This is a genomic window from Natrialba swarupiae (assembly GCF_008245225.1).
GTDB lineage: Archaea > Halobacteriota > Halobacteria > Halobacteriales > Natrialbaceae > Natrarchaeobius > Natrarchaeobius swarupiae.
On the sequence record NZ_VTAW01000001.1, the window covers coordinates 1 to 55,804 of the forward strand.

At 64.7% G+C, this 55,804-nt stretch carries 57 protein-coding genes, 1 tRNA gene and 1 pseudogene (1 of these 59 cut by a window edge); 35 read left to right on the top strand and 24 right to left on the bottom strand.

Translation table 11 applies throughout. From position 1 onward, the window contains the following. Positions 1-397: 397 nt before the first annotated feature. Positions 398-703, top strand: a pseudogene (locus FYC77_RS00005) (PAS domain-containing protein); the annotation flags it as partial. Positions 704-937: 234 nt separating this feature from the next. Here the strand turns inward: FYC77_RS00005 and FYC77_RS00010 are convergent. Next, entirely contained in the window at positions 938-3,148 is a 2,211-nt protein-coding gene (locus tag FYC77_RS00010; RefSeq protein WP_149079458.1) for a (Fe-S)-binding protein, read from the bottom strand. Between the two features lie 178 nt (positions 3,149-3,326). Between FYC77_RS00010 and FYC77_RS00015 the strand changes: the two genes are divergently transcribed. The 8 genes from FYC77_RS00015 (at position 3,327) to sufU (ending at position 10,190) form a co-directional block, all read left to right on the top strand. Continuing rightward, a complete protein-coding gene (locus tag FYC77_RS00015) occupies positions 3,327-3,917 on the top strand; it encodes a conditioned medium-induced protein 4 (RefSeq protein WP_149079459.1) in 591 nt (196 codons plus the stop codon). Positions 3,918-3,984: 67 nt separating this feature from the next. Continuing rightward, positions 3,985-4,671 carry a CRISPR-associated protein Cas4 gene (locus FYC77_RS00020; protein WP_149079460.1) on the top strand — a complete coding sequence of 229 codons (687 nt, stop codon included), beginning with the start codon at positions 3,985-3,987 and terminating at the stop codon, positions 4,669-4,671. 98 nt (positions 4,672-4,769) lie between these two features. Continuing rightward, positions 4,770-5,972: an outer membrane protein assembly factor BamB family protein gene (locus FYC77_RS00025; protein WP_149079461.1), complete on the top strand. Its 1,203-nt coding sequence runs from the start codon at positions 4,770-4,772 to the stop codon at positions 5,970-5,972. A 136-nt stretch (positions 5,973-6,108) separates the two neighbouring features. Continuing rightward, a complete protein-coding gene (locus FYC77_RS00030) occupies positions 6,109-6,921 on the top strand; it encodes a tetratricopeptide repeat protein (protein ID WP_149079462.1) in 813 nt (270 codons plus the stop codon). A gap of 2 nt (positions 6,922-6,923) precedes the next feature. After that, positions 6,924-7,217 carry a DUF424 domain-containing protein gene (locus tag FYC77_RS00035; protein ID WP_149079463.1) on the top strand — a complete coding sequence of 98 codons (294 nt, stop codon included), beginning with the start codon at positions 6,924-6,926 and terminating at the stop codon, positions 7,215-7,217. 73 nt (positions 7,218-7,290) lie between these two features. Further along, a complete protein-coding gene (locus FYC77_RS00040; RefSeq protein WP_149079464.1) occupies positions 7,291-8,535 on the top strand; it encodes an aminotransferase class V-fold PLP-dependent enzyme in 1,245 nt (414 codons plus the stop codon). 218 nt (positions 8,536-8,753) lie between these two features. Further along, the gene (locus FYC77_RS00045; RefSeq protein WP_149079465.1) at positions 8,754-9,386 is read left to right on the top strand and encodes an HD domain-containing protein; all 633 of its coding nucleotides are present in this window, start codon (positions 8,754-8,756) and stop codon (positions 9,384-9,386) included. A 384-nt stretch (positions 9,387-9,770) separates the two neighbouring features. After that, on the top strand, positions 9,771-10,190 hold the full coding sequence (gene sufU, locus FYC77_RS00050; protein WP_149079466.1) for a Fe-S cluster assembly sulfur transfer protein SufU: 420 nt from the start codon (positions 9,771-9,773) through the stop codon (positions 10,188-10,190). 259 nt (positions 10,191-10,449) lie between these two features. Here the strand turns inward: sufU and radA are convergent, their stop codons facing one another. From radA to pspAB, 3 genes are all read right to left on the bottom strand, one after another. Next, positions 10,450-11,481, bottom strand: a complete 1,032-nt coding sequence (gene radA, locus FYC77_RS00055; RefSeq protein ID WP_149079467.1) for a DNA repair and recombination protein RadA — start codon at positions 11,479-11,481, stop codon at positions 10,450-10,452. Between the two features lie 188 nt (positions 11,482-11,669). Beyond that, complete coding sequence (locus FYC77_RS00060; protein WP_149079468.1) at positions 11,670-12,779, bottom strand: outer membrane protein assembly factor BamB family protein; 1,110 nt, start codon at positions 12,777-12,779, stop codon at positions 11,670-11,672. Between the two features lie 100 nt (positions 12,780-12,879). After that, positions 12,880-13,491, bottom strand: coding sequence for a PspA-associated protein PspAB (pspAB, locus tag FYC77_RS00065; protein WP_149079469.1), 612 nt, complete (start codon positions 13,489-13,491; stop codon positions 12,880-12,882). 227 nt (positions 13,492-13,718) lie between these two features. On the opposite strand from pspAB, the gene FYC77_RS00070 reads away from it, so the two are divergent. Further along, entirely contained in the window at positions 13,719-14,381 is a 663-nt protein-coding gene (locus FYC77_RS00070) for an SWIM zinc finger family protein (protein ID WP_149079470.1), read from the top strand. Positions 14,382-14,398: 17 nt separating this feature from the next. Here FYC77_RS00070 and hjc read toward each other — a convergent pair whose 3' ends face one another. From hjc to FYC77_RS20270, 4 genes are all read right to left on the bottom strand, one after another. Continuing rightward, positions 14,399-14,917, bottom strand: coding sequence for a Holliday junction resolvase Hjc (gene hjc, locus FYC77_RS00075; RefSeq protein ID WP_149079471.1), 519 nt, complete (start codon positions 14,915-14,917; stop codon positions 14,399-14,401). A gap of 65 nt (positions 14,918-14,982) precedes the next feature. Then, positions 14,983-15,816 carry a CPBP family intramembrane glutamic endopeptidase gene (locus FYC77_RS00080; protein WP_149079472.1) on the bottom strand — a complete coding sequence of 278 codons (834 nt, stop codon included), beginning with the start codon at positions 15,814-15,816 and terminating at the stop codon, positions 14,983-14,985. A 144-nt stretch (positions 15,817-15,960) separates the two neighbouring features. Beyond that, entirely contained in the window at positions 15,961-16,464 is a 504-nt protein-coding gene (locus FYC77_RS00085; RefSeq protein WP_149079473.1) for a hypothetical protein, read from the bottom strand. A gap of 124 nt (positions 16,465-16,588) precedes the next feature. Next, positions 16,589-16,756, bottom strand: coding sequence for a DUF7556 family protein (locus FYC77_RS20270; RefSeq protein WP_200840430.1), 168 nt, complete (start codon positions 16,754-16,756; stop codon positions 16,589-16,591). Positions 16,757-16,888: 132 nt separating this feature from the next. Here FYC77_RS20270 and FYC77_RS00090 point away from each other — a divergent pair, with 132 nt between their 5' ends. Both FYC77_RS00090 and glyS read left to right on the top strand, forming a co-directional pair. Next, complete coding sequence (locus FYC77_RS00090) at positions 16,889-17,740, top strand: CBS domain-containing protein (protein WP_149079474.1); 852 nt, start codon at positions 16,889-16,891, stop codon at positions 17,738-17,740. Then, a complete protein-coding gene (gene glyS / locus FYC77_RS00095; RefSeq protein ID WP_149079475.1) occupies positions 17,733-19,511 on the top strand; it encodes a glycine--tRNA ligase in 1,779 nt (592 codons plus the stop codon). Before FYC77_RS00090 ends, glyS begins: the two co-directional genes overlap by 8 nt. A 96-nt stretch (positions 19,512-19,607) precedes the next feature. Here the strand turns inward: glyS and FYC77_RS00100 are convergent, their stop codons facing one another. Beyond that, positions 19,608-22,241, bottom strand: a complete 2,634-nt coding sequence (locus FYC77_RS00100; protein ID WP_149079476.1) for a PAS domain S-box protein — start codon at positions 22,239-22,241, stop codon at positions 19,608-19,610. A 176-nt stretch (positions 22,242-22,417) separates the two neighbouring features. Here FYC77_RS00100 and FYC77_RS00105 point away from each other — a divergent pair, with 176 nt between their 5' ends. Continuing rightward, positions 22,418-23,005, top strand: a complete 588-nt coding sequence (locus FYC77_RS00105) for a diacylglycerol/polyprenol kinase family protein (RefSeq protein ID WP_149079477.1) — start codon at positions 22,418-22,420, stop codon at positions 23,003-23,005. A gap of 136 nt (positions 23,006-23,141) precedes the next feature. Continuing rightward, a complete protein-coding gene (locus FYC77_RS00110) occupies positions 23,142-24,353 on the top strand; it encodes an MFS transporter (RefSeq protein ID WP_238386760.1) in 1,212 nt (403 codons plus the stop codon). Positions 24,354-24,393: 40 nt separating this feature from the next. Here the strand turns inward: FYC77_RS00110 and FYC77_RS00115 are convergent, their stop codons facing one another. Further along, positions 24,394-24,894, bottom strand: a complete 501-nt coding sequence (locus tag FYC77_RS00115; RefSeq protein WP_149079478.1) for a TspO/MBR family protein — start codon at positions 24,892-24,894, stop codon at positions 24,394-24,396. A gap of 112 nt (positions 24,895-25,006) precedes the next feature. Next, the gene (locus FYC77_RS00120) at positions 25,007-25,498 is read right to left on the bottom strand and encodes a hypothetical protein (protein ID WP_149079479.1); all 492 of its coding nucleotides are present in this window, start codon (positions 25,496-25,498) and stop codon (positions 25,007-25,009) included. 326 nt (positions 25,499-25,824) lie between these two features. Here FYC77_RS00120 and FYC77_RS00125 point away from each other — a divergent pair, with 326 nt between their 5' ends. From FYC77_RS00125 to fni, 3 genes are all read left to right on the top strand, one after another. Beyond that, complete coding sequence (locus FYC77_RS00125; protein ID WP_149079480.1) at positions 25,825-26,598, top strand: enoyl-CoA hydratase/isomerase family protein; 774 nt, start codon at positions 25,825-25,827, stop codon at positions 26,596-26,598. A gap of 44 nt (positions 26,599-26,642) precedes the next feature. Beyond that, positions 26,643-27,350, top strand: a complete 708-nt coding sequence (rpiA, locus tag FYC77_RS00130) for a ribose-5-phosphate isomerase RpiA (protein ID WP_149079481.1) — start codon at positions 26,643-26,645, stop codon at positions 27,348-27,350. Positions 27,351-27,579: 229 nt separating this feature from the next. Then, positions 27,580-28,641: a type 2 isopentenyl-diphosphate Delta-isomerase gene (gene fni / locus FYC77_RS00135; protein ID WP_149079482.1), complete on the top strand. Its 1,062-nt coding sequence runs from the start codon at positions 27,580-27,582 to the stop codon at positions 28,639-28,641. Positions 28,642-28,749: 108 nt separating this feature from the next. Here fni and FYC77_RS00140 read toward each other — a convergent pair whose 3' ends face one another. After that, positions 28,750-28,917, bottom strand: a complete 168-nt coding sequence (locus tag FYC77_RS00140) for a DUF1931 family protein (RefSeq protein ID WP_004267503.1) — start codon at positions 28,915-28,917, stop codon at positions 28,750-28,752. A 481-nt stretch (positions 28,918-29,398) separates the two neighbouring features. On the opposite strand from FYC77_RS00140, the gene FYC77_RS21150 reads away from it, so the two are divergent. The 5 genes from FYC77_RS21150 to FYC77_RS00160 all read left to right on the top strand — a co-directional run bounded on the left by FYC77_RS21150 (position 29,399) and on the right by FYC77_RS00160 (position 32,063). Next, entirely contained in the window at positions 29,399-29,548 is a 150-nt protein-coding gene (locus tag FYC77_RS21150; RefSeq protein WP_449406742.1) for a DUF7563 family protein, read from the top strand. Between the two features lie 93 nt (positions 29,549-29,641). Then, positions 29,642-29,896, top strand: coding sequence for a GIY-YIG nuclease family protein (locus FYC77_RS00145; protein WP_149079483.1), 255 nt, complete (start codon positions 29,642-29,644; stop codon positions 29,894-29,896). A 109-nt stretch (positions 29,897-30,005) separates the two neighbouring features. Then, positions 30,006-31,397 (top strand): phosphoglucomutase/phosphomannomutase family protein, encoded by a 1,392-nt coding sequence (locus tag FYC77_RS00150; protein WP_149079484.1) that lies wholly within the window; start codon positions 30,006-30,008, stop codon positions 31,395-31,397. Continuing rightward, positions 31,369-31,608, top strand: coding sequence for a methyltransferase family protein (locus tag FYC77_RS00155; RefSeq protein WP_149079485.1), 240 nt, complete (start codon positions 31,369-31,371; stop codon positions 31,606-31,608). Before FYC77_RS00150 ends, FYC77_RS00155 begins: the two co-directional genes overlap by 29 nt. 101 nt (positions 31,609-31,709) lie before the next feature. Further along, positions 31,710-32,063: a hypothetical protein gene (locus FYC77_RS00160; protein ID WP_149079486.1), complete on the top strand. Its 354-nt coding sequence runs from the start codon at positions 31,710-31,712 to the stop codon at positions 32,061-32,063. 71 nt (positions 32,064-32,134) lie between these two features. Here FYC77_RS00160 and cysE read toward each other — a convergent pair whose 3' ends face one another. The 3 genes from cysE to FYC77_RS00175 all read right to left on the bottom strand — a co-directional run bounded on the left by cysE (position 32,135) and on the right by FYC77_RS00175 (position 34,137). After that, entirely contained in the window at positions 32,135-32,647 is a 513-nt protein-coding gene (gene cysE / locus FYC77_RS00165) for a serine O-acetyltransferase (protein ID WP_149079487.1), read from the bottom strand. 200 nt (positions 32,648-32,847) lie between these two features. Then, positions 32,848-33,516: a metallophosphoesterase family protein gene (locus tag FYC77_RS00170; RefSeq protein WP_149079488.1), complete on the bottom strand. Its 669-nt coding sequence runs from the start codon at positions 33,514-33,516 to the stop codon at positions 32,848-32,850. Positions 33,517-33,546: 30 nt separating this feature from the next. After that, positions 33,547-34,137 carry an IMP cyclohydrolase gene (locus FYC77_RS00175; RefSeq protein WP_149079489.1) on the bottom strand — a complete coding sequence of 197 codons (591 nt, stop codon included), beginning with the start codon at positions 34,135-34,137 and terminating at the stop codon, positions 33,547-33,549. Between the two features lie 212 nt (positions 34,138-34,349). Here FYC77_RS00175 and FYC77_RS00180 point away from each other — a divergent pair. Next, positions 34,350-34,422: transfer RNA gene (locus FYC77_RS00180), tRNA-Gln, on the top strand. Positions 34,423-34,552: 130 nt separating this feature from the next. After that, positions 34,553-35,296 carry a rhodanese-like domain-containing protein gene (locus FYC77_RS00185; RefSeq protein WP_149079490.1) on the top strand — a complete coding sequence of 248 codons (744 nt, stop codon included), beginning with the start codon at positions 34,553-34,555 and terminating at the stop codon, positions 35,294-35,296. A gap of 33 nt (positions 35,297-35,329) precedes the next feature. Here the strand turns inward: FYC77_RS00185 and FYC77_RS00190 are convergent, their stop codons facing one another. Continuing rightward, complete coding sequence (locus FYC77_RS00190) at positions 35,330-36,685, bottom strand: oxidoreductase (RefSeq protein WP_149079491.1); 1,356 nt, start codon at positions 36,683-36,685, stop codon at positions 35,330-35,332. A gap of 113 nt (positions 36,686-36,798) precedes the next feature. Here FYC77_RS00190 and FYC77_RS00195 point away from each other — a divergent pair, with 113 nt between their 5' ends. Further along, the gene (locus FYC77_RS00195) at positions 36,799-37,080 is read left to right on the top strand and encodes a DUF211 domain-containing protein (protein ID WP_149079492.1); all 282 of its coding nucleotides are present in this window, start codon (positions 36,799-36,801) and stop codon (positions 37,078-37,080) included. Between the two features lie 2 nt (positions 37,081-37,082). Beyond that, entirely contained in the window at positions 37,083-37,664 is a 582-nt protein-coding gene (locus FYC77_RS00200) for a VIT1/CCC1 transporter family protein (RefSeq protein ID WP_202911755.1), read from the top strand. 45 nt (positions 37,665-37,709) lie between these two features. Here FYC77_RS00200 and FYC77_RS00205 read toward each other — a convergent pair whose 3' ends face one another. The 3 genes from FYC77_RS00205 to FYC77_RS00215 all read right to left on the bottom strand — a co-directional run bounded on the left by FYC77_RS00205 (position 37,710) and on the right by FYC77_RS00215 (position 42,013). Next, positions 37,710-38,927: an LEA type 2 family protein gene (locus FYC77_RS00205; protein ID WP_149079493.1), complete on the bottom strand. Its 1,218-nt coding sequence runs from the start codon at positions 38,925-38,927 to the stop codon at positions 37,710-37,712. A 133-nt stretch (positions 38,928-39,060) separates the two neighbouring features. Further along, complete coding sequence (gene cgi121 / locus FYC77_RS00210) at positions 39,061-39,621, bottom strand: KEOPS complex subunit Cgi121 (protein WP_149079494.1); 561 nt, start codon at positions 39,619-39,621, stop codon at positions 39,061-39,063. 28 nt (positions 39,622-39,649) lie between these two features. Beyond that, a complete protein-coding gene (locus FYC77_RS00215; protein ID WP_149079495.1) occupies positions 39,650-42,013 on the bottom strand; it encodes an ATP-dependent DNA helicase in 2,364 nt (787 codons plus the stop codon). Positions 42,014-42,095: 82 nt separating this feature from the next. Between FYC77_RS00215 and FYC77_RS00220 the strand changes: the two genes are divergently transcribed. After that, complete coding sequence (locus FYC77_RS00220) at positions 42,096-42,569, top strand: universal stress protein (RefSeq protein ID WP_149079496.1); 474 nt, start codon at positions 42,096-42,098, stop codon at positions 42,567-42,569. A 25-nt stretch (positions 42,570-42,594) separates the two neighbouring features. Then, complete coding sequence (locus FYC77_RS00225; RefSeq protein ID WP_149079497.1) at positions 42,595-42,822, top strand: hypothetical protein; 228 nt, start codon at positions 42,595-42,597, stop codon at positions 42,820-42,822. A gap of 42 nt (positions 42,823-42,864) precedes the next feature. Here FYC77_RS00225 and FYC77_RS00230 read toward each other — a convergent pair whose 3' ends face one another. Then, positions 42,865-44,073, bottom strand: a complete 1,209-nt coding sequence (locus FYC77_RS00230) for an inorganic phosphate transporter (RefSeq protein WP_149079498.1) — start codon at positions 44,071-44,073, stop codon at positions 42,865-42,867. Positions 44,074-44,441: 368 nt separating this feature from the next. Here FYC77_RS00230 and FYC77_RS00235 point away from each other — a divergent pair, with 368 nt between their 5' ends. Further along, positions 44,442-44,687, top strand: coding sequence for a ferredoxin (locus tag FYC77_RS00235; RefSeq protein WP_149079499.1), 246 nt, complete (start codon positions 44,442-44,444; stop codon positions 44,685-44,687). 655 nt (positions 44,688-45,342) lie between these two features. Here FYC77_RS00235 and FYC77_RS00240 read toward each other — a convergent pair. Beyond that, the gene (locus FYC77_RS00240) at positions 45,343-45,999 is read right to left on the bottom strand and encodes a helix-turn-helix domain-containing protein (protein ID WP_149079500.1); all 657 of its coding nucleotides are present in this window, start codon (positions 45,997-45,999) and stop codon (positions 45,343-45,345) included. A 75-nt stretch (positions 46,000-46,074) separates the two neighbouring features. On the opposite strand from FYC77_RS00240, the gene FYC77_RS00245 reads away from it, so the two are divergent. Further along, on the top strand, positions 46,075-47,541 hold the full coding sequence (locus FYC77_RS00245) for a cytochrome P450 (protein WP_149079501.1): 1,467 nt from the start codon (positions 46,075-46,077) through the stop codon (positions 47,539-47,541). 65 nt (positions 47,542-47,606) lie between these two features. On the opposite strand, the gene mdh is transcribed toward FYC77_RS00245, so the two are convergent. After that, positions 47,607-48,521, bottom strand: a complete 915-nt coding sequence (gene mdh, locus FYC77_RS00250; protein WP_149079502.1) for a malate dehydrogenase — start codon at positions 48,519-48,521, stop codon at positions 47,607-47,609. Between the two features lie 218 nt (positions 48,522-48,739). Here mdh and FYC77_RS00255 point away from each other — a divergent pair, with 218 nt between their 5' ends. The 5 genes from FYC77_RS00255 to FYC77_RS00275 all read left to right on the top strand — a co-directional run bounded on the left by FYC77_RS00255 (position 48,740) and on the right by FYC77_RS00275 (position 53,931). After that, positions 48,740-50,407 carry a CRTAC1 family protein gene (locus tag FYC77_RS00255; protein WP_149079503.1) on the top strand — a complete coding sequence of 556 codons (1,668 nt, stop codon included), beginning with the start codon at positions 48,740-48,742 and terminating at the stop codon, positions 50,405-50,407. A gap of 4 nt (positions 50,408-50,411) precedes the next feature. Next, the gene (locus FYC77_RS00260; protein ID WP_149079504.1) at positions 50,412-51,884 is read left to right on the top strand and encodes a vanadium-dependent haloperoxidase; all 1,473 of its coding nucleotides are present in this window, start codon (positions 50,412-50,414) and stop codon (positions 51,882-51,884) included. A 54-nt stretch (positions 51,885-51,938) separates the two neighbouring features. Then, positions 51,939-52,391, top strand: coding sequence for a TIGR00725 family protein (locus FYC77_RS00265; protein ID WP_149079505.1), 453 nt, complete (start codon positions 51,939-51,941; stop codon positions 52,389-52,391). A gap of 60 nt (positions 52,392-52,451) precedes the next feature. Then, positions 52,452-52,925 (top strand): hypothetical protein, encoded by a 474-nt coding sequence (locus FYC77_RS00270; RefSeq protein WP_149079506.1) that lies wholly within the window; start codon positions 52,452-52,454, stop codon positions 52,923-52,925. Positions 52,926-53,151: 226 nt separating this feature from the next. After that, entirely contained in the window at positions 53,152-53,931 is a 780-nt protein-coding gene (locus tag FYC77_RS00275) for an Sjogren's syndrome/scleroderma autoantigen 1 family protein (RefSeq protein ID WP_149079507.1), read from the top strand. 21 nt (positions 53,932-53,952) lie between these two features. Here the strand turns inward: FYC77_RS00275 and FYC77_RS00280 are convergent, their stop codons facing one another. Then, a complete protein-coding gene (locus tag FYC77_RS00280; protein ID WP_149079508.1) occupies positions 53,953-54,399 on the bottom strand; it encodes a thiol-disulfide oxidoreductase DCC family protein in 447 nt (148 codons plus the stop codon). Positions 54,400-54,459: 60 nt separating this feature from the next. After that, positions 54,460-55,804: the 3' portion of an HTTM domain-containing protein gene (locus FYC77_RS00285; RefSeq protein WP_149079509.1), read on the bottom strand. It continues 257 nt past the right edge of the window; the window shows 1,345 of its 1,602 coding nt (coding positions 258-1,602); its start codon lies off the right edge, out of view; the stop codon is at positions 54,460-54,462.

The following is a 55,804-nucleotide window of genomic DNA, read 5'->3' on the forward strand; positions in this document are numbered from 1 at the left end:
AGAACAGATCCGGCTCTGATTCGGCGGCAAATCACACTTCAGCGCCAGTTAGCTGAGGCTGATTTGTGAGGTACTGAGTATATGCTCCAAGGCTATTCGCCTTGGTAGGTGGAAACAGACAGAGAGCCTGCCGCTTCCAGCGGCAGCGCTCTCTTGAGCCATCCTTTTGATCACTCGTCGACCATTCTACGCACGCCTACACCACCAAAATCTGATCTCCTCTCTACAAATTCCACTTGGCCAAACGGTTCTCCTCTCTCAATCGAGTGATTATCCGTCAGACCCAGCCGTAGACCACGGAACGTGTGGTTATACTTCGGAAGTACTGCTAGAACGAGACGAAGAGACGACTTCGAACCCGGGATGGCGGGCCCAGAACGACGAGGTGGCACCTCCGAAGACGTTCGTCGCCCTCGCCGACGCTCTTCAGGACGGGATCATCGTCCTCGATACGGACAGCGAGATCCAGTACGCGAACCCGGCCATCGAACGGATTCTCGGCTACGGGCCCCGGGACCTCGTCGGTGGAAGCAAACTCAGTATCATTCCCGACCGCCTCCAGGAACGACACCTGAACGCGCTGGACCGATACCTCGAGACGGGCGAGCGAAACATCGACTGGGAGTACGTCGAACTGCCGGGCCACCACGAGGTCCCACTCGGCATCTCGTTGAACGACTTCGTCTTCGACGACGAGCGGTACGACGATCACGGTCTCAGTTTCACGGATGCAAGCCTCACCGAGTGTGTCGAAGACGAAGCGATCGACGCCGTGCTCAGTTTCGACGACGACTTCGATGGACTCGTCGAGCGGATCGATCCAACGGCAGTAGCGAATCGGTAGCTCGAGACGGTCATACGGTTTACTGTCGATCAGTTCCGGTGAGACCGCCGTCCGGGTCGCGGTCTCACCGGAACATCGCGACAGTAATCCGTATCAGTCCTCGGTGACCTCGAGGTTCGCCTCCGCTTGGGCCCCGATCGCCTCGACGACGAGTTCGGCGACGTCGACGATCTCGAGATCGTCCTCGAAGTCGCCGGTCTTGCGGCCGTCCTCGTACATCGTCATGCACATCGGGCAGGCGACGACGAACTTTTCGACTGCGCCGCCAGCGTCGGTGTCACAGAGTGCCTCACGCAATCGCTCTTCGCTGGGTTTGGGTTCCTCGTCGAACTCCATCCAGAGGCCGCCGCCACCGCCGCCACAACAGAAGGAGTCGGCGCGGTTGCGCGGCATCTCGTAGAGGTTACAGCCGGTCGCCTCGATGAGTTCCCGCGGTGCCTCGTACTCGTCGTTGTACCGCCCGAGGTGACACGGGTCGTGGTAGGTGACGGTGTACTCGAGTTCGTCGCCCGATAGCTCGAGTCTGCCGTCCTGGACGAGTTCTTCGACGACCTGGGTCCAGTGTTTGACGTCGATCTCGCCGTCGTCGTTCCACTGGTCGGTGTAGTCGAAGGGCATCATCGGGTCGTCGGCGAACTCCGCGAAGTCGACTTCGGGGTACTCGTTTGCGAAGGTATTGTAGGAGTGGGGGTCGGTACAGACGATCGTGTCGAACTCACAATCCTCCCAGGTCTCGACGTGGTGGCCGGCAAGTTCGACGTAGAGAAACTCCTCGCCGACGCGGCGGACGTCGTTGCCGTCGTACTTCTCGTCCTCGAAGAGGATGCCGAAGCTGACGTCGGCCTCCTGGAGGATGGCAGCGAGCGAACGGGCGACCCGCTTGTTGCGGTCGTCGTAGCTGGGGTAGTCGCCGACGTACCAGAGATAGTCGACCGTCTCTTCGCGGGCGTCGGTGAGATCGAACTCGAGGTCGTCGGCCCAGTCGGCCCGGTTCCGGGGAGAGTCACCGAAGGTGTTGCCGTTTTGCATGACGTTCTGGAAGACGTCCTGCATGTTCGAGTCGACGTCACCCTGGTCGGTGAGCTGGCGGTTCAGCCGAGTAAACGACTGAAGATGTTCGATCTCGACCGGGCAGGCGTCCATACAGGCCATACAGGCCATACAGGACTCCATCGTCCCCGCGTCGATCACGCTCGTCCCGCCGTCCGCGACGATCGGTCGTTCGTCGCCGCCGGCCTCGAGCGACTCGCGGTAGCGTTTGAGGTCGAGAATGACGTCACGGGGGTCGAGCGGGCGGTCGGAGGCCTTCGCGGGACAGACCGACGAACAGCGCCCGCACTTGGTACAGGCGTCCTGGTCGAGCAGTTCCTTCCAGGTGAAGTCGTCGATGGACTCGGCGTTGGTCGCGTCCAGGTCGGCAGGAACGTTCGGCAGACGCTGGCCGGCCTTCTCGTCGCGAGTGACGACGTTCGCGAACGAGGAGATCATGTGGAACGGCTTGGCGTAGGGGATCCAGGCGATGAAGAAGAACGCGAGCAGGGAGTGTGACCACCAGGCAAGCCAGTGGAGATTTTCGCCAGTGACGACGCCGGCCGAGAGGCTGACCCCCGGCTCGCCCGCCAGCGGAATGGAGAGCGCCTGGAACATCATTGCGAGCCCGTAGCCGACGAAACTGACGACCTCGTGGTCGGGCATCCCGGTCGCGTAGATGCGCAGACCCTCGAGGAGAAAGCCGCCGACACCCAGTCCGAACAGCGTCCAGATGAAGATGTCGTCCTCGCTCGAGGTATGACGTCCCCAGAGGCGGCGATTTCGAACCCAGTAGCGCCGGTAGATCGCCATTCCGATCCCGACGACGAACAGAAGCCCCATCGCGTCGACGACGAACTGGTAGGCCAGATAGAAATCGCCCTGCCAAAACGAGAGATCCAGGAGCATCTCGGTGGCGTACTGCTCGAAGCCGATGATCAGCGTCGCAATTAGGAGGGTGAGAAAGCCCCACAGAATAAACGCGTGCATCAGCCCGCCGTAGAGATCCCTGTCGAACTGTTTCTCGTTCGAGAGAACGATCTTCGACGCGGTGACGATTCGGCGCGGTAACTCGTCGACGCGGGCGAACGGATCGTCGTCGCCCTCGGCGTACCGCGCGAACCGACGATAGACGCCGTAGAGGAAGACGAGGATCGTGATCGCGGTGAGGAGATAGAACACCGCGTAACCGGTGGAACTGATCCCCCAGTAGGTCTCCCTCGTCACCTCCGTCTGGGTAAGGGCGTTCGTCCACAGCTGCGAAACAGCGTTCATGTACGACTACGAGGGGAGGTGGAACTTAATTCTTGTCACGTGTTCGCAGACCAACTCCGTCGCTGTCTTGCGAAAATAGTAAACAAATACCAAGTTCATAACCGTTGTTCGTGATCGGTTCCCAGTCGACGCTATCTGGCAACAGGCTTAAATAGCCACCCATCGGGAGTGTCCACCCATGAACGAAAAAACGGAGGAGCTCAAGAACATCTTCACCGACGTTACCGACGGGGAGGAGACCGTCACCGAGTCACAGGAGGACACCCGTGGCTCACTCGAGCGCGACGAGCAGACCGACGAAGAGCGAATTGCGAGCGTCATCGAGCAGATGCGCGAGCGATACGCATTCGAGACGCCGCTCTCGGACGAGCAACTCCGCGACGTCGCCACGGGGTTTTACGACGGCGACAGCGACGAGGAGATCGCCAGCCGGTTCGAGGTCGAGCCTGCGGAGATCTTCGAGGCGCGAATGTCGCTTCACCTCATCGCCGAGGACGACGCGGACGAGATCGACCTCACGGCGATCCGCGGCCGCGAGGAAGACGACGCGACCCTCGCCGAGGAGTACGGCGTCAGCGAGGATCGCATCCGGCGCTACCGGCGGGTCGCCGCGGCCGAAGACGAGTCTCGGAGGGCAAACGACCGGTACCGTGACGAGTTCGACAGCCTCCTCGCGGACGCAGAACTCACCGCACGCATGACGACGGACGTCCGCGAGGACGGCCTCGAGGACGCCACCGAGGGGATGGAAACCGACGTCGAGTTCTAACGACGGATTGTTCGAGGGACCCGACGTCGGCCGAGACTTTTTATCGGAACGGGCGGCCAGACGTCTCGTGACTCGATCCCTGGTCCCGTTTAGCGATCTTCGGACGGCCGCCTACTGTCCGCGGAAGTGTTACTACCGGCGAACGGCGGACGACGACCGCGAGCCGCCGCCGCGCGTCGACGCAGTTCGAGAGCTCGAGCGGCGATACGAGGAGCTGCTCGAGTCACCGCCCGGCGAGCTCGCCGCGGAACCGATCGGCGTCGCGCCCGTCCGCTACCGCGAGGCGCTTTCGGCAACCAGGCACCGACTCGAGGAGGCGGGATACTGGGATCGGCTTCGCAACCCGGAGGCGCGTGACGTCCTCGCGACCGGTCGGGACTGTCGTGGGATCGTCCACAAGGTGCTCGCGGATCCGCTCGAGCCGGTGCTCGTCTCGACCGGCGAGCCGCCCGAACGCGGCGTCTGGGAGACGCAGTCGGTCCACGCCGTCGCAGCCGCCAAAGCCCTCGCCTGGGAGGAGCAGACGCGGGTCGACCGGGTCTGGCTCGAGTATCCGGCCTACGGTGTGGTCCGTGACGTGTCCCTCACCACGCGCCGCAAGGCACGGTACCGGCGTGCGCTCCGGACCGTTCGCAAACTGGACGGGCCGCCGCCGCGAATCGGAAACCGATCGAAGTGCGATTCCTGTGAGTTCGCGGCCACCTGTGGGGTCAAAACGCGCACGCTACGCTCACTGCTTGGTATCGGTGAGTAGCTCGTCGGGTCGTCGAGATTCAGAGTCCCGCGCTCGATCCGTCGATAAATTCGTTTTAGAACCCAAAAATATTAAACCAGACCAAGGGCATTAGTCCCATGAAACGGCGAACTATCCTGAAGGTTGGGGCAGTCGCCGGAACGATCGGAGCGGCCGGCTGTCTCAGTTCGCTTCGATCAGGGGACGAGCGGTGGGTACACACCGATCACGAGGGTCGGATCCACGACGTCGTCGTCGACGGAGACGCGTTATACACCGCATGCAAGGACGGGTACGTGCGGAAAATCGATGCCGAAACTGGAGAGACAGTATGGCGATACTCCGACCACTGGACGGCCGAACGGTGGGAAGGCAGTAGGAGGATTTCCGAACGGGACTACCCCGTCCAGGCAGTAGCGACCGACGACGACGGGAACGTCTACATCGGTGCGAGAACGGAAGAAGTGCGGAAAATCAGTCCGGACGGTGAAACGGTCTGGCGATACACCGGACACGTACTCGAGGAGACACCGCCCCAAGAGCGGACGCCACGGATCGACAATCGCGTTCTCGCACTCGACGTACAGGGAAACGCCGTCTTCAGCCTCGCTCGGGCAAACGAGATGCACAAACTCCCGCTGGAACCGACGAACTACACCGACGACGACGTACCGACTGCGACCGTCACCGAGGACGACGTCCCCACGTTCGCGAGTCCACTCTGGACCTACGAAGACGATTCGACGATCCGGGACGTAACCGTCGTTCCGGACGGGGAGGCGTACATCGGAACTGTAGATGGCATACTGCGGCGGATCGGGGTCGAGTCCGGCCGTGAACGCTGGAGCTTCGAGGCATTCGATCCACACAGCGACGGTCTCGAGATCGTCACGAGAGACGCCAACGATCGTATCGTCGCGTACAACGCGACGGTCGATAACGAGGTTCAGAACGTCGATCCCCACAGCGAGCATCGATCGGGCGACGAGAACTCGAGGTGGAAATTTTACCCGGAGACAGAACTCACGATACCGGATATCATCGACGTCGACGTCGATACGACCGGCGACGTATACCTGTTTCTTCGTCCAGCCCACCAGCACGCGGAACCTGGAAAGCTACTTCGCGTAGACCACGATCGAACGCCGTCCGACGGAACCTCGTTCCACCGGGCGGAGACGTACGAAACGGATCTCGGTGGGACCGCACTGGCGGTTACGGACGAGTATCTATACTACGCCGAACACGAACTCAGCTCCGGTCTGTTCCAATCGTACGAACCCGTTGCAAACCTGGTTTCCCTGCCGAAATCAGCGTTTTGATCGGCTTTCTGCCGTGTGGACTCGCTCGAGTTCGGTCACCACCGAGCTGGCAAATATCCGGCCATCGTTCCGGGATTTCGGTCGTCATTGTACGTGGGTCGCAGGCCTTAACAGCCCTCGTCGCCACCATCCAGTTATGACCGACCGATCGGACGATCACGACCACCGCTTCTCCGAAGGTGAGGGGTTCGACGACCCCTACGACGAGTTCGATCTGGATCCGCCGGAACTGGACGTCGACCCCTCGAAGGTCGATCCGGTCGACTCCCGGATTATCACCGATACGCTCGACGAGCAGAATATCCCGTCCGACGAGGTCGACGCCGGGGAACTCCTCGACGTCGGGCTCAACTACATGGGGATCAACCGCTTCGAGCAGGCCACGGCAGCCTTCGAGCGAGCTGCCCGCTTCGCCGACGACGACCGACTCGCCCAGGAAGCGTGGGTGAACAAAGGCGTCGCTCACGCCGAACTCGAGGAGTACGACGAGGCAATCGGCGCCCACCGCGAAGCGCTGTGGATCGACGACGAAAGCGAACACGCCGCGACGGCCGAGACGAACCTCGCCTACGCGCTCTGGGAGTTCGGCGAGACGGCTCAGGCCTTAGAGCACGCCGAACGCGCCGTCGAGATCGACGACCGATTCGCCGAGGGCTGGTTCAACCGGGCCTTTTTCCTCTCGGAACGGGGGCTCTCCGAGGAGGCACTGCACTGTATCGACAACGCGATCCGCCTCGGCATGCGCAACGGAAAAGTCTTGGAGGAGAAAGCCCGCATCCTCGAGGACCTCGGCGAGTACGACGAGGCCGAAGAGATCGCCGAGGAAGCAAACGAGATGCGCGAGCGAGCCGAACAGCGAGTGATGGAGCAACGAGAGGAGATGCACGGAGGGACACCCACCTCCGAGGAGGTTGACGCCGGTCCCGAGCGCGAGTGGGAACTCGAGTGACGATGTACCTCACCGAACGAGAGACGCCAGAGGGGTTGCTGGTGGCGATCTGCGACGACGACGTCCTCGGTGAGACGTTCGAGGAGGGAGAGCTATCGCTTACAGTCACCGAGGAGTTCTACGGTGGCGAATCGGCCGACGAAGCCGCGGTGGTCGACAGCTTAGCGAGGGCGACCGTCGCCAACATCGTCGGGACGCGAGCGGTCGAACTCGCCATCGACGAGGGCTTTATTCAGGCCGAGAACGTCCTCGAGGTCGACGGAACCCATCACGCACAGCTGTTGCGGATGTACTGATCGAGGCCGTCACGAAGGCGATTCCTCGTGGGGACCGAAGGAGTGTTTTGTGTCGGGCCCTTGCTAGTCGCCAATGAGTCAGCAGAACCTCGAGTCGCTCGACGTCGCGGCCATCCGCGAGGAGTTTCCCATTCTCGAGCGGGAGTTCGACGGCCAGCAGGTCGTCTACCTCGACAACGCGGCGACGACCCAGACGCCGGATCCCGTCGTCGATGCGATGAGCGACTACTACCGCGAGTACAACGCGAACATCCACCGCGGCATCCACCACCTGAGCCAGGAGGCATCGGTCGCCTACGAGGAGGCCCACGACCGCGTCGCCGACTTCATCGGTGCCGACGGCCGCGAGGAGGTCATCTTCACGAAGAACACGACCGAAAGCGAAAACCTGGTCGCCTACGCCTGGGGGCTGAACGAACTCGAGCCCGATGATCGGGTCGTCCTCACGGAGATGGAACACCACGCCTCGCTCGTCACCTGGCAACAGATCGCCCACCAGACCGGCGCCGACGTCGAGTACATCCGGGTCGACGACGATGGCCGCCTCGATATGGACCACGCCCGCGAACTGATCGACGACGACGCCGCCATCGTCTCGGCGGTCCACGTCTCGAACACGCTGGGCACCGTCAACCCCGTTTCCGAACTGACGGAACTCGCTCACGAACACGACGCGATCTCCGTCATCGACGGCGCACAGGCAGTCCCCAACCGCCCGGTCGACGTCGGCGAGATCGACGCCGACTTCTACGCCTTCTCGGGGCACAAGATGGCTGGCCCGACCGGCATCGGCGTCCTCTACGGCAAGCAGGACCTGCTCGAGGAGATGGACCCCTACCTCTACGGCGGCGGGATGATCCGCAAGGTCACCTTCGAGGAGTCGACGTGGGGCGACCTTCCCTGGAAGTTCGAACCCGGTACACCCCAGATCGCCGAAGCCGTCGGCCTCGTCGCCGCCATCGATTGGCTCGAGGAGATCGGCATGGAGCGCATCCAGGCCCACGAGGAGGAGATCGCTCGCTACGCCTACGAGCGACTCGAGGCCGAAGGCGACATCGAGATCTACGGCCCCGAGCCCGGCCCCGACCGCGGCGGGCTGGTGAGTTTCAACGTAGAGGGCGTCCACGCCCACGATCTCGCTTCGATTATGAACGACCACACGATCGCGGTTCGGGCGGGCGATCACTGTACCCAGCCACTGCACGATCGGCTGGGCGTGGCGGCGTCGACTCGAGCCTCCTTCTACGTCTACAACACGAAATCGGAAGTCGACAAGTTGGTTGCGGCACTCGATGACGCGCGTCAGCTGTTTAGCTGAATAATAGGGCGCTGAGCCCCCGTCCTCAAGGAGCCAGCTTTTGCTGGCGAGTAGGTAGGGGTAGTTCACGTTTGAGAAACGGTCATCGATCTCTTGGCCCCTTCCAGTATCGGCGGCCGATAAACGCGTAGAACCCCGACGAGTTCGGCCCTCAGCAGACGTTGTCCGGCCGTCACCCGTTCGAAACGATTATCGACGCCACCCGAAAACGGAGATCCATGCTCGAGGCAGTCCGCGCTCGCGCCCGTTCGTACTTCGATGAGGCTCCACCGGCCCACGACTGGTACCACGTCGAGCGGGTCGAAGCGCTCGCCGAGACGCTGTGTGATCGCTATCCCGAACCGGTCGACGAGCGAGTGGTGACACTCGCCGCCCTCCTCCACGATATCGGCCGCGAACGCGAGGATCGTAGCAAGATCGACGATCACGCGGCGTGGGGAGCGGCCGAGGCCGGCGAAATCCTTGCGGACGTCGGGGCGAGTTCGGAGACGATCGAACGAGTCCAACACTGCATCCGTGCCCACCGGTACTCGAACGCGATCGAACCCGAAACCCCGGAGGCGAAGCTGCTCTCCGACGCGGACAACCTCGACGCGCTCGGCGCGGTCGGTCTCGCCCGCGTGTTTGCCCACGGGAGCGCGATCGGATCGCCGATCCACGATCCAGCGATCCCCCTCGCGGAAGACGAGACGACTGCCGGGCGCACGCAGTACAATCACATCCATCGGAAGATCCTCGATCTGCCCGAACGGATGTACACCGACGTCGGTCGGGACCTCGCCGACGAGCGCGCGGCGTACGTCCGCGAGTTCGTCGAACAGTTCGATGCCGAAGTGGCTGGCGAACGATAGGTTCGGAAATATTTGAACGCGAAAGACGACACTAAACAGCGTTTCTGGGATCGGGCCCCTATGATAGATTTCCGAGATGAGACACGACGTACGAGAAACGCATCGGCCGTTCCGAACGTGATCCGTTCGACGCCTGCTAGCTGAATCCTCTGACTGGCCAGGGGTCGACGGAGAGGTCGTACCGATCATCAACCGTTCGACGCACCGAGAGCGTCTCCGATACGGGCGACGACGATCGCTGCCAGTAACCGAAGCGGACCGGTTTCGTAACCGATCATCGTCACGCATTTTTCACGATCGTTCGTCGACGTAACCGATAGTGGTAACTGGTTGGGATCGTTCCCCGGAACCCTTTTACAACTCTCCGGTCTATTCAGGGATACGATGGGACTGGGCTCGGACATGTACAGACAGCAGATCCTCGACCACTACAAGAATCCCCGCAACTACGGGGAACTCGAGGATCCCACCTTCAGCCACGTCGGCGAGAACCCGATGTGTGGCGACGAGATTCGCATGGACATCCGCCTCGACGAGGACAACGAGACGATCAACGCCGTCGCCTTCTCCGGAGACGGCTGTGCGATCAGCCAGGCCTCCGCGAGCATGCTCTCGAGTGAACTGACGGGCAAAACCGTCGACGAACTGCTCGAGATGGACCGCGACGACGTCGTCGACATGCTCGGCGTCGACATCTCTCCGATGCGGATCAAGTGTGCGGTGCTCGCCGAGAAGGTCGCACAGGACGGCGCAGAGATCTATCGCGGCGAACTCGAGGTCGAGAAGACGACGACCGAAGACTGATCGAGCCGAACTGATACGGGTTGTTGTCGCAGTCGTTTTCCGTCAGCGTACTCTTGCTCGTGAATCGCCGGTCAACACGATCAGTGCTGATCGGTAAGTGTTCACAGCGCAGTCGTCTCGCGATTGCTACACGACAGACGAGTTCGACGTGAAAACGTATCTGCACACTCTCGTACGGTCTGTGACAACTGATTACCGTCGATCGCCGCCGTTTTCGGTCGACCCGTAACGGCCCATAGCAGTCCGTACCAGTCGGAGGCTACTCCGCCATCAGGCCGCCATCCTGGACACGCATAACGGCCTCCCCGTCGGCGAGGTTCGGCGCGTCGACCAGCCGGACGATCCGCTTGTCACCTTTGGACTTGCGGAGGTAGATACGGAACGTGGACTTGTGACCGAGGATGTTACCACCGATCGGCTGGGTCGGATCGCCGAAAAAGGAGTCGGGATTCGAGGCGACCTGGTTGGTGACGAGGACGGCCGCGTTGTAGAGGTTCCCGACCTTATCGAGGTCGTGGAGGTGTTTGTTGAGCTTCTGCTGTCGGTCGGCGAGTTCGCCACGGCCGACGTACTCCGCACGGAAGTGGGCGGTCAGCGAGTCGATCGCCAACAGACGAACGGGATACTCCGATTCCTCGTGTTCGCTCGCCAGTTCCTTTGCCTTCTCGGCGAGCAACATCTGGTGATTGGAGTTGAACGCCTTCGCGACGTGGATCTTGTCGAGGACATCCTCGATGAGTTCGTCCATCGCCTCCTCGTCGCCGGCCGATCCCTCGATCTCACGGTCCTCGAGCGTGGCGTCGATGACGTCGTCCGGCAGCCCGCGGACCATGTCGTCGATACGCTCCGGACGGAACGTGTCCTCGGAGTCGACGAAGATGGCGCTGCCGTGGAGACCGCCGACCTCCTTGGGAAGCTGGACGTTGACGGACATCTGGTGGGTGACCTGGGACTTACCGGAGCCGAACTCGCCGTACACTTCCGTGATCGACTGGGTCTCGATCCCGCCGCCGAGCAAGTCGTCAACTTCGTCGATGTGCCAGCTCAGCTTGCCGATCTGGTTTCGTCGCTCGAGAACGGTCGCACCGGTCTCGAAGCCGCCGATATCGGCGGCGTCACGGGCGGCACGAACGATGTCGGCGGCCGTCGACTCGCCGACGTCGGCCGTATTAGAGAGTTCCGAGGGCGAGGCGACGGCGAGACTCTGAAACGATTCGAAGCCTGCGTCGTGGAGTTTGTCCGCGGTTGCCGGTCCGACGCCGGGGAGCGTCTCGAGGTCTGCTTCTGGCATACCCCGACGTAGTTCCGGACACCCCATAAAGGCTCGTTAACAGGAGAGTGAAAGTGAAAGTGCCGCACGGCGGCAGGGCGTTTGGAACGGTATCGAAGGGGTTAGATAGGAAGGGGAAGTCGACGCAGGCAGTGGGCGCTCGGCAGGTGCGAGCACCGCGAAACAGCGAGTAGCCGTGGGTGGTGGGGCTACGGTTTCGGTTCGCCGGGCGTCCACTCGAGACGGTAGAGCCGCTCGTCTTCACAGCCGACGTAGAGGGACCGGTCGCCGACCGCAGGCGTGGCCGTGATCGGGGCCGCAAGCGCGTGATACCAGAGGTGATCGAACTCCTCGGCGTCGATTCCGTAGAGCGAACCTGTCGCGTCACCGACACAGACGACGTCGCCGACGACCACGGGATCCGACCGAACCGGGCCGTCGAGGCCGACCCCTTTCTTCGAGAACAGCCAGCCCCGGACTTTCCGCCGACCGAACGTCGTGTCTGTGACGTGGAGGTAGCCGTCGTCGGCGCCGACGAACGTCGTGCCGCCGTCCTCGAGTTCGTCGTCGACGAGAACGGTGGCCGAGGAAGTAAGCGAGCCACGAACCTGGTAGGTAAACCACGTCTGCCCGGTGTCACCGCCGAGTGCGAGTAAGGTGCCGCCGTCGTCGGCGACGTAGACGCGGCCGTCGGCGACCGTCGGCCCGCCAGTTACAGCGCCGTCCGTCGGCACCGTCCAGCACTCCTCGCCCGTCTCGGCGTCGACCGCGATAGCGGTCTCGTCCTGGGCCCCGACGAAGACGCGCGCGCCACTCCACTCGCGGTCGTCGTCGACGGCGGGCGTCCCGGCGACGGGCGCGTCGGTTTCGAAGGTCCAGACGAGTTCGCCCGTCTCGGCCTCGAGCGCCGAGAGACCGTCCTCGTGGCCGGCGTACAGTCGACCACCGGAGCGTGAAAGCGGCGTCGTGAGCGGGGCTGGGAGGTCGGTCTTCCACAGCTCGTCGCCGGTCGCCGGATCCGCCGCGCGGACCGTCCCACCGCTCGTTCCGAAACACACCCGTTCGCGCGTAGCGACCGGGGCCCAGTCGGTCGGCTCGATCGTCTCGAGCACCCAGCGGCGGCGGCCGGTGTCGGTCTCGAGTGCGTACAGGTTTCCCCGATCCGTCCCGACGAAGACGGTGTCGCGGTCGAGAACCGGCGAGCCGGCCGAGCCGGTGAGATCGGCCGTCCACCCCTCCTCGATCCGGTACGGTCCCTCGACGTCGGGAACGATACCGACGTTTCGTCGATCGGCCTTGAACTGGGTCCACTCGGTCACTGGGTCGACGTAGTGAACGGATCGGTATAATGGGTCCGACGTCCGACGGTGTCGACGACGCGATCAGCTATCGCCGAACGGAACCGTCAGCGTGATCGTGTCACTCCCAGGGATGAGTGCCGCGTCGACTCGGCCACAATGGGTACCAGTACTCCTTGTCGCGTTCGACCTCGAGTTCGCCATCCAGGGCCGCCTCGAGTTTGAACTCGGTACTCGAGTCGCGTTCGCGACCGGACCGTGGCGCGAAGGGGTAGAACGCGCCCCGGCGGAAGGAGTAGATCCAGTAGGCGGGGTCGCCGCTGCGGCGGTCCTCGTAGCCGAAGACGGCCGCGAGCAGCCGGGAACCGTAGTCGTGTTCGACGAACGTGTCCGCGGCGAAGTGCATGCTCGTGATGAGATCCTCGGTGTCGTCGTCCTCCAGAATTACCCAGTGGTAGCCGTGGTCGTCCTCGGAGACGGAGAAGTCGGTTCCGGTCTCCTCGCGGCCGGCCTCGAGGATGGCCACGACCTCGTCGACGGCCTCGTGAAAGCTGTTCGAGTCGACGCCGGAGAAACAGAGCGCGCCGACACCGATCGACTCGTAGCCGAGTTCGGCATCCATCGTGACGTAGGCGGTGCTCATCCCGAAGAGATCGTCGGGGTCGGCGTCGCGTCTGGCGTCGGCCTCGGCGCGCAATCCGAGGGCGGCGCGAAGCCCGTCCAGCAGTCCCATAGGCTGTGAAACGGACTCGAGCCCTTATAACCCATCCGTTGATCGCACCGGCGAAATCGGTGCGAGGCGACAGCGCAGTGGCGGTGGGATGACGCCAAAACGCGCCACGTGAAACGACGCGTGAGTGATCAGCGATCCTGACGAACACACCCGTTATACGCCTCGAGAGCGTAGTATAGCCGAATAGCCAGCCGACCGCAATCACGATTTGAACACCCGACGCACCCATGAAAACAATAGCGTCACCGAAAGCACCACTTCCCGTTTCGACGCCCGACCACCTCGAGGAGCGCTCGCGACGCGCGCGGTCCGAGCCGATGTCCGTCCTGTCGCTTGGCGACGGGCTCTACGAGGTCGAATCGGCCAGCGAACACACCTACCTCGTCGACCTCGAGGCAGGTCGGTGTACCTGTCCGGACCACGTCTTCCGCGACGTCCGCTGCAAGCACGTTCGCCGAGTCGCGATGGAGATTACCGAAGGTCGAACGCCCCCACCTGGCGAGGTCGCCCTCGCATGCCACGACTGTGGCGAGACGGTGTTCGTCGACGAGAACGTTGCCGCCTCGCGCTATCGGGACGGCGCCGACGCCCCTGGCCCGTTCTACTGTGCGGACCACGCCATCGCGCCGGGCGATACGGTTCGGGACCGCGAGACCGGCAGCAGGCTCACCGTCGTCGACGTCTCCGAGTACCGCGCCGACGCCGTCGAGATTCGGGCAGCCGACTGTACCGTCGCGGAGTACGAGACCAACGAGGCGTACGATCCGAACGTCCCCGTCGTCGCCGCGGTCTACCCCCACGCCACCGTGAAACGAAACGGCGTCGTCCCGTCGTCGCTTACGGTCTACACCTTCCCGCGGACGCGCCTCGAGCGGGTCGGGTCTCCGTAACCGCTCGAGTCTCCTCGCTACTCGAGTAGCTCCGCGGCCTCCTCGACGTCCATCACGCCCTGTTCGACGGCGTTCAGGACCCGCAAAATTTCCTCGTCGGGGCCGTCGTCGGCGTCGCCGATCTGCTCGAGGGTCACCTTCTCCGAGCGGCCGACGAACTCGGGGAAGTCGACGCCCTCGGCGATCGCCGTCTCCTTTTTGACGCGGTAGTTGCCGCCGTCGGTGACGTGGAGGTCGGCAGGATGAAAGAAATACCAGTCCTCGCGGTCGAACCGGACGCCGATTCGGGGTTTCGCGCCGAAGTTCTGCGCGAAGTAAATCAGCGCCTCGACCTCCTCGCCCGAGAGATAGATCGGTTTACCGGAGCTCGATTTGGCCTCGATCGCGTAGAAGACCTCGCCGTCGCCCGCGAGGACGTCGGGGAGTTCCCGATCGGTCGCCGCGCCGCTTGCGGGCGCACGCATCACCGCGAACCCCGCCTCGTCGAGTTCGTTGACGAGTTCGCGCTCGCGGCGGTCGCCCTTCGCATGAGACATGTCCACCACTCGCCGGCGGGCGATATTAAAAGGACGGACGCGGGCCGACGAAAACGACCGCGGCTCTACGAGAGCACGAACACGAGGTCGACCACCACCGACTGTGCCGGGTCGGCCACCTCGAGGTCGAACTCGAGGGCGAGATACAGCAGGCCGAACTGGAAGGCGTTGAACGCGGCGTGGGCGGCCGTCGGGACGACGAGGTTGTCGGTTTCCGCGTAGAGATAGCCGAAGATGAGCGAGCCGCCGAAGACGACGGCGAGCGAGACCGCAGACGCCAACAGCGCCTCCGGACCGATCGAGAGGAGGTCGCCGGTGGCGGCGAGGTACGCTGGGACGTGAACGAGCGCGAAGATGAGACTCGCGACGACGACGGCCTGATAGCGGGAGAACGCCGCGTAGAGGCGTTTCTGGATCACGTTTCGGAAGAGAAACTCCTCGGCAGGTGCGTTGAAAAAGAAGACGATGAGGATCATGACGAGGATCATCGTCTGGTCGCCGGCGATGTACTCCATCACCTGGTTCTCCGTGGTCGGCAACGAGAGCGTCTGGATGAGGAGACTCACGACGACGTAGAACGCGATACTGCCGACGATACCGGCGAGCACGTAGAGCCAGCCTCGTTTCGTCGGCGTTCGCCAGTCGACGTACGCCCAGCCGCGATCGGTCGCCGCGAGATAGATCCCGCCGGCGAGCGCGAATCCGAGGAAGTTGAGTACCATGAGGGCCGTCCGCGCGGCGATCGACGCATCGGCTGGCGAGGTTAGCAACGCCGGATCCATCAGAAACGCCGGAATCGTCGTCAGCTGGGTCGCGGCGATCCCGAAGACGGCGAGGCCGACCGCGATGGCCGTCGTGACGAGCGGGCTCCCGTCACGAACGCTCGAGGAGGTATCCATCGACCGGGTAGTACGATCTAGCCGTAAGTCAGTGTGGCGATTCGTCGACCTCGAACGGGTCTCATACGGATTCCTGGACCGATGGACCGGCGCACCCGCAGCCCGGATCGCGGTTGGGCCGGCACTGACGGACAGTAAACCGTCTCACTCGAGTTCGATCGTCGTCGAAGCGGCGGGCTGGTAGCGCCCCTCGTGGGTTGTGACGAACGCGCGGATCTCGTACTCTCCGGGTTCGGGGACGATCGACTCGTGTCGACCGCGAGTGCGTTCGAACCGCCCGTTCCAGGTGATCTGCGCCCGTTTTCGTTCGCCCCGATCGAAGGAAAACGCCGACGGCCGATCCGCGACGAACCGCCGCTCGTCGGTGGCCTCGAGTTCGCCGTCGACGCTCCACCCCCAGCGTCGTCGGCTCGGAGTCGGAATCTCGACCGACAGCGGTAACCGGTTTTTGAACTCGACGGTGATCTCGACGGGATCACCTGCCTCGTAGACGTCCCGATCCGTCTCGACGGAGACTGTGATCGCTCGGCGGGCCACCGTGGTCGGAACGAGCGCCGAGAGAAGCGTCGCAGTCGTCCACCGTGACCCCTCGGTATCGGAACTCGAGAGAGCGCCAGCGTCCCGTCCGGGCGGCTTCGGGCCGACCATGGGCGAGCAACTCACTCCTCGGTACTAACGGTATCGAACGAAGACGGTCGATTCCTCGAGTGTGATCCAGACGCTGTCCGCGAGAAAGACGTAACGAGACCCCCCAGTCCCGCCCCCTGGTCGGTTACCGCCAGGCCGAAAGCGTCGGTGCCGCCTCGGCCTGCATCGAGAGCCATGCGCCATCGGCCGAGATATCGGCGATGACGTACTCGTCGCGGTCGTTCCTACCGGCCGAGTCGATCGAGCCAACGATCGTATCGCACTCCGTCGTGGCGTGGGGGTTCATCGCCATGTATGAGAGTCACACACACCCACATATAAACTCGTCGATTGAACTGTCCGATCCGTAGACCGGTCGTGGTGGGGGTCATCCACGACACGGGAAACACTGGGTTTATACTCATTTTCGCCGTACCGTGGGGATATGAACGTAGCCGACGCGATGACGCCTCGCGAGGACGTGGTGACCGCCGAATTACCGGGCACTCGATCCGACGTCCTCGAGTACCTCCAAGAGCGATCGTTCTCCTCGGTTCCGGTCGTCAAACCGACCGACGACGGTCTGGAGTACCGCGGACTGGTCTCGCGAGACGTCCTGATCGAACAGCCCGACGAGGACCAACTCGTCATGCTGATGGACGACGTGCCGACGACGACTGCGGAGACCACGCTCCCAGACGTCGCGCGAACGATGGTCGAGGAGGACGCGCGCCGCGTCCCCGTCGTCGACGGCGAGTTCGAGGGGATCGTTACCGTGACCGACGTCGTCCACGCCATCGCGGCGGGCGACCAGGAGACCGACGAGACGGTCGAACGGTACGCGAGCACGGACGTCAACACGACCTACGAGGGTGCGCCGTTGCCGGTCGCCGAACGCGAACTCTCCTACGCCAACGTCCCCTACACGGTCGCACTCGACGACGACGGCCGGATGAGTGGCGTCCTCACGGAGGTCGACATCATCGACGTCGCCCGCATCGTCGAGGGCGAAGAGGAGACCGGCAACAACTTCCCCGACCAGGACTCCCAGTGGTCCTGGGAAGGCGTCAAAGGCGTCGGCAGCCGCTATCTCCCCACACGGGACATCGAGCTTCCCAACGGGCCGGTCGGCGAGTTCATGACCGAGGAGGTCGTGACAGTCTCGGCGGAGACCCCGGTCCAGGAAGCCGCCCAGCGGATGATCAGCAAGGACATCGAGCAGATCCCGATGGTGACCGGCGAACAGCTCGTCGGCATCGTCCGGGACGTCGACATTCTCGAGGCACTCTATGAGTGAGCAAGCACAGACGGACGCAGACGAGACAGCAGCAACGAGCGAGAAGCTGGTCGAACTCGCCAAGCGCCGCGGCTACTTCTTCCAGTCCTCGGGAGCCTACGGCGGCGTCGGCGGCTTCTACACCTTCGGTCCGCAGGGTGCATCCCTGAAGGGCAACGTCGAGGACGCCTGGCGCGACCGCTTCGCCGTCGCCGAGGGTAACATGGAGATCGACGCGCCGACGATCATGCCCGAGCCCGTCTTCGAGGCGTCGGGCCACCTCGACGGTTTCGACGACATGCTGATCGAGTGTCCAGAGTGTGGCGCGAGCAGTCGAGCCGACCACCTCGTCGAGGACAATACGGAGTACGAGGACGCAGAGAGTCTCCCCATTCCGGAGGTCGAGGAGGTCATCGCCGAGTACGAACTCGTCTGTCCGGAGTGTGGTGCCGGCCTCGCGGACGTCGCCGTCGAGGCATTCAACCTCATGTTCGCGACGAACATCGGCCCCGGCGACTCCGACCCAGGCTACCTGCGTCCCGAGACCGCACAGGGCATCTTCGTCGAGTTCCCCCGGCTGAAGGAGTACGCCCGCAACCAGCTCCCCTTCGGCGTCACCCAGATCGGCCGCGCCTACCGCAACGAGATCAGCCCGCGGCGCTCGATCATCCGGACCCGCGAATTTACGCAGGCCGAACTCGAGTACTTCGTCGACCCCGAAGAAGACGAGCCAGACCTCGAGAGCGTCGCAGACGTCGAGGTGACGCTTTACCCGGCCAGCGAGCAAAACAGCGAGGACGGCTCCGAGATCGAGACGACCATCGGCGACGCCGTCTCCGAGGGCATCATCGGCGACGAGTGGGTCGCCTACTTCCTCGGCGTCGCGAAGCCATGGTACGACTCCGTGGGCGTCGACATGGACCGGTTCCGGTTCCGCCAGCACCTCTCGGGCGAGCGCGCCCACTACGCGGCAGATTGCTGGGACGCCGAGAGCGAAATAGACGGGAACTGGATCGAGATGGCCGGTTTCGCCTACCGGGGCGACTACGACCTCTCGAAACACGAGGAGTACTCCGACGACCGCTTCACCATCTTCAAGCAGTACGACGAGCCCAAGACCGTCGAGCGCGCGACGGTCGATCCCGACATGAGTTATCTGGGACCGGAGTTCGGCGGCGACGCCCAGGCCGTCGTCTCGGAACTCGAGACCCTCGCAGCTCGAGACCGCGCTGCGTTCGAGGGAGACACCATCGAGATCGGCCTCGAGGGCGAGAGCCACGAGATTCCCGTCGCAAAGACCGGCTTCGCCGTCGAGGAACAGACCGAGGCTGGCGAGCACATCACGCCCCACGTCGTCGAACCCTCCTTCGGCGTCGACCGGCTGGTCTACACCGTCCTCCACCACGGCTACCGCGAGGACGAGGTCTCGGGCGAAGAGCGCACCTATCTGGAACTCGAGCCCGAGGTCGCGCCAACCTTCGTCGGCGTCTTCCCGCTCCAGAGCGACGACGAACTCGTCGCATACGCCGATGAGATCGTCGCCGACCTGCGCGATGCGGGTCTCTCCGTGACCTACGACGACTCGGGCAACATCGGTCGGCGCTACCGCCGTCAGGACGAGGTCGGCACGCCGTTTTGCGTGACGGTCGACTACGAGACGGTAGAAGAGACGGAGACGACCGTCACTGTCCGCGAGCGGGATACGACCGACCAAAAGCGCCTCTCCGTCGACGACCTCGCGGAGACGTTGTCGGCGATTCGAGCCGGCGAGATGGCCTTCGAGGAGCTGTAGTCGGCTCGAGTGGGGCTGTCATCGGCTCGTGAACCGGCGGACAGGTTCGATTCTCGTTCCGTATCAGTTCGGACGGGCAGTTTCGATTCCCGCTGCTCAGCGTGCCCGCTGTAACTCGACGACGAACACGGCACCCTCGGGCTCGTTGTCTTCGACCCAGACCTCCCCACCGTATCTGTCGACGAGGGTCTCGACGAGGTACAGTCCGATCCCGGTGCCCGCACTCTCGAGTCCTTTCTCGCCTTTCCCGAAGATCGTCTCTTTCTGTTCGTCCGGAACCCCCGGACCGTCGTCGGCGACGTAAACCGCGACCCGATCGTCGCGCGTCTCGGAACGGACGGTTATCTCCGGGGTTTCCGTATCGTTGTGCTGAACGGCGTTTTTCAGGATGTTTCGAAACACCGCAGATAGCATGTCGTCGGCGACGACGTCCGTTCGGGGAAGCGTTCCCTCGACGGTCACGTTCGCTTCCGAATGTGTCGATCTAACCTCTGTGATCTCCTCCTCGAGCGTTCGCTGGAGGGAGATCCGTTCGTCCTCGATGTCGGTTTGTAACATCACCTCGGCCAGGTCGCGCGCGGTCATCGTGAGTTCGATCGCGTTTTCGGCGCTCTGTCTGACCGTGTCGAGTTCGTCTTGCATCTCCTCGGTGACGTTCCCCTCGAGCATCTCGGCGTACGCGTCGACGAGCTGGAGATCGTTCCGGATGTCGTGGCGGACGACCTCGTTGAGAATCTTGAGGTTGTCCCGCTGCTCTTCGAGTTGTGTCTCGTAATCGACCCGTTCCGTGATGTCGTGGATGATCGAGAAGAGGAAATCGTCGTCGTCTATCGTAATGGGAGAGGAGTGGACCTCGACCGTTCGGACCTCGCCGTTTGCCAGTTCGTGGTCGAAGACGAAGTAGTTGCGATCCTCCCGTTCGGCACGCGTGCGTTCCCGGGCCACTTCCTCGGGCGAGAGACGGTTAATCGAGTCGATATTCCTCGAGGTGAGCGCTTCGACCGAGTAGCCGTAGAACTCGGCAGCGGCTTCGTTTGCATTCCAGATCGAACCCGACTCCGGATCGATCAACAGCATTGGCGCGCTATGTCGCTCGAACATCCGCCGAAACCGCGTCTCGCGTCGTCGCAGCGCTGCTTCCATCTCCGTGCGCTTGGTGATGTCCTGGATAACGCCGTCGAAGTACGTCTCTCCGTCGACGGTCGTAGCGATCGCCGTCACAGACCCCCAGAACCGCTCGCCGGAAAGTGTCTCGAGTTCCAGTTCGGATTCAGTAATGCGGCCCTCCGTCTCGAGACGGCCGGCGAACGCTTGCCGTTCCGTCGAGTCAGCGTAGAGTTCTCGCACGTCGTGGTCGAGCAACTGCTCGGCCGAGTCTGCCTCGAACAGCTCGACCATCGCCGGGTTGACCTCGAGGAACTCACCCGCTTTTCCCGGCGTGTTCCGGTAGATTCCCACGGGGACGTTGTCGACGAGTTCCTTGTACCGTTCTAGCTCCCGTTCGTACTCGACGGTCTCGGTTACGTCCCGACAGATTGCGATGAACAGCGGCTCGGCTTCCGCGTCGGGCGTGACTTTGCTCACCCAGACGTCGACGGGGTAAGTCGACCCGTCTCGTCGCCGATGAACCCCGCTTACCTCGATGTTGTGTATCAAGCCGGGTTTCATCGACTTCCATCGGTCCTGCAGTTTCGCGACGTCAGCGCCGACTTCGAAGTCGGGAACGGTCATCGAGCGCAGTTCGTCTCGGTCGTATCCGAGCATGTCGGCGAGCGTCTCGTTGACGTCGTAGACGGTCCCGTCGGCGTCGTGGACGACGATTCCGTCCGGCGCTTTTTCGAACAGTACTCGGAGTCGTTCTCTGTTTCGATCTAACTCTTGCTCCCGTTCTTTGCGATCAGTGATGTCGATACCGACACCGATCATTCGATCGGGCTCCCCGCTGGCGTCGGTGATCAGCTCTGCCCGCGTGATATTCCAGATATACTCGCCCGATTCGTGGCGGATTCTGAACTCGTGTTCGAACCCTTCCGCCTGGTCGAGGGCAGTTTCGACGACGCGTTCGAGTTCGTCTCGGTCCTCGGGATGGACCCGATCGAGAAACGCCTGGTAGCTCCCCTCGAACGCACTGGGTTCGATCCCGAGTAACTCCGCCATGGAATCGTTCCAGATTACGGTTCCCGACTGGACGTCCCACTCCCAGGCGCCGGCGTCGGCGGCGTCGAGTGCGAGCGATAACCGCCGTTCGATACGCTGGCGTGCGCGTTTGTGGATGTTGCGATCGGTGACGTCTCGAGCGACGCCAACCAGTTGCGTCACCGATCCGTCTTCGACGACCGGCGTGAGTTTCGTGTGCCACTCGACGACCCCGGTCGGATACTCGAGGAGTTCCTCGTACTCGATCGTCTCCCGTCTTTCGACGCAGTCGCGATAGGTGGCGACGACGGTCGCAGCGTCTTCCTCACCGAGAATCTCGTGTGGCCGTCTCCCCTGAATCGCTTCGGTTGACAGTCCGGTGAGCGCTTCGTGGGCACGGTTGTTGCGGCGAAACGTGAAGGTGTATGCGGACCCGTCGTGACCGACGTCGACGAGAAACACCGCGTCGTCGACGGTATCGAAGATGGTTTGGTACTCGGTTTCGATTGCCGACGATCCGTGACCAGACTCGCCCGACCGATCGGGTGGCCGGGAGGGACCCTCACGGTACTCGGATCCGTTTTCTCCAGTCATATCGAACTATTGTTCTGAAAGCGGTAAAATCCGTTGGGTCGAGCAGTCGTGGTCGCTGGGAGGTTGCTGCCCCGGGAGACCGCAGCCGTCGCCGGGCCCCACTCGAAAACGACCCAGCGGGCGGAGATAACCGACGGACTGAAGGTCACGTCCTTCGACGGAAGACACGGACAGCGATGGCTGACGAACTCAAGCGGCGACTCGTCCACGCGAGCGGCTCCGGGCTCGTCGCACTCTATCTGCTCGCGAACTATCTCGAGGTCGGCCTCACCTGGCAGTACTTCCGCGTCCTGATGGTCGTCCTCGCGGTCGGTGCCATCGGTCTCGAGTTCCTCCGGCTTCGCGTCGGCCTCGAGTGGTGGCTCTACGACAAACTCACGCGGGAGTACGAGCAGGATCAGTTCGCCGGCTACGGCTACTACATGCTGAGCATGACGATCGTCGTGGTGGTCTTTCAACCGGCGATCGCGCTGCCGGCGATGTTGATGTTGGCGCTGGGCGATCCGATCAGCGGCGCGGTCTCCGACGACTCGCTCAGACGAGTCAAGAGCCCAAAAGTGCTCGCCACGATGTTCGTCGTCTCGGGAGCGATCGCCGCGCCGTTTCTCGCGAACCCGGCCGCTATCGTGGCCGCAGCGCTGGGTGCGACCGTCGCCGACGGAATCACGGTACGGATCGGCGACTTCATCGTCGACGACAACCTGACGATCCCCATCTACGCCGCCGTACTCGCCTGGCTCGCTCTCGAGTTCGTCCCCGTCTAACCGTGTTTCGACGAACGGATAGTCGGTCGGCGAGCGGCGTCAAAGACTACTGCAACGAAAGAGTACCTCCGATATCGGCAAGGCCGTACCGTTGTGCAGCCCTCATAGCGGTCGCCACCCAAGCGCCACTACCACCGTGTCCAGACTAGTGGGCCTCGAGCGAGCGTCGACGGTGAGGGAGATCCTGTCGGAGGGGCGCGGGAAGATCCTGTTCGCCGTTGCAGCCGGCTGGTTCCTCTCGATCGGCGTTCGACTCGCCTACCCCGTGTTGTTGCCGTTTCTCCAATCGGATCTCGGGCTGGGACTGACGGGGGCCGGCGTCCTGTTGTCGGTGCTCTGGCTCGCGTACGCGCTCGGACAGCTTCCCGGTGGCGTCCTCTCGGACCGAATCGGTGAGGGGAACGTCCTCGTCGCGAGCACGCTCGTCTCGGCGGTTGCGCTCGGGGCCGTCGCGGCCGTCGACTCCGCCCCCCTCGTCTTCGTCGCGACAGCCGCATTCGGGTTCGGGACCGCGCTGTACGGCGTCGCCAGGTTCACCATCCTCTCGGACGTCTTCCCCGAACACGAGGGAGCCGCGATCGGTATCACGCTGGCGGCGGGTGAGGTCGGCAACGCCGTCCTCCCGCTTGCAGCCGGCGCAATCGCGACGACGCTCGCCTGGCAGTACGGCTTCTGGCTGTCCGTCCCCGCGTTCGGCCTCACGGCACTTCTGCTGTGGTACGCCGTCCCCGGACGAACGTCGGGCGAGACGAGCGCCGTCGACGCCATCTCGAGAGACACCCTCCAGTACGTCGCCTCACAGCTACGGCGACGACCGATCGTCGTCGTGACGGCGGTCCAGATCCTCACCTACTCCGTCTGGCAGGCGTTTACGGGCTTCTACCCGACCTACCTGATCGAGGTCAAAGAACTCTCAGCGCCGGTCGCGACGGGGCTGTTCAGCGCCTTTTTCGCGCTCGGAATCGTCGTTCAGCCCCTCACTGGCGGCGTGTACGACCGAATCGGTGCGCGGCGTTCGCTCCCGGTCGTCCTCGGGATCGTGGCGGTCGCACTCGCCGCTCTTCCGTTTCTCGAGGGGTTCTGGCCCCTCGTGGCGGGGACGGTACTGCTCTCGAGCATCCTCGGCTACGGGACGATCACGCTGCCGTACATGACCGCCGCCTTCCCACAGGACATGAAGGGGACCGGGCTCGGCTTTCTCCGGACGTTCTACATGACGATCGGGGCCGCGAGCCCGGTGTTATTCGGCGCGTTCGCCGAACGGGGCTTCTTCGACGAGGGGTATCTGGTGCTCGCCGGCCTCGTGGTCGTCGCGATCGTGCTCACGTGGTGGCTTCCGGAGTTGTAATGGCCACGGCCGGTCGGCCGAATCTACCGCCGGTGTCGAGTCACGCGTTCAGCCGCCAGATTTCGAAGTTGAGCACAGCCGCGAACGTCACCCACGCGATGTACGGGACGAGCAACGCCGCCGCACGGCGGTCGACCCGGCGGAACGAGCCGATCGTCGCGGCGACCAACACCCAGAGCATCAGGATGACGGCCAGGCCCACCAGCGGCGCCTCGAGCGAGAAAAAGGCCGGCGTCCAGGCGACGTTGAAGACCATCTGGAGGGCGAACAACCCGATGGCGAGCCGCCGGCCGTCGGCGTCGGATCGCCAGACGAGCCAGAGCGCGAGACCCATGAGGACGAACAACAGCGTCCACGCCACCGGAAAGGCGAGTTCCGGCGGGTAAAACGCCGGCTTCTCGAGGCTCCGGAACCAGGCCGAGTCGGGACTCGAGAGAATTCCGGGGACGCCCCCGACGACGTTCACTAAGACGACGAAACCGATCGCTCGGAGTACCGATCCGGGGTCGGGGAGCCGTGATTCGCTCGTTCGAGTCGCCATACGTCGGGTACGCGTCGAACTGCCTTGGAGTTACGGCCTCCACTCGACGGATCCGTCTCGAACGTCAATTACGGTTTGCTGGACGTTACTGCAGTGGAGGCTTGCCAAAGCACTAGCTGTCCCGGTCGCGCTCCTCGATATACCGCTCGACGAGCGCCCGGCAGTTTCCGGGAGCGGTTTCCGTGAACTCCTCGCCCGTTCGCGTCGCGATCCGAACCCCGCGCAGAGCCGCGGGGGCGGGTTCGTTCGGCCCTCCCGGCAGCGCCACCGTCGCGGGGAGGTCGGTGACCGTCGTCCACTGGTCCTCGGCTACCACCCCCTGCGTTAGGACGTCCGCTTCCCACGAGAGCACGGTCGCGTGGCTGAACGACCGATGCGTTCCCTCGATGTGGACTCGCTTGCAGTGGTCGAATCGAACCGCGATGGCGTCTCTGACTGTCATGGTCTCGCTCGAGTCGTCCGCCGTCTCGCTGGCTTCCGTTTCGGTTCGCCGTTCTGTGTCGCCGGTGTCACCGCCTGCGATTCCGGCCGCCGCGACGGCTGCCGTACCGGTGGCAATGAAAGCGAGAACCGCTCGCCGGGGGCGGGCGTCACAGTCGTCCATGTCGACCGTCCAACACCCCTCCCTAAATACCCGTTGCCCGCCGCTCACGTCGTGAGACGGTCGGTTGTCTGTCGTTTCAGACGGGGTCCTATCATACCGTCTGCTGTAAATCGTTACCGGCGAAGCCACGAGCCGTCTGTGGTTTCGCCGGTAAACCGTACAGCAATCCGTATCAGTCGGTACCGCCCAACCCGCGACCCGTCTGGGTTGCACCGGTACAACGGTACAGCAATCCGTATCACGCGTTCCGGCGTACACCTCCGACGTCCGAACCCAACGGGTCGATCGACCAAATCCATTTGTGCCCTGCCCACAGACCGTGCGGTATGTCCTGGGAGACAGTTCGACTCGAGATCGACGACGACGTCGCGACGCTTTCGATCGACCGGCCGGACGCGATGAACGCGTTGAACGTAGAGACGCTCGAGGGGATGACCGACGCCCTCGCCGAGGCGGCCGAGGAGGACGCTCGAGCGCTCGTCCTCACCGGTTCGGGAGACGACGCGTTCATCGCGGGTGCCGACATCGCGCACATGCAGGATCTCCCAACCGAGGAGGCCCACGAGTGGATCGACCTCGGCCACGAGGTCGCCGACGCGCTCGAGTCGTTTCCAGCGCCGACGGTTGCCGCGATAAACGGCTACGCGTTCGGCGGGGGGTGTGAGATGGCGCTGGCCTGTGATCTCCGGGTCGCGGCCGAATCGGCAGTCATCGGTAACACGGAGATCGATCTGGGGATCATCCCCGGCTGGGGGGCGACCCAGCGACTCCCACGGATCGTCGGCGACGAGACCGCGCGCCGGATGATCTTCCTCGGCGAGCGACTCGACGCCGAGAGCGCGGTCGAGGCGGGACTCGTCGGCGAGGTCGTCCCCGACGAAGAACTCGAGGCCGTCACGACGGAACTCGCGGAACGGCTCGCGGCGAAGCCGGCCGTCGCGATTCGAGCAGCGAAGGAGTCGATCAACCAGGGGTACGAGGGGTCCCAGACCAGCGGGCTCGACTACGAGAAACGGGCGTTCACCGGCCTCTTTGGAACCCACGATCAACGGGAGGGAGTCGCGGCGTTCCTCGAAGATCGGGAGCCAGCGTTCGAGTAGCGCGTTCGGTAACGTTTTTCCCGCCGCCGCTCGCGTGAGGACGTATGAAGACGGAGGGTGGCTCCAGGGAAGCGAAACGTCGCGCCGGCGAACGGGCGGCCGAGGAGATCGACGACGGCGACGTGGTCGGGCTCGGGACCGGCTCGACGGCCGCCCACGCGATCCGGGCGATCGGACGAGCCGTCGATGACGGGCTCACGGTTCGGGGAATCCCGACGTCGTTCCAGTCGCGTCAACTCGCACTCGAGGTCGGCATCCCGCTTTCGTGTCTCGACGCCGTCGACGGGATCGATATCGCTATCGACGGCGCAGACCAGATCGCAGACGACCCCGACGCGTCGGGATTCGGCGCGCTCGTCAAGGGCGGCGGCGGCGCGCAGACGCGCGAGAAGCTCGTCGACTCCGCGGCGGACCGGTTCGTCGTCGTCGCCGACCCGTCGAAACTCTCGGAGACACTCGAACAGTCGGTGCCACTCGAGGTACTCCCCGACGCCCACGCGCTCGTCGCCGACGAGATCCGGAGGATCGGCGGCGAACCGACGCTTCGCGACGCTACGCACAAAGACGGGCCGGTCGTCACCGACAACGGAAACCTGCTTTTAGACTGTGCGTTCGGCGAGATCGACGCACCCGACGAACTGGCGACGCGACTCTCGAGCGTACCGGGTGTGGTCGAACACGGCCTGTTCGTCGGGATGGCCGACGCGGCCTACGTCGGGACCGACGAGGGGGTCGAGATGCGGGAGTACTGAGACGGTTCCCGACGGCTGATTCCCGGTCGATGGCCGACCGATCGACCGGGGCAGACCCGTCGCAGTGCGATGGTCTCGAGCGTCGCGAATCCGATCAGGAGGCTCCGTACCATCCCGTGTTGACATCCTATCGCTTTCGGAAACCCTCGGCTCGGAGTACGGGCTGGTCGAGCGGTCGGAATGGACAGGTTTTCTACCCCGTCGGGACAACCCTTCCTCGAGACGATCGATGCCCGAGACATCCGACAGGAAAGACGACCACATTCGAATCATCGAAGAAGAAGACGTCGAGACGTCCGGTTCGGGGTTCGCGGACGTCGAGCTCGTCCACGAGGCACTTCCCGAGATCCACCGGGACGAGACCGACACGACGACGACGCTACTCGGGCACGAACTGGCGGCTCCGATCGTCATCGAGAGTATGACCGGCGGCCACCCGAACACGACGAAGATCAACCGGGCACTCGCCGAGGCCGCCCAAGAGACGAACGTCGCGATGGGTGTCGGTAGCCAACGCGCCGGCCTGGAACTCGACGACGAGGGCGTACTCGAGTCCTACACCGTCGCGCGTGAGGTCGCTCCCGATGCCTTTCTCTACGGAAACGTCGGCGCGGCGCAGTTACTCGAGTACGACGTCGCGGACGTCGAGCGCGCCGTCGAGATGATCGACGCGGACGCGATGGCGATCCACCTCAACTTCTTACAGGAGGCCGTCCAGCCGGAAGGGGATGTCGACGGCCGCGGCTGTCTCGCCGAGATCGAACGCGTCGCCGAGGGGCTGTCGGTTCCGGTCGTCGTCAAGGAGACGGGCAATGGTATCTCGCGGACGACCGCACGACGACTCGCCGACGCCGGCGTCGACGCGATCGACGTCGCCGGACAGGGCGGAACGACGTGGTCGGGTATCGAGTCCTACCGGGCCGCTGCCGTCGGCGCCGAGCGCCAGGAGGCGATCGGCCGGCTGTTTCGCGCCTGGGGTGTACCGACGGTGGTGAGCACGCTCGAGGCGGCCAGCCAACACGAGACCGTGATCGCGAGTGGCGGCGTCCGATCCGGGCTGGACGTCGCGAAGGCCATCGCCCTCGGTGCGAGCGCGGGCGGGCTCGCGAAGCCGTTTCTCTCACCGGCCGGTCGGGGGACCGACGCGGTCGTCGACCTCATCGAGACGCTCACGCTCGAGCTCCGGACCGCGATGTTCGTCACCGGCTCGGCGTCGATCCCCGAGCTTCGGTCGGCCGACCACGTCGTCCTCGGTCGAACGAAGGAGTATCTCGAGCAACGAGAACACTGATCGGTGTCGGCTCGATCATTCGTGTCCTGTTTTCACAGATATCGCCGCTGACGTGTAGCCGTCGCTACCTGACGTTGGGTCGATAAAAAAGCACTCGAGTGGCGTCCCTTACAGGTCGCGCGGCTGGACGGTCTTGCGGTCGTTCGCTTCCGCTCGACGGGCAGCATCTTCGAGGAGTTCGTCGACTTCCTCGTCGAGTGCATCGTAGAAGTCCGAGGCGACGTTCTTGTCATCGAGCGCTTCCTTCACGGCGGCTTTGACGATAAGGTCTGCCATACGATATACCGATTTCCTTTTACCCCATATAAACATTTTGGTTATTCCGAGAGATACCGGTGAAACAGCGGTTGATTCGCCTGTTTCGACGACCACTACCACCGGAAAGTATATGTTTGATGAATCACTGACCGGAACCCCCCCTCGCTCGAGCGGTAAAATTGCGCTCGCGCGCGCCCTCGAGTCCGCTCGCGAACGATCCACCTGATGTGTGGTGGATCCGAGTACGCGTGTCACTGATACGGGCTGGTGTCGTCAATACTACCGTCCCAGGGATCCGTCGTCCGAGTACGGCGCTAAACAGTCACAACAGACCGTATGAAGAGTGGATAGCACTCGGCCGGGGTGAACAATCGAGCGGTTCGATGATACTGATACCAAAAACAAATATCCCGTTATCCAAACACCAAACAGTGTATGGGAAAGCATTTTTAAATTCTCGATGGGTATTGTTCGGTACCGGCTCCGGCCGGTGTGCCCAATGCCCAAATGTAACCATTGTGATGCGCACGTCTCAGAACGATTTGCGCGTGTATTCGCCGACGAATCCGGCGAGATCCACGCGTGTATCAGCTGCTCCGCGAACGCCGGAATCGCGGAGGTAGCGAAAGAACGCGCACGCGGCACGTAGCGAGAAACGTATCGAGCTACCGGCGGACCCCTTTCGACGACGAACGACGCGTAGTCGGGTCACTTTTCGACACCGCCTCCGTACGATCGGTCGATGTCCGGAGACGATCACGTCGTCTACGTCCTCGAGTGTGCCGACGAAACCTTCTACACCGGCTACACGACCGACCTCGAGCGACGCGTCGCCGAACACGACGCCGGCGAGGGGGCGAAGTACACGCGCGGGCGGACGCCGGTCGAACTCAGGTACCACGAGCGCTACGACTCGCGCTCGCGGGCGATGTCCCGGGAGTACGAGATCAAACAGCTGAGCCGCGGGGAGAAAGAGCGACTGATCGGCCTCGAGTGATCCCTGAAGTCGGCGTTCGAATCTTCGGAACTGACGTCTCCACTGGATTTCGTTTTCCTGATGTGCACGTCGGCGTCGCCCTTTTTACAACTGATGTCGAGAATCACGTATGGGAGCCATTACGTTTGGCACGGACGGCTGGCGGACGACGCTCGAGGAGTTCACGACGCCACGGGTCCGGATGGTCGGGCAGGCGGTCGCCACGTATCTCGCCGACGAGGGACTCGAGGGTCCCGTCGTCGTGGGCTACGACGCCCGGGAGAGTTCCCGCGGGTTCGCCGAAGAGCTGGCGCGAGTCCTCTGTACCAACGGGTTCGACGTCCTGCTTCCCCAACGGGATCGGCCGACGCCGCTGGTCGCACACGCCATCGTCGAGCGCGACCTCGCGGGCGGACTCGCCGTCACGGCCTCGCACAACCCGCCGGAGTACAACGGCGTCAAATTCATTCCCGACGACGGCGCGCCCGCCCTCCCCGAGGTGACCGACGCCATCGCCGACCGACTCGCCGACCCCGATCCGCTTCCGGAGAACGAACACGGCACCGTCCGCGAGGTCGACCTCGTCACCCCGCACGCGGATGCCGCCGTCGAACTCGTCGAGTCGATCACCGGCGACGTCGACCTCTCCGGGCTCACCGTCGCCTACGACGCCATGCACGGCAGCGGCCGCGGAACCACCGACGCCCTGCTCTCGAGTGCCGGCGCCTCCCTCGAGGGGCTGCGCTGTGAACGTGATCCGACGTTCGGCGGCGGCGCGCCCGAGCCGTCCCCGGAGAACCTGACGGAACTCGTCGGCGTCGTCACCGACGACGGGGGGCCAGAGCTCGGGATCGCGAACGACGGCGACGCCGACCGGATCGCACTCGTCACGCCCGAACGCGGCTTCCTCGACGAGAATTTCTTTTTCGCCGCGCTGTACGACTACCTCTTGGAGGACGACTCGGGTCCTGCGGTCCGATCGGTCTCGACGACGTTCCTGATCGACCGCGTCGCGGCGGCCCACGGGGAGAGCGTCCGCGAGGTGCCGGTGGGCTTCAAGTGGGTCGCGGAAGCGATGGCCGACGGCGACGCCTTAGTCGGCGGCGAGGAGTCCGGCGGCTTCACGGTTCGGGGCCACGTCCGCGAGAAAGACGGCGTCCTGATCGCGCTGCTCGCGGCCGCGATGCACGCCGAGGAGCCGATCGACGACCGCGTCGACCGCCTGCTCGCCGAACACGGAACCGTCGTCCAGGACAAGACGAGCGTTGCCTGCCCGGATCACGAGAAAGCCCGGGTTATCGGCGCTCTCGAGGAACGAATTCCCGACGCGGTCGCCGGAACTGCGGTCGAGGACGTCAACACCGCCGACGGCTTCAAACTTCAGCTCGCCGACGGCTCATGGCTGCTCGTCCGTCCCAGCGGTACCGAACCCGTCTTGCGCGTCTACGCCGAGGCGACGGACGGCGACCGCGTCGACGAGTTGCTCGGGGCCGGTGAGGAGTTGCTCGAGGCGCTGGTGTGAGCAGTGCGTCGGCGTCCTGCTGGTGATCGTCGGGCAGGCGCTTCGCTTTCGATCCGTCTCGATCTGCTGGTGGGCCGCCGGCTGCTGGATCGGCTTTCACAATCGAGTCCTCGAGTACGAGGAGCCACACCTGGCCGAGGCGTACGGCGAGGAGTACGACCGCTACCGCGAGCGCGTTCCCCGGTGGCTCCCCCGCGTGCGCCGACCGTGACGTGACACTCGAGTCGTACGCGTTTTCGGATCGTCTGGTCCCCGCGGCTGGTTGCGTGCTCCGGGCCCGCGTTTACCCGCCCGGAGGCCGTTCGATCCAGTATGAGCGGACGCAACGAGAAGGCCGCCTACACCGAACTGACGCCGGACTCGTGGCACCAAAACGAGGAGGGAAACTACTACATCGACTGCCCGGCGTGTGGCTCCGCGGCGTCGCTGATGAACGTCGTCGAACACAACCGCTGTAACGGCTATCTCGATCAGGAGGAAGGGGATACCGAACTCGACGAGGAGGCGTTCGACTGTACGGCGAAGCTCTGGTTCGAACTCGGCTACGTCTCCGATCCTGAGGACGCGGTCGGCGAATCCGCGAGCGACGTCGAGAGTGAGGATGGCGTCTCCGCCGAGGGGTCACCGCCGGGAACCGACGGGGCGGTCAGCGACGACCAACAGTAGTGATGGTGTCGGTCGACGAGCGACGCCGTCGGGAACGTTTTGCGGACTCGCTCGAGTCGAATCGGTCTGGCTCACTCGCCGATCGGCTGTGCCGGTACGCCAGCGACGGTAGTCCCCGCGTCGACGTCGCCGGTGACGACCGACCCCGCGCCGACGGCGGCATTCTCGCCGATCGTGATGTCGCCGAGCAATGTCGCGTTCGCACCGATCTTCACCCCGTCCTCGACCGTCGGATGTCGTTTCACGGGCTCGTTCGTGTCCCCGCCGAGCGTGACGCCGTGGTACATGTGAACGTCGTCACCGACCACGGCCGTCTCGCCGATGACGACGCCCATCCCGTGATCGATCGTCACCCGCCGGCCGATCGTCGCGGCAGGGTGGATTTCGACGCCGGTCAGTAGGCGGACGAGCTGCGACACGAGCCTGGCGACGAGCCGAAAGTCGGTGTTCCACAGCCGGTGGGTAATCCGATGTCCCCAGACCGCGTGAACGCCGGGATAGGCCAGTGCGACCTCGAGACAGCGTTTCGCCGCCGGGTCGCGCTCGCACATCGCCCGGGTGTCCTCACGCAGCTGTCCGAACATCGCTCGTCGGTACCTCGAGGACGCGTTCGGTGGACTGGCGATGTCGTCGCCTCGAGACTGACGATGGTGACCGACAACACCGGGCCACGGCGCGGCGGGATCGTTCGATTCCGGTGCACGCGACGCAGCCTGGCACTACCATGGTCGACAGTAGCGGCGGCGTTCGCATAAAATGGTTGTTTCTATAGCGCTCCCTCGAGTTACTTCCCGCGCGTGAGACGCGTCCCGATCCGCTCGGGAAGGTCCGTCGCCGCCACGGCCTCCTGGACCGCCTCGACGTCGTACTCGACGCGGTGGCTCTCGACGGTCATCGCCTCGAGGTCGACGACGGCGTACCCCGCCCGCGGATCGCCGTCGCGGGGCTGTCCGACGCTGCCGGGGTTGATGACGATCCCCTCGGCGTACCGTTCGACACCTTGAACGTGGGTGTGACCGAGCACCAGCACGTCCTCCTCGCCGAGCAGCCGCGGAGAGAACTCCTGCGGGTACGTGTAGCGGCTGTACCGGTCTGGATCGTCCGGATGCCCGTGAACGAGTTTGACCCGGCCGTCACACTCGAGACGTTCGGCTGGACGGTCGGCGAGCCACTCGAGGTGGTCCTCGGAGAGGTGACGTTTCGCGTACTCGACGCCCGCTCGTGCCATCCCGTTGAACCGAAACGGTGTCTCGGCGGCGACGGCCGCGTCGTGGTTTCCCATCACCGTCGGGACGTCGCGCTCCCGGAGTTCGTCGACACACTCGGCCGGCCAGGGGTTGTATCCGACGACGTCGCCGGCACAGAGCACCTCGTCGACCGGCGGCATCGCAGAGAGGACGGTCTCGAGGGCGACCCGGTTGCCGTGAACGTCGGAGATGAGTCCGACTTTCATACGGAAGGGTACAGCGGCCAGCGGTATGTATTATCCGCCGTTCTCGAGTGCCGTCTCGAAGCCGTCGTCGGTTCGAACGACGCCGGCCGCACAGACCGCGTGTTCGAACTCGAGGCCGTAGGCGTCGCTCGCGGCCTCCTGGGCGCTCTCCGCGTCGAACTCGATCGGTTCGGGTGCGTTCGTCTCGTAGGTCGCGACCATCGTCGGCTCGTCGACGGTTTCGACGAGAAGCGCGTCCGTTCGCACCGTCGCGATCAGCGCCTCGCCGTCGGCACCGATCGTCGCGGCGATGCGGGGCGTGTCGTAGTCGTCTTTCTCGTAATCCAGCGCGAGTAGACTCTCCGCGAGGGCGTCTCGGGCGGGATAGCCGAGTTCGAGTTTCTCGGCGATGGGATCGACGTGTGAGCCGTTCCCGAACGCGACTGTCTCGCCGGTCGGTGTCTCGACCGCCCGCAGACAGTTGTAGGAGACGTAGGGGTTGTCCGTCTCCGGGGCGTCCGCGGTGGGCCCCACCGTGAGGGCCTCGTCTCGAGCGGTGATCTCTCGGTTCGGGAACGACCGCGAGGAGACGCGGTACGCGCCCACGTCCGGGCCGACGACGACGAATCGTCCGACGTACATACCCGGGAATCCGCGTGAGAAGGGAAAAGGGGTGTCGGTTCGCACTCGAGGTCGGCCGGACTCGCTCGCTGCGTCGTTCTCTGTGCGAACTGCCAGCGACTGGAACGCTACGACTCTCCAACACCGTGACTTCGACCGAGTTCGTAACACTCTAATACGAACGACAACTACCAGTGTGTACGTCGTCGAAGCAGAACTCGGCGAACATGTCAAGTCCATTAGGGTAGTGGCCAATCCTGAAGCCTTCTGGGGGCTTCGACGCTGGTTCGAATCCAGCATGGACTACTTCTCCTCGTTTCGACTCGAGCACACTCCCCAGCGTCACCTGTCGATCTCCACCTGAAACGAAGGGGTCTCCTTCTGTCGATCACCGCCACCAGAACCCCTATTTGCACGACGTTCCTACTCGTTGCCAATGAATCGACGGCAGTATCTCGTCGCGGGAACGGCCGCTGCCGTGACGGCCGTCGCCGGCTGTCTCGGCGGGAACGGGAGTTCCGACGGCTACGGCCCGGAACCGGACGACACCCCCGAGGAGCGATCGATCGACACCGACGCCTACGAGACGAAGTCGTTTGGCGGGATCGACGTTCCGCTCGCACCGCTCGAGGACGTCCACTACTGGTATCAGCGCCAGGAGGCGCGTATAGTCGACACTCGCGGGCGCGACCAACACGACGCGGTTCGGATCACCGGCTCGGTCCTGAGCAGTGCCCCGGACGGCGTCTCGAACGACCCGGTCGCGACCTGGCCCGAGGAAGATCGGATCGTCACCTACTGCGTCTGCCCGCATACGCTCGCCGGCCAGCGAGCGGCGACGCTGATCGCCAACGACTACGAGAACGTCTACGCGCTCGACGACGGACTCCAGGCCTGGATCGAACACCAGTATCCGATCGAGGGAACCGAGGCGAGCCAGAGTCTCGCCTCGTACGACGTTCGCGGTGTCTCCGACCCACAACACGCCGGCGAGTTCGTCACCGTTCGGACGGTCGACGGCGACCAGAGCGAGGTCAGTGCCGTCGAAGACGACGGGAGCTACGAACTGACGCTTTACTTCACCGACGTCGACGACGGCTCCCTCCTCGAGGTCGAGACGCCGGGCTACACCCGTGAGTTGACCCTCGAGGAGGCGACGAGCGACGTCGTCACGGCCTAAGCCGTTCGCGGTCCGCGATCGTCACACCGTCGATCAGCGCCGGTCGTAGACGCCCTCGCGCTCGAGTTCGCCGCGCTCTCGAAGGACCGACGGCGTCCGACAGATTCCCGGTGCGCCGGTCACCTGGGGGACCGTACAGTTGTTACAGCTCTCACAGAGCGCTCGCTCGTCGGATTCGACGGCGTCGGATCCGTTGTGCTCGAGCAGTCGCGCGCCGAGTCGCGGTTCGGCGTAGAACGGACGGGCCATGCCGACCATGTCGCAGGCGGCTGTTGCCGTGGTATCGCCGCCGGAGCCGAGCAGCCGGTCCATCTCGCCACGTTCGCGAATCCCGCCTTCCGCGAGGACGGGGATCGACACCTGCTCGCGGACCCGCCGGCAGAACGACTCGTTCCACGCCGGTTCGGTGTCGTAGACGACCGACTCGAGGCGGTTGCCGAACGCGACGAGCTTGCGCCGACCGGAGCCGCCGAACGCCGCGTCGTACTCCCGGCGGAGCGCCTCGTTCGTCCAGGCGCGCTCGGGATACTCCCCGCGGACGATGCTCATGTCCCAGACGACCGAGGTACGGACGGGAACGACCGCGTCGTAGCCGATCCGCTCGAGTCGCCGGGCGATTTCGACGCCGTCGGCGAGCGAGAGCGTCCGGCGAACGATCGGCGACGGCGGTGACGGCGTTTCGGCCGGCACCTTGGTCATCAGGGGGACGTCGCCGGCCCGATCCCTGATCTCGTCGTGGACGAGCGCGAGGAACTCGAGGCGGGCCTCGGGCGAGCCGCCGAACTCGTCGTCTCGACGGTTGTAAAACGGCGAGAGAAACTGCTGGACGATTCCCATGTTCGCCCCGGAGAGATGGATGCCGTCGTAACCCGCGTCAACGGCGTACGCGGCCGAGCGGCCGAACTCCGCCGCGAGGTCGTACACTTCGTCGGTCGAGAGGACGTGGGGATCGTACGAGAGAAATCCCAGACGGTCGAACAGCCGCAACTGCCACGGCAGTTCCGAGACGGCGAGTTGCTCGAGGTCCGGATGCCCCCGGCGGTACTCGGCGTGCCAGGTTTCCATGCTCCGCAGGCCGCCGTGTTCGAGTTGCAGGAAGATGCGGCTTCCGTGGTCGTGAATCCGATCGGTGAGCCGCGACAGTCGCGAGACGAACGACGGATCGTGGACGCGGGTCATTCCCGGCGCCGCACAGCCGCCCTCGGCACTGACGATCGTCGCCCCCTGACAGAGGAGTCCGACGCCCGACTCCGCGGCGGGCTCGAGGTCCTCGATCAGCGTCTCGACGGCGTCGGGACCGTTGCCCGCACACTCGAGCACCGGCGCTCGATAGAGTCGGTTGGCTATCCGAACGCCACCGATCTCGATCGGTTCCTCGAGCGTGGCCATACTCGGGCTATCACGGGAGCGCACAAGAGCGTGCCGTCCGTCGGAGAGTTGCGGCGTCGGCTGGCAGTCGTAGTGCCCGTACACCTTTCCGACGGCCGATCGTTCGAACGATCATGGCTCCGATTACGCGACTCGTCCTCGACGTCCTGAAACCACACGACCCCAGCGTCGTTCCCTTCGTCTCGCAGCTGGGGGATCTGGAGGAGATCGACGCCGTTACCGCGACGGTTATCGAGGTCGACGAGAACGTCAAGACGCTCCGCGTGACGATCGAGGGTGGAAACCTCGAGGTAGATGCGATCCGCGCCGAGATCGGGGACCTGAGCGCGTCGGTCCACTCGATCGATCAGGTGGCCTGTGGTTCCCGAACCGTCGACGATCCATGGCTCGGCTGACGATGGGATCTCGAGTTGCCCGGCTTCGACGCGTTCTCGGAAAGGAGGACGTTCGATCGATCTCGCGTCGGTACTTCATCGCCAACGGGTTCGACGGCACGCTCACGAGCATCGGCGTCGTCGTCGGCGCGTATCTCTCGGGTATCGGCGACGGATTCACCGTCATCGCGATCGGTCTCGGCGCAGCAGTTGGCCTCGGCACGTCGGGCGTCTGGAGCGTCTGGGAGATCGAACGCGCCGAGGCGCTCGCCCAGCGCCAGCGGATCGAGCGCGCGATGCTCACCGAACTCGAGGATACGCGCGTTCAGCGCGAACACCGTGCCGCTCAGATCGTCCACGCCGTCGCGAGCGCGTCCGGGCCGTTGCTGGCGTTTACACTCACGCTCGTCCCGCTCGCACTCGAGGGTACTCTCTTTACGATGTTTCAGGCGGTGCTTGCCTCGATCGTCGTCGGCGTTCTGGTGTTGTCCGTCTTCGGCATCTATCTCGCCTCGATTTCCCGTCAGCGGTGGTACGTCGCGGCGATCAGAATGGGGCTCGCCGGAATCGTCGTGGCGGGAATCAACGTGCTCCTGCCCGGATGACGTTCGGTCGACGTCTCGCTGGAGTCCGATTGTCGCGGTCGGTACTCACGGGAACGATGTCAGCGTCTCGTCGTCCTCGACACCGTCGACGCGTTCGTCGCTATCGTCTACATCGTCGTCGACGTGTTCGTCCCTGTCGTCTCCACGATCGTCGGTTTCCTCGAGCAGGCCGTTTTCCTCACTCGAACCGACGACGACGCCGTGGTCCGCGAGTTCGCTGTCGTCGGGCGTCGCCCACGGCGCGAACGTACAGCCCTCCGACTCGAGATCCGACTCCTGGTCGACGAAAATTGCCGTCGTCATCTCGTACTCACACTCGATCGCATCGCCTTCGGGTGGGACGGTCACCGTTTCGTCGTTGATCTGCATCGCCAGTTGGGCGCGCATCTCCGCGTCCGTGACCTCCTCGTTGTCGACGTGAGTCGCGAACCACTCGACGACATCGTCGTTGTCGAGTGTCACGACGAACGTGATCTCGCGGCTCTCACCGGGCGGAATGTGCGTATCCGACGTCCCGCCGACGACGTCGACGTCGTGGGCGTCCCACTCCGCGACGGGCCGATCGTTGAACACCATCTCGCCGGTGAACACGGGCGTCGCGAGCGGGTACGCGTTCGGGTTATGGACGTCGAACGTGAGGTGGATCTCCGTTCGTTCCTCGTCGACGTCACCCCACGCCGCGTCGGTATCTTCGATCTCGACGCGGGGCTCGAGGGCCGCCTCCGAGAGATCGGACGCGCCCGGCGACAGCGAGTGTTCGCCCTCCATCTCCGCGAGTGACTCGGCGATCATCGACTCGAGTTCGGTCTCGATCTCGTCCTCGTGGGCGTGTGATGGCGACCCCGAGAGCGGTCCGACGTCGGCGTGGACGGTCACGTCGGCTCCTACGTCGCTCACCTCGCCACTCTCGATGTGCGTCGCCCACCACACGGGAAGCTGGTGGTATCGGAGGTCGGTCCGTAGCTCCGTCGTCGAGTTCCCCGATGGCACGGTGACGTCGGTCGCCTCCCCGTCGGCGAGTGAGACGCCGTTCATCGCGAGCGCGTACTCGACGTGTATGTCGTCGATCTCGAGACCGGGATTCGGGTTGTCGACCCAGACGGTCGTGAGCACCTCGATGCGCTCGTCGTCGACCTCGCCCCAGGCGTTGTCCTCGAGGCCGGCATCGGGAATTCCGAGCACCCCCGTGACGAACAGCCCGCCGAGGACGACGACAAAACAGACGACGACTACACCGCCAACTGTCGCCACCTTCTTCAGCATACGTCACCATCCATGGACCGAATTCCAATATAGATGAGTGGTTCAGTACGTGTCGCTACACCATCTAATTCCGACCAAGCAGTGCTGTTGAGGGTGAAACAGGAGTTCCGTTTCGTTTCGTTTATCAACTAAATTATTTTTCTACCTCGAGCAACGTGACCCGTTCGTGAACCAGCATCGGGAGCGAGGCGTCGGTCGCCTCGCGCTCCGCATCGGTGACGTCGAAGAACGCACACAGCCGACTCTCGTCGCGGTCGTCGAGTGTTCGCTCGGTGGCGACGACTGCCTCGAGATCGCGGACCGCCTCGAGCGCACGGGCCTCGGCATCCGCTCGATCTGCGCTCGCTCGGTCGGTGATTTCCCCGTGGCGTTCGTCGGGTTCGACCGGGAGCGCGTCGATCAGCACGACTGCCGGATTCACTCCCTCGCTGACGCCCATCTCGAGGGCCCGGTCGATCTGTCGGCGACCGGCGGCGTACAACAGGATCTCGACGGCGCGGTCCCGGGCGACGTTTTCGCCGCGATCGATCGACCTGTCTGCTAGCTCCACCGCCCGCTCGAGGTGACGCCGGTCCGCGACGTAGCGGGCGTCGAACGCCTGGATCGTCACGTCGAACCGGTCGCCCAGTTCGGCGAGGTCGGCGACGAACGGGTCGAGGTCGTCGATCGCGAGGCAACACTCGAGCAGTTTCATCGGTACACACCTCCCGTGAGTCGCGCCATCAGAAATCACCCAGGCTCGACTGGCTCTCGTCGGCTCGCTCGTCCGTCGACGTCTCGCCGGATTCGGTGGGTGTATCGCGGCCGCCACTCGAGTCCAGTATCGTTCCGTTCCCGGGATCGGCTGGCTCGACGCCGTCCATCGTGGGGTCCTCTCGGCCCGCGTTCTCGAGGATCGTTTCGGCGGTCTTTTTCCCCTTCAAGACCGCGAGGACGACGCCCTTGTCGGCGGTCCGCAGGTCGGCGGGCTCCTCGATGCCAGCCTCGTAGAGCCGGCGGGCGCGCTTGCGGCCGACGCCGCCAACCGAGACGAGTTCGAGCAACTCCTCGCCGACGCCGTGTTCGACGCGGGCGCGGGCCTCCCGCACCGCGACGGTCCACTCGCTGTCGACCTCGCGGGCGAGTGACTCGGCGGCCCCGAGCAACCACTCGGCGGTGTCGACTTTCCCCCGGAGGTCGCCGGGACCGATTTTGTACCGCTCCGTGATCGTCTCCTCGTCGGTCTCCTCGGCCCAGTCCTCGAGCAGTTTGCCGGTTTTGAGGGCGGCGAGCCAGTCCTCGAAGCGGTTCTCTTCGAACTCGCTGGGGGCGTCGCCGAGCAGCTCTCGCTCGCGTTCGTAGTAGAGTTCGCCGAATGTCTCGTCCTCACCGGATCGGAGGTAGAGTTCGTACATATCGGGGGTGCGCGAGACGAGCTGGTAGAGCCCCAATGCGGTCGGACGCTCCTTGGCACCCTCGAGCCCGTGGACGATCTCGGCGGCGCTCATCGGATCGAGGTAGAGCCTGGAGACGGTGTGGCCGAGGCTCGTCGCCTCGAGTTCCTCCTCCCGGCTCGCTTGCTCGGCGAGGTCGGCGGCAGAGGTGAACGCGCCGTCCGCGTCGTCGTCGGCCCCACTGCGGCCGCCCGAGCGCTCGATGAAGTCGTTGCGCTCGAGATAGGAGAGGACGTCGTCGGTGACGGACTCGAGGCGACCCGCCTCGGTCGACTGGCTCGCATAGAGGGTGGCCTCGAGAAACTCGAGCAGCCCCGAGCGGGTGCGGGCAAAGCCCGAAGCGATGGTAGCGAGGGCGTGTGTTCGCAGGGCGGGTTCGGCGGCGAGCTTCGAGCGGACGTCCTCGGGTTCGGCCCAGACGTAGCGGTCGAACAGCTCCTCGCTCTCGTCGTGGCTCTTCGCCAGCAACACGGCCTCGCCGTAGGGGTCGAGCCCGGGTCGGCCCGCCCGCCCCATCATCTGGTGGACCTCGAGTACGTCGAGTGGGGCCATCCCGCCGGCGCTCGGGTCGAACCGTCGCCAGTCGCGGACCACGACGCGGCGAGCGGGCGTGTTGACGCCGGCGGCGAGCGTCGGCGTCGCCGAGATGACCTTCAGCAGGCGGTCGCGAAAGGCGTCCTCGACCAGGCTCCGCTGGGTCGAGGAGAGCCCGGCGTGGTGAAACGCCGCGCCGCGTTCGACGCAGTCGGCGAGATCCTGACTGGTCTCGGTGTCGCTGTCGTCGCGGATCTCCGCGGCGAGGTCGGTCAGCTCCGTCCGCTCCTCGTCGGTGAGTTCGGGACTCGAGACGCCGCCCAGTCTGCGGGCCGCGGCCTCGGCGTTTCGTCGGGAGTTGACGAACACGAGCGACGAGCCACCTTCCTCGAGGATGTCGCGGACGAGTGCGGCCTCCTGTTTCTCCGATCCCTCGATCGGCACCTCGCGGCTCGAGCCGTCGTCGAAGTTGAGCGCGTTGCCGTAGTGGACGCCCGTCCGGAGGTCGATCGGCCGCCAGTCGGAGTCGACGAGCGCGGCGTCGAGCCAGTCGGCGATCTCGTCTGCGTTGCCGACCGTCGCCGAGAGCGCGACGACCTGGAGGCCGGGATTCAACTGGCGGAGCTTCGCCAGGGTCACCTCGAGCGTCGGTCCGCGGTTGCGGTCGTCGATGAGGTGGACCTCGTCGCTGACGACGCAGGTGAGATCCGAGAGCCAGTCGGCGCCGTTTCGCACGAGCGAGTCGACTTTCTCGCTGGTCGCGACGATCAGATCCTTGGTGGCGAGCCACTCGCTAGTCGACTCGTAGTTGCCGGTGGCGACGCCCGTCGTGACGCCGAAATCCTCGTAGGCGTCGAACTCGGCCTTTTTTTCGCTGGCCAGGGCGCGCAGCGGGACGATGTATAGTGCCTTCCCGCCGCGTTCGATCGCCGACAGCATCGCCAGGGCGGCGATCATCGTCTTGCCGCTTGCGGTCGGCACCGCGGCGACCAGGTTCTCGCCGTCGGTCGCGCCAGCTTCGACGGCCTCGGCCTGGGGCGGGTAGAGCTCCTCGATGCCCTCCTGGCGAACGTGCTGGATGGCACCGGGCGGGAGCCCCGACAGCTCCTCGACGTTCATTACCCGTCGTTGGTGCGTCCCGTGGTTTAAACTGTCGTCTCTCACTGGCACACGGTGGGGCTCTCCCCTCGGCGATAGACCGATGCACCTGGCGGTCGAACGTCGCCCCGTGACCCCGCCTGATCAGGTTCTCGTCCCGACGCTCGCCCGCCCACGGGAGAGCGAGGCACTCGCGTACGCCCTCGAGACGTTTCCCGACGCCGACGTCACCCTGCTGGCCGTCGTCACGCCACTCGGTGCCCCGCTCAGCGAGGGTGGCGTTCTCGAGCGTGACGAGCAACGGACGGAAGCGGCGCGCGAGCGGGCGGAATCGGTACTCGAGTCGACCGCCGAGTCGATCGACGACCGGGCGGCGATCGATCGAGTTCGCGTCGAGGTCGTGGCGGGACGACCTGGAACCGTCGTTCCCCGGTACACCGACGAGGAGGGGGTCGACCACGTCGTCATGTACGGCCACGAGCGGCGTTCGACGGGGTTGACCCGCCGGTTGCTCGGCCGCGGCGTCGCGGCGACGGTCGTCGAACGAACCGCCAGCCCCGTGACGGTGATCAGATGAGCCTCGAGCGGGAATCGATCGAACGATGAAGCCGGTGTACTACTGTCGACGCTGTGGCGAGGAGATCTCACGGCACGCCGAGGAGTGTCCCCACTGCCGGTACAATCCCCAGTCGATCGCCTGGCGGTTCGGCGTCGGCGCACTCATCTTCGGTACGGCGCTGGCGCTCGTCTCGCCGCCGGTCGGCCTGTTCGGCGTCTTCGTCGGGATCCTCGCTGTCGGCGGGAGCTATCTGCTCTCCCCGGCGGGATAGCTCGTCGATTCCGTCGCCATCGTCGTCTCGAGTCGACCGATGTCAGCCGCCGAGAGCCGTCGCGAGCAACCGATAGAGCCCGTAGCCGACGGCGATCGAACTGCCGAGGGTGAGCAGCCAGAAGGTGATCGTGAACGCGATCTTTCGCCGTGAGACGCCCGCCGAGCCTGCGGCCAGTCCGCCGCCGATGACCCCCGAGAGGATGATGTTGTTGAGCGAGATCGGAATACCGAGGGCGATCGCCAGCTGGGCGATGACGAAGCCGGGGACGAGCGCGGCGATCGAGCGCCGAACGCCGAGCTGGGCGTACTCCCGCGAGGTGGCCTGCAACAGTCTGGGGGCGCCCATCCAGGCGCCGGCGAGGATACCCGCCGCACCGAGTGCGAGCAGCGTGATCGCAGGTAGACCGAGTTCCACCCGAAAGAGGTTCTCGAGGGGACCGGTCGCGAGCCCGACCTGCGAACCACCGGAGGAGAAGGCGACGATGCCGCCGAGGACGAGCAGGAACGACCGGATACCCTCTTCGACGGAGGCGAGAATGCGCGTTCGAACCCAGTAGAACGCGAGCACGCCGAGGACGATCGTCACGAGCACGGTTCCGAGGTCGACGTCGGCGACGAGCGTCGGGCCGCCGCCGAACTGCCGAGAGAAGAACCTCGCGATAGTTCCCTGGTCGGCCGTCGGGTCCGGAATGACGCCCAGTCGGACGTTCGCGACGATGGTGCCGACGACGCCAGCTAACAGCGGGACGCCGACCGACTCGGGAACGTCGTCTCGACGCAGGACGACCGCCGTCGTGTAGGCCAATCCGCCGGACATGATCGGAACGAGCAGCCAAAACGTGCCGAGGCGCTGGTAGGTGTCGAACGCCGGGTCGCCGCCCAGCGAGAGGCCGACGCCGACCATCGCGCCCGTCGTCGCGAACGCAGCGGGGATCGGATACCGCGTGTAGATCCCGACAGCCATGAACGTCGCCGCCGTCAGCAATCCGGCTGTCGCCGCAAGTGGCGTGATCGCGACGCCGTCGATGAGATCCGCACCGACAGTCTCGGAGATGCTCCCGCCCTGCATAAGCGCTCCCGCGGCCGCGAGCAGGCCGATTACGAACGCCGCACGCATCGTCGAGATTGCGTTCGCGCCGATCGCTGGCGCAAAGGGCGGTGAGTTGCTGTTCGCACCCAGTACCCACGCCATGAACAGGCACGTCACAATTGCGGTCCCCACGAGGACTGCAAACGACAGCGCAACCATCTCGTCACCCGATATTCAACGAGGTATCGGATAAGCGTTCGTCCGATCTCGAGACGAACCGGAACTGTTAACCTACCATCACCGTCGGCGTCTATCTCGTCGCCGCCGTCGTCTTCGACCGGTGTCTGACGGCTCGAGGCGTGTTTGTGGCCGACGGGCTGCGATCCTGTTCGGGATCGGGTTCTCCGTCGGCTGGGGTGGTCGGCTTTCGTTCGTCAGTTGGCTCGTCGTGAACGTCGTGCTCTGGGTGGCCTTTGTTCGGCTGTTCTTGGACTTTCGTACTCGGTGAGCCCCCTCGGATGGCGATCATTCTGGCGGTAACGGGTGATCCCGTCACTGCTTTACCTGCATCGGTCCAACCGTGGGCTATGAGAGTCGAATTCGACGAGGATACGTGTATCGGCATGTACCAGTGTGTCGCCGAGTGGGACGCTTTCGAGGAGGACAAAGCGAGGGGGAAGGCAGTCCTCGAGGGCAGCGACGAGACCGAGGACGGAGTGTTCGTCCGTGAGGTGCCCGAAGACGAGGAACTGGACGCGAAGTTCGCCGCACGGACGTGTCCAGTCGACGCGATCACGATCTACGACGACGACGGCGAGCAGTTGATTCCCTGATACGGACTGCCGTCCCGGTGTGCTGACGGGTCCCAGTCACACTGAAAATGGCTTCCGACCCGTACGATGCTCTCGACGAGCGAACCGCTTCGACGAGTGGTTCCCAGTCGCGGACCGCCAGTTGCGCCCCGCTTCCGTCGTGGGACGATTCGAAAGTGGACGGACACTCGCGGAAGCCGTGTCGCTGCTGTACAGTAGACCGCGTGGGAAACCGGTCGAATGACGTGGTGGATGGTTATGATGCCAGGGGTACTCACCGGTGACCTTCCGCGAGTGTAATCAGAAGTTTCACGGTGGATACAAAGAGCGTGTGGCCAAACAGTGTTGGCCCAGATCGCCGATCTCCACGTCGGTATCACCCCCCACAAACCGCCCATGCAACCGAATGGGAAATCCGTAGGAGGTTCACCCCCGAAGGACCGACCGGTCTCCCGTCGGCATCGATAGGCGACCGCTTCCGCCGGGAGACCACCCACTGATACGGACCGCGATGCGTCGGTCCCGGTCGATCGCAGACCGGCGGGTGATCGACCGGTAATCGGTCATCGCAGACCGTACGAGCGATCCACACGGAGGACACGAGCGCACGCACGCCTCTCTCTCGACACTCTGCTCTCTCCTCTTTGTACTCCCCCCCGGCAGTTCTTCCGACTGCTCACCGTCGCAACGCCGCATCCACGAGTTCGGCCTCGGCCGTCCGCAGGAGCGTCGAGGCCGCGCTCTCCGAACACTCGAGTGCCGCCGCTACGTCGGCGAGCGACCCGCTTCGAGGGACGTCGTAGTAGCCGGCCGCCCGTGCCGTCTCCATCGCCTCGAACTGACGGGCCGTCAGTCGACCCGCCAGCGTCTCGGCTTTCCGCTGGTGGTCGCTCACCCGCTCGACCTCGACGCGGACGTCGTCGGGGAACGCCTCGAGCACCGACGAGAGCGCGTCGGGTTCCCCGAGGACGGTCGCGTGGACGGTCTCCCGGCCGGTGTAGACGACCGGTGGGACGACCACCAGTCCCGAAACGTCGAACGCACCCAGCAACATCGCGTCGGATTCGCGCAGATCCATCTCGACGTAGCCGTAGAACGTGTCGTCGTCGACCCGGGAGATGTCGTACCGGTGGACGAACTCGAGGTCGGTGACGACCTCCTGTATCCCCTCGAGATCGCCGACGAACAGCGAGAGAAAGCGGACGGTTTCCGACTCCGAATCGACGTGCCAGGAGAGCAACTCCTCTCGGTGAAGTACGGATTCGACCGCCAGCTCCGGCACCGGCATCCGCATCGACGGCGGCAGCCGAAGCGTCAGGTCGGCCGACTGCATACTCGCCCGTTATCACTTATAGAAGTTCAGTGCTTCGGCACAACGGCGACACTTCTGGAACGCCACTCTCGAGGTATGAGTCGTTCAGGACCGCCGGCGGATGGACGAACGGGAGGAAACGACCGCGACCGACCGCTCGAGGGCCGGAGCGGCGAGACCGAGGCGGACGAGGATGTCGGCGTCGAGGCGGCGTCGCTCCCCGGGCCGCGCGGGTTTCCGCTCGTCGGGAACACGGTTTCGTTCACCCGTGATCCGGTCGGGTTCCTCGAGTCACTCGGCGAGTACGGCGACGTCGTCGGCTACGAAGCCTACGGTCGCGAGTTCGTCGCGTTCTGCGATCCGGAACTCGTCGAGACGGTCCTCGTCTCCGAGAGCGACGCGTTCTGGCGCGGCGAGTTCGAACACGAGTTCGGCGAGGCCATCGATCTCCAGGGCGTGCTCTTCGCCGAGGGCGACCGGTGGAAACGCCAGCGGCTCCTGTTGCAGTCGGCGTTCACCCCGGATCGAATCCGGTCGTACGCCGACGATATGGTCGAGGAGACCGTCCACACGGTCCGGGGCTTGGACGACGGACAGGTGATCGACCTCGAGGAGACGCTGTCGACGCTGACGCTCCGCGTTCTCGCACGGACGCTGTTCGACCTGGAGCTGACCGACGAGCGCGGGGCCGTCGTGCGGCGATGGGTACAGGCCATGAACGAGTACACGGATCGCGAGATGTTCGGGGTTCGCGCGTTACTCCCGTCGTGGCTCCCGAGTGCGACCGAACGCGAGTTCGACCGTGCCGCGACCGACGTCGGTGTGTTGGTCGACGAACTCGTCGCCGAGCGTCGCGAGGCGGGCGCAGACGGCGACGACCTGCTGTCGTTGCTCGCGACCGCAGAGTACCCCGACGGGAGCCGTCCGTCCGCCGAGGAGATCGGCGACCAACTGAAGACGTTCCTGCTCGCTGGCCACGAGACGACTGCGACGGCGCTTACGTACGCCTGCTGGCTGCTCGCAGGCCACGAGAGCGTTTGGGACCTCCTCGAGCGCGAGATCGACGCCGTCTGTGGTGACCGCGAGCCGACGATGGCAGACCTTCCCGACCTCGCGGTGACGGAGGCTGTCGGCCGTGAGGCCATGCGGCTGTATCCGCCGCTACCGTTTCTCAACCGCGAGCCGCTCGAGCCGGTCGACGTCGGCGGTTATCGACTCACGCCGGGAACGGTCGTCCAGCTCCCGATGATCGCCATCCACCGCGACGAGCGGTGGTGGGACGACCCCGACGCGTTCCGGCCGGGGCGGTGGCTCGAAGGGGGTGCTGACTCCGTTACGGACGCGGTGCTCGCCGACGGCGACCGGCCGGAGTACGCCTACTTCCCGTTCGGCGGCGGCCCGCGCCACTGCATCGGGATGCGCTTTGCGATGACCGAACTGCAGTTGACGCTCGCGACGCTGATCCGGCACGTCGAACTCGAGCGGATCGGCGACTCGATCGACGCGGGCGTCGGCGTAACCCTCGAGCCCGGGACGGTCGAGACGCGCGTTCGACGCCGATAGCTGTCGGTCGGAGCGCTCGGTCTCGGGGGTGATAGGTCGAAAAACGAGAACGGTCGAATCCGCGACTACGCGATCTTCTCGTACTGATCGGAGAGTTTCTCGGCGGCCTCGCCAAGCTGGTTGCGTTCGAACTCCGTGAGATCCCACTCGACGATCTCCTCGACGCCGTCGGAGCCGAGTTTCACGGGGACGCCGAAGGCGGTGTCCTCGTGGCCGAACTCGCCCTCGAGTGTGACGCTCGCGGGGAGCACTTCGCCGGTGTCCCGGAGGATGGCCTCGACCATGTGGCCGACGCCGGTCGCCGGCCCCCACTCGGTCGCGCCTTTCTTCTCGATGACGTTCATCGCCGAGGTCTGCAGTTCTTCGAGGAGTTCTTCCTTTTCGTCCTCGTCGAACTCGAGATCCCGACCGTTCACTCGCACTTTGGAGAAGACGGGGACCTGCGCGTCGCCGTGTTCGCCGAGGATCGTCGCCTCGACGTTCTGAACGGGGACGTCGTAGCGCTGGGAGATGACGTACCGGAAGCGCGCGGAGTCGAGTCGGCCGCCGAAGCCGATCACTTGCTCGCGGGCGCGGTCGCCGGCCTCGTAGAGGTGGCGGTTGAGCAGGTCGACCGGGTTCGAGGTGGTGACGGTGACGAAGTCGTCGTTGTGCTCGGCGAGCGAGGAGCCGATGTCCTCCATGATCGGCGCGTTGTCGCCTGCGAGGTCGATTCGGGTCTGACCCGGCTGGCGCGGAATGCCGGCCGTGACGACGACGACGTCCGACCCCGCCGTCTCCTCGTAGCCGCCCTGGCGGATCACGGTGTTCGAGTCGTACGCCGCACCGTGGTTCGTATCCGCGGCCTGTCCGATCGTCGTATCTTCCTGGTCCGGAATGTCCACGAAGACGAGTTCGTCCGCGACGTCCCGAAGCGCGATGTTGTAGCCTGCGGCGGCCCCGACCGTCCCGGCCGCGCCGACTACGCTAACTTTCGTCATACCACGTAACGATCCGCCTGCCCCCGCGTTAAATCCGTCGAATCCGGCTCTCTCGAGTAATTTGACGATATTTAAATCGACGATTGTCGAAACTCGGCGCGCCGGAACGGGAATCGATCAGAATGGGAGGTCCACCCCCTGCCATCGCGGTTCGAACCGACTGGAAAATACCACTCGTAACCGGATAATTTATGATGTAAACGAGGAGATGCTGTGGTATGCGTTACCGAATGGGTGTCTGCTGTCTCGCGGTTTGTATCCTGCTTTCGGGCTGTGTCGGCGGTGCGCTCGAGGATAGACCCCCGTTCGGCGACGAGCCACCCGAGCCGACGACCGACGACTACGCCTTCGAGGAGGTCTCTACCGAGGCGAATCTCGAGTACGAGTCGATCGGGATCGGCGCGATAAACGGCAACGACGGCATCTACGCGGTCGACTACACGAACGACCTCGAGACGGATCTGCTCGCGATCGGCGGCGGACAGCCGGTCCTGTTCGAGAACACCGGCGGCGAGTTCGAGCGATCCGACGACCTCCCGCCGGTCGAGGGAACCGTCCAGGGCGCGCTCTTTGTCGATCACGACAACGACGGCTGGGAGGATCTGCTTCTCTTGCGCCGCGGCGACACGCCGGTGTTCTTCGAGAACGACGAGGGAACGTTCCGCGAGCGCGACATCGGCTTCGACGACGAGTTCGTCGTTCCGGTCTCTGCGACGGCGGCCGACGCGACCGGCAACGGCTGTCCCGACGTCTTCGTCATCGACTACAACGACTGGCTCGACGAGCAGCCGATGGGGTGGCAACACTACCTCAACCTGACCGCCGAGGAGGACAACGGCCAGCCCAACGCCCTCTACGAAGGGACCTGCGGCGAGTTCGAGCGGGTCGACGACGCCGGCATCGAGGGCGACCACTGGAGCATGGCGACCAGCTTCGTCGATCTGACCGGCGACGGCAACCCCGATATCCACGTCGCGAACGACTTCTTCGAAGACGAGATCTACTACAACCAGGGCGACGGCAGCTTCGAACGGGAGTACCTCGGCGAGGCGACGGACCGAAACGGGATGTCCTCACAGCCGGTCGACGTTACCGGCGACGGCCAACTCGAGCTCTTCGTCACCAACATCTACTTCCCACAGAGCCGCTGGGCCGAGATTCCCGACTCCCAGCGCCAGCTGTTCGTCGACTTCATGACCTCACGGATCGGCGACCGCAATCAGGGGAACAACCTGCTCGTGCACACTGAGGACGGGTTCGAGGATCAGGGCCAACAGCGCGGGCTGAACGAGGGCGGCTGGGGGTGGGGCTCCGCCGTCGAGGACTTCGACGGCGACGGACAGGTCGACGTCTTCCACGCGACCCAGTTCGAGGTCCGCTTCGACGAGCGCGAACCGACGTTCGTCCGCGGAATGTTGTTCGCCCAGCAGGACGGCCAGTTCCACCGTCTCAACACGAGCGAGGTTGGGTTCGAGGAGGTCGACGAACGCGGCGTCGCCGCGCTGGATTACGACGCGAGTGGATCGATGGACGTCGCCGTCGCGGCCAACGAAGCGCCGTACCGCCTCTACAGCAACGAGGGCGACCAGGGTGACAGTCTCCAGGTCGTCGTCGGCGGAAGCGAGGACCTCGAGCACACGACCCTCGGCACGACCGTCGAGGCGACCGCCGACGGCGACACGCAGCTTCGGGTTCGAAACGCCAGGGCGGACTACCAGTCACAGGATACGCGGACGCTTCACGTCGGGGTCGGCGAGACCGACTCGGTCGACGAACTCAGGGTGACCTGGCCCGACGGCACCGAACGGACGTTCGAGGACGTCGAGACCGGTCAGCGCATCCTCGTGACGCCCGACGGAATCGAAGACCGCCGATCGTACTCGTAGGAACATGTTCAATCCACGCACGCGATACGTCGACACGGATCGAACCGGCCCTGAAACGGATCGAACCGCCCTCGATCGTTCCAGCACGGAACGTTCGAGTGACGGCGTCGTCTCGAGTGCTGGCGAGGACAGTTCCTGCTCGAGTACTGGCGAGGACGATCCCTCCTCGAGAACGGCGACCGACGCACGCCCCTCGCGGAGCCGTCGCTCGGTGCTCGGGGCTCTGGGTACGGCCGCAGTCGTCGGCTTCGCGGGCTGTACCGAGGTCCTCGGGACGGGAGTGGTGCCGGCCGACGAACCGCTGTGTCTGTGGAACGAACGGTTCGTCGAGGAGATTCAGCACTTTCGGGGCGGGAACTTCGCCCCCACGCGTCGCGGTGCGTTGTTGAACGTCGCGATGTTCGACGCCGCAAACGGCGTCGCCGCAGCGGCCGGCGACGACCACTTCGAGCCCTACCTCGTCGATCCGACCGACGCTCCGGCGGACGCGTCGGTGCTGGCCGCCGCGGCCGGTGCGGCCCACGAGACGATGACGGAACTGTACGGCGGCGAGTTCGACGACGACCTCCAGGCGACGCTCGCGGCGGCGGAAGGCGGTGACGTCGACGCGGGCGAACAGTGGGGACGAACGGTCGCGACCGTGCTACTCGAGCATCGCGACGACGAGTACGCGACCGACATCTACATCCCCTGCGAGGAGCCGACCCAGCCCGGCTGTTTTCGCCGGGACTGGAATCCCGTCCACGCACGCGTCGAGCCGTGGGCGATGGACTCCCGCGACCAGTTCCGATCGGACGGGCCGCCGGCCCTCGAGAGCGAGGCGTACGCCGACGACTGGTGGGAGGTGTACGAACTCGGAAACGACGCCGACGACCGGCCCCAGGAACACGTCGACGTCGCGGCCTTCTGGCGTGGCGCGGCGGGCTCTCCACGGCCGCCGAACATGTGGAACGTTATCACCCAGAAAATCGTCGTCGACGAGTCGCTGTCCGTCCTCGAGGAGTGTCGGCTGTTCGCGTTGCTTTCGCTGGCGCTTGCGGACGCGGGCATCGCGGGCTCGGAGGCGAAGTACGAGTACGGCTTCTGGCGGCCCCGGACGGCGATCCACGAGGCCGACCGCGACGGCAACCCGGAGACCCACGCGGACGGGACTTGGGCACCGCTTTCGGTCGGGGGGTCACCCGAGTACACCTCGACGCTCGCCGCCTACGGCGGGGCCGGCTGTGCCGTCCTCGAGGGCGTCCTCGGGAGCGGCGAGTACGCTTTCGAGTTCGGCTCGGACATCCGGACCGGAACCGCCGGAGAGGACGAGGGGGTGGTCAGGTCCCACGACAGCCTCGGCGACGCGCTCGAGGAGTCGATCGACAGCCGCATCTACCTCGGAAATCACTTCCGTTCGGCGATGGTCGACGGCCGCGAGCAGGGCGAACGGATCGGCGAGTGGCTCCTCGAGAACTCGCTGCGTCCCGTCGAGTGAGCCGACGACGAATCGGTCGATCGAATCAAGGGACCGTGCTGACAACGAACGGGCATGCGCGTCAGCGTTATCGGCGGCGGGACGATCACGGACCGGGAGCGAGCGGTTGCCGAGGACGTCGGACGGGAACTCGGGGCACGCGGCCACACGGTGGTCTGTGGCGGTCGCGGCGGGACGATGGCTGCCGTTTGCCAGGGTGCCAAGGCGGAGGGCGGAACCACGATCGGGATCCTCCCTGGCGACCGCCGAGGGGCGGCGAACGAGTACGTCGACGTCCCGATCGCGACGGGGCTCGGCCACGCCAGAAACGCGCTCGTCCCGATGAACGGCGACGGCGTGATCGCGCTTTCGGGCAGCGCCGGCACGCTCTCGGAGATCGGCTTCGCCGGGATCTACGGTCGGCCGGTCGTCGGCCTCGGAACCCACGAGATCGCCGACCTCGAGATCGAGGTCGTCGAGACGCCCGCGGAAGCGGCACGGGCGCTCGAGGCCGCCGTCTCCGAGTAGTACTCCACCCTCGAGCGACGGAAGTATGCCTTTATAGTTCCTTGCTGACAACTACCGGTCGTGAACCGCAGAGCCCTCCTCCGGGCCGGCGCAGTCGGGGTGGTCGGTGTGACCGCCGGCTGTCTCGACGCCGTCGACCGGATCACCTGGAGTACCGGCGTCGGATCCCTCCATCGTCCCGGCGACGTCACCGTTGACGACCGCGACGCCGTGGACGACGGTGGTGTCGCGGCGATTCTCACGGACGAGGACGAAACCCGCCGGATCGCGGGAACCGAAGCGGCGGCCGAGTTCGTCGACGAGACCGACTTCGAGTCGTACGGCCTCGTCGCCGTCCAGATCAGCCGGCCCGCCGTGGACGCCGCGTCGCTCTCGTTCGAACTGGGCGGGCCGGAGCGTGTCAGCCTCCGTGGGCTGTCGACCGTCGTCGACCTCGAGCCGTTTGGCGACCTCCCCGACTCGCTCGCCGATGCGGAGCGACTCGAGTACACGATGGCCCAGCGCTTCGATCGCCCAGCGCTTCGATCGCCCTGACGCGCTCTCTCCGCAGACTGCGTCGATCACGCTCCGGGACTCGGGTGGCGACCGAATCGGCCGCCTCGAGACGGACTAGCTCGAGTCGATGTGGACTCGAGCCCGTGGGCGTTATCCGGCGAGTCGAACGTGTCGGTCGGTCGACCACACACACCGGCGAGGCGATCGACCGACAATCCGTCTGAGTGTCGTAGCCTTTTCGACGCCCGAGGACCTGTAGATGGACATGAGCGACTTCGACAAGGAAGCCGAGCGCGAGAAGCTTCGGGAGAAGTACGAACGCGACAAGAAAGAACGGGAGGCGACCCAGCGGATGAGCGACCTCCTGCTCAAGGGGGCGACGATGACGAACTCCCACTGTGGAACCTGTGGTGATCCGCTCTTCCAGCAAAACGGAACCACGTTCTGCCCCAGCTGTCACGGCACCCCCGATGCCGTCGAGGGAACCGACCTCGAGGCCCAGTCGACCGAGGAGGTATCGACCGACGACGGTTCGGCCGCTGGCGAAAACGGGGCAACCCAGGCAGCCGATGCCGGATCCACGGCCGGGGACTCCGCGTCGTCGGAGGCGCTCGATGACGCGACGACGGAACCCAGTCGACGAGATTCTGAGACCGACCGACCGGATCAGACCGGTCGCCAGGACCAGGCCAGTCGATCGGACCGATCTCGAGCCGAGCCGGGCGACCGTACCGATTCACCGTCTCGGGCGCGCGGATCGGAGACGTCGCGACCGACGGACGATCCGCGACGGGAGCCAGCGAACGCGGCCACCAACTCCGCACCACCACGGGACGAGCCGAGTCGGCCGGCTCCCGAGGCGTCGGCCGGTCGCCGTCCCGCTCAGCCCGCAGTCGACGGCGATCTCGATACCGCTCGTGACTCGCTCGTCCGCGCACTCGAGAAGTTCGCCGACGAAGCGGCGGCTACCGACGACCCTCGCTACGCGCGAGAGTGTCTCGAGGCCACACGGGAGGCAAGCGAGACGCTGAACGCGCTCCGCTAACTCCCCGACGTTTCCGCGAACTCAGTCGAGAAACCGCGACTGTACGTCCTCGCTCGGCATCATACACTGGTCTTTCTTGCCGAACAGCCGGTACCGATTGGCCGCGACGACGTCGTATCCGAAATCCCGGAGTCGACGCGGGAGGTACCGAAGTGGTCCGGCGAGCCTGTAGACGCCGCCGAGAAGCGTGCCGATCCGGAGCGCAGCCGTCGATTTCACGTACACCTTCTCGCCCTCGATGAGGACGATCGAGTCGAGATCGTGATTCTCGAGGCCGTAGTCGTCGACGAGTTGCTGGCCGACGTCGGACTGCAGGGATGCGAAGTGGAAGATCCCCTCCGGATCGCGGGGGATGAGAAATTGGACGAACCCGGTACAGAGGTTACAGACGCCGTCGAAGAGAACGACCGCGCCGTCCTCGGGAATCACACCTGGGGTCGTCCGATCGTCCGGAACCTCTTCACTCATCGGTCGTCCGTAGTTGGATCCGTCGGTAGTTCAGGGTTCCGGTCACCGACCTGGACGCGGTCAGAGGTCGTCCGGTGGCGGTCCGATCTCCATCGGCTCGTGTTCGTCACCGCAGGGGTTTTTCTGGATGAGCGTCGCGTAGCGCTCGCGCTCTTCGTGGTCGTCGATGGTCTCCATCGTGATGTCCTCGGTGACGTAGTACATGTTCACGTGAGTTAGCTCGATACCATGCTCCTCTTCCCACGTCTCACAGATGTGTTCGGCCATCACGTCCGGCGCGTCGTTTCCGGCACTCGAGCCGCCGCGGCGGACGCTGTTCATGTAGAAGCGCTCGCGGTACGTGCCGTACTGTTGCTGTAGCTGGTCGTACGGTCTGTCGTAGGTGAGCGGCCGGTCGTTGTAGACGTCGATCAGGTCGCCATCGGCGGTCTTCGCGGGGAAGACGTGGTACCGGTCGGACGTTCGCGGATGGGGAGCGAAGACGGTCCAGTTCGGTTGGTCGGCGGCGACGATCGAGGCGATGCCGTCGATCTCGTCGTCGGGATTGACGTCGTCGCCCACGACCGCGCCCATCGGTGCGTGCGCAAAGAGCAGGAAGACGATCAGCGAGGCGGCGACGACGGTCAAGCTCACGTCGTACACCGCGGCCCTCGCCTGCGACAGTCGCTCGTCGTCGAACCCGACCGTCGGGAAGTAGTCGGCGACGCACTCAAGTCGGGAGAGCCGGTCGGTGATCCGCGACGGCTCGACGTTCGCGTACCGCAGCAGGCTCTTGCCGTCCTCCCACACCTGTCGCTGGACGAACAGGAGTAATCCGGCGATGGCGACGTAGGCGAACGCGCCGATCCGGACCGTCACGGCGAACGACGCGTGGGCGATGACGAACGGCAAGACGAGTACCATCCGCTTTCGGCCGACGACGAGGAGGAGCACCCACGAGAACAGCAACATGTAGTACCACTTCAGGCCGCCGAGCTGGAGCAGCGTCGGGAACTGCCGCATCGGCTCCGCGAGCAGAAACGTCATGTCGTCGAGCCCCATGATCAACGGGGTCGCCTCCCCGCTGGTCCACAGGTCGGATTCCATCTTGTGGACGCCGTTGTGGACGTACATGTAGACCATCTGAAACAGGATCAACGCCGAGGCGAGGCCCGCGACGCTCGCTTGTGGCTCGCGGTCGGCCTGGACGGCGTCGACCGACCACCGCTCGCCAAGCGGGAGGAAGATCGCCCAGAACAAAAGCAGGCGGAACAGGATGTCGGCGTAGCTCGTGACCAGCGGATTGTGGTGGTCGAGTGAGACGACGAACAGGAACGTCAGGATCGTCGCGATCCGCGTCTTGTAACCGACGATAAGCTGGACCGCGATCAGCGCCTGGACGACGAACAGCGCGGCGATCACCGTC

Coding starts and splice junctions, on each gene's coding strand:
- FYC77_RS00010 (WP_149079458.1), bottom strand. CDS start 3,148: ATGAACGCTGTTTCGCAGCTGTGGACGAACGCCCTTACCCAGACGGAG.
- FYC77_RS00015 (WP_149079459.1), top strand. CDS start 3,327: ATGAACGAAAAAACGGAGGAGCTCAAGAACATCTTCACCGACGTTACC.
- FYC77_RS00025 (WP_149079461.1), top strand. CDS start 4,770: ATGAAACGGCGAACTATCCTGAAGGTTGGGGCAGTCGCCGGAACGATC.
- FYC77_RS00030 (WP_149079462.1), top strand. CDS start 6,109: ATGACCGACCGATCGGACGATCACGACCACCGCTTCTCCGAAGGTGAG.
- FYC77_RS00035 (WP_149079463.1), top strand. CDS start 6,924: ATGTACCTCACCGAACGAGAGACGCCAGAGGGGTTGCTGGTGGCGATC.
- FYC77_RS00040 (WP_149079464.1), top strand. CDS start 7,291: ATGAGTCAGCAGAACCTCGAGTCGCTCGACGTCGCGGCCATCCGCGAG.
- FYC77_RS00045 (WP_149079465.1), top strand. CDS start 8,754: ATGCTCGAGGCAGTCCGCGCTCGCGCCCGTTCGTACTTCGATGAGGCT.
- sufU (WP_149079466.1), top strand. CDS start 9,771: ATGGGACTGGGCTCGGACATGTACAGACAGCAGATCCTCGACCACTAC.
- radA (WP_149079467.1), bottom strand. CDS start 11,481: ATGCCAGAAGCAGACCTCGAGACGCTCCCCGGCGTCGGACCGGCAACC.
- pspAB (WP_149079469.1), bottom strand. CDS start 13,491: ATGGGACTGCTGGACGGGCTTCGCGCCGCCCTCGGATTGCGCGCCGAG.
- FYC77_RS00070 (WP_149079470.1), top strand. CDS start 13,719: ATGAAAACAATAGCGTCACCGAAAGCACCACTTCCCGTTTCGACGCCC.
- hjc (WP_149079471.1), bottom strand. CDS start 14,917: ATGTCTCATGCGAAGGGCGACCGCCGCGAGCGCGAACTCGTCAACGAA.
- FYC77_RS00080 (WP_149079472.1), bottom strand. CDS start 15,816: ATGGATACCTCCTCGAGCGTTCGTGACGGGAGCCCGCTCGTCACGACG.
- FYC77_RS00085 (WP_149079473.1), bottom strand. CDS start 16,464: ATGGTCGGCCCGAAGCCGCCCGGACGGGACGCTGGCGCTCTCTCGAGT.
- FYC77_RS20270 (WP_200840430.1), bottom strand. CDS start 16,756: ATGGCGATGAACCCCCACGCCACGACGGAGTGCGATACGATCGTTGGC.
- FYC77_RS00090 (WP_149079474.1), top strand. CDS start 16,889: ATGAACGTAGCCGACGCGATGACGCCTCGCGAGGACGTGGTGACCGCC.
- glyS (WP_149079475.1), top strand. CDS start 17,733: ATGAGTGAGCAAGCACAGACGGACGCAGACGAGACAGCAGCAACGAGC.
- FYC77_RS00100 (WP_149079476.1), bottom strand. CDS start 22,241: ATGACTGGAGAAAACGGATCCGAGTACCGTGAGGGTCCCTCCCGGCCA.
- FYC77_RS00105 (WP_149079477.1), top strand. CDS start 22,418: ATGGCTGACGAACTCAAGCGGCGACTCGTCCACGCGAGCGGCTCCGGG.
- FYC77_RS00115 (WP_149079478.1), bottom strand. CDS start 24,894: ATGGCGACTCGAACGAGCGAATCACGGCTCCCCGACCCCGGATCGGTA.
- FYC77_RS00120 (WP_149079479.1), bottom strand. CDS start 25,498: ATGGACGACTGTGACGCCCGCCCCCGGCGAGCGGTTCTCGCTTTCATT.
- FYC77_RS00125 (WP_149079480.1), top strand. CDS start 25,825: ATGTCCTGGGAGACAGTTCGACTCGAGATCGACGACGACGTCGCGACG.
- rpiA (WP_149079481.1), top strand. CDS start 26,643: ATGAAGACGGAGGGTGGCTCCAGGGAAGCGAAACGTCGCGCCGGCGAA.
- fni (WP_149079482.1), top strand. CDS start 27,580: ATGCCCGAGACATCCGACAGGAAAGACGACCACATTCGAATCATCGAA.
- FYC77_RS00140 (WP_004267503.1), bottom strand. CDS start 28,917: ATGGCAGACCTTATCGTCAAAGCCGCCGTGAAGGAAGCGCTCGATGAC.
- FYC77_RS21150 (WP_449406742.1), top strand. CDS start 29,399: ATGCCCAAATGTAACCATTGTGATGCGCACGTCTCAGAACGATTTGCG.
- FYC77_RS00145 (WP_149079483.1), top strand. CDS start 29,642: ATGTCCGGAGACGATCACGTCGTCTACGTCCTCGAGTGTGCCGACGAA.
- FYC77_RS00150 (WP_149079484.1), top strand. CDS start 30,006: ATGGGAGCCATTACGTTTGGCACGGACGGCTGGCGGACGACGCTCGAG.
- FYC77_RS00160 (WP_149079486.1), top strand. CDS start 31,710: ATGAGCGGACGCAACGAGAAGGCCGCCTACACCGAACTGACGCCGGAC.
- cysE (WP_149079487.1), bottom strand. CDS start 32,647: ATGTTCGGACAGCTGCGTGAGGACACCCGGGCGATGTGCGAGCGCGAC.
- FYC77_RS00170 (WP_149079488.1), bottom strand. CDS start 33,516: ATGAAAGTCGGACTCATCTCCGACGTTCACGGCAACCGGGTCGCCCTC.
- FYC77_RS00175 (WP_149079489.1), bottom strand. CDS start 34,137: ATGTACGTCGGACGATTCGTCGTCGTCGGCCCGGACGTGGGCGCGTAC.
- FYC77_RS00185 (WP_149079490.1), top strand. CDS start 34,553: ATGAATCGACGGCAGTATCTCGTCGCGGGAACGGCCGCTGCCGTGACG.
- FYC77_RS00190 (WP_149079491.1), bottom strand. CDS start 36,685: ATGGCCACGCTCGAGGAACCGATCGAGATCGGTGGCGTTCGGATAGCC.
- FYC77_RS00195 (WP_149079492.1), top strand. CDS start 36,799: ATGGCTCCGATTACGCGACTCGTCCTCGACGTCCTGAAACCACACGAC.
- FYC77_RS00200 (WP_202911755.1), top strand. CDS start 37,083: ATGGGATCTCGAGTTGCCCGGCTTCGACGCGTTCTCGGAAAGGAGGAC.
- FYC77_RS00205 (WP_149079493.1), bottom strand. CDS start 38,927: ATGCTGAAGAAGGTGGCGACAGTTGGCGGTGTAGTCGTCGTCTGTTTT.
- cgi121 (WP_149079494.1), bottom strand. CDS start 39,621: ATGAAACTGCTCGAGTGTTGCCTCGCGATCGACGACCTCGACCCGTTC.
- FYC77_RS00215 (WP_149079495.1), bottom strand. CDS start 42,013: ATGAACGTCGAGGAGCTGTCGGGGCTCCCGCCCGGTGCCATCCAGCAC.
- FYC77_RS00220 (WP_149079496.1), top strand. CDS start 42,096: ATGCACCTGGCGGTCGAACGTCGCCCCGTGACCCCGCCTGATCAGGTT.
- FYC77_RS00225 (WP_149079497.1), top strand. CDS start 42,595: ATGAAGCCGGTGTACTACTGTCGACGCTGTGGCGAGGAGATCTCACGG.
- FYC77_RS00230 (WP_149079498.1), bottom strand. CDS start 44,073: ATGGTTGCGCTGTCGTTTGCAGTCCTCGTGGGGACCGCAATTGTGACG.
- FYC77_RS00235 (WP_149079499.1), top strand. CDS start 44,442: ATGAGAGTCGAATTCGACGAGGATACGTGTATCGGCATGTACCAGTGT.
- FYC77_RS00240 (WP_149079500.1), bottom strand. CDS start 45,999: ATGCAGTCGGCCGACCTGACGCTTCGGCTGCCGCCGTCGATGCGGATG.
- FYC77_RS00245 (WP_149079501.1), top strand. CDS start 46,075: ATGAGTCGTTCAGGACCGCCGGCGGATGGACGAACGGGAGGAAACGAC.
- mdh (WP_149079502.1), bottom strand. CDS start 48,521: ATGACGAAAGTTAGCGTAGTCGGCGCGGCCGGGACGGTCGGGGCCGCC.
- FYC77_RS00255 (WP_149079503.1), top strand. CDS start 48,740: ATGCGTTACCGAATGGGTGTCTGCTGTCTCGCGGTTTGTATCCTGCTT.
- FYC77_RS00260 (WP_149079504.1), top strand. CDS start 50,412: ATGTTCAATCCACGCACGCGATACGTCGACACGGATCGAACCGGCCCT.
- FYC77_RS00265 (WP_149079505.1), top strand. CDS start 51,939: ATGCGCGTCAGCGTTATCGGCGGCGGGACGATCACGGACCGGGAGCGA.
- FYC77_RS00275 (WP_149079507.1), top strand. CDS start 53,152: ATGAGCGACTTCGACAAGGAAGCCGAGCGCGAGAAGCTTCGGGAGAAG.
- FYC77_RS00280 (WP_149079508.1), bottom strand. CDS start 54,399: ATGAGTGAAGAGGTTCCGGACGATCGGACGACCCCAGGTGTGATTCCC.